Genomic DNA, 56,981 nt, shown 5'->3' with positions numbered 1-56,981 from the left:
CTCTACTCAAGATCACGCTGCTGCTGCGATCGCTGCTGCAGGCATCCCTGTTTTTGCTTGGAAAGGTTTGACTGAGCAAGAATTTAACTGGTGTATCGAACAAACGATCACTGGCTGGGGCCCAGAAGGCTTCAACTTGATCCTTGATGACGGTGGTGACTTGACGAACATGATGCACGAACCACGTTTCGCAAAAGAGATGAAGAAAATCATCGGTATCTCTGAAGAAACAACAACAGGCGTGCACAACCTTGAGCAATTGTTGAAACAAGGAAAACTAAAAGTTCCTGCTATCAACATCAATGACTCTGTAACTAAATCTAAATTCGACAACCTTTACGGCTGCCGCGAATCACTTGCTGACGGTATCAAACGTGCAACTGACGTGATGGTTGCTGGTAAAGTGGTTGTTGTTGCTGGTTACGGCGACGTAGGTAAAGGTTCTGCGCACTCTATGCGTGGTCTTGGTGCTCGCGTTCTTATTACAGAAATCGATCCTATCTGCGCATTGCAAGCAGCAATGGAAGGTTTCGAAGTAACTACTATGGATGAAGCAGCTCCTTTGGCTGATATCTTTGTAACTGCAACTGGTTGCTGCGATATCATCACTGAAAAGCATTTCACTAAAATGAAAAACAACGCGATTGTGTGCAACATCGGTCACTTCGATATCGAAATCGATATGGCTTGGTTGAACAAAAATTCAAAAATCCGCGAAGTAAAACCACAAGTAGACATCCACACGTTGAAAAACGGAAACCAAGTTATCGTGTTGGCTCAAGGCCGCCTTGTAAACTTGGGTTGTGCTACTGGTCACCCTTCGTTCGTAATGTCGAACTCATTCACGAACCAAGTTTTGGCTCAAATGGAACTTTACCGTAACCGCGATAAATACCAAGAGATCGCAGTTTACCGTTTGCCTAAGCACCTAGACGAAAAAGTGGCTGCTTTGCACTTGGGTAAATTGGGTGTGAAATTGACGAAGCTTTCTCAAAAACAAGCTAAGTATCTTCACATGAATCCGAACGGGCCATTCAAGCCAGATCACTACCGCTATTAAAAAAGGCGGTCGGTGAAAACGGCTCATCCGACTTCGTTGTTGAGGGCTCCTGCCCTCAACCCTTCGGGCTACGCGCAAAAATAGCATCCTGCTATTTTTGTGTCGGGCACCTCGAATCGCTGCGACGTACCTGGAGTACGCCTCCGCGCTTAGAGAGATCCTCCGCCTCGCGTCTGAACCGTTTTGACCAACCTTGATTCGTATGTAAAAAGGGCTGCCTTTCAGGGCTGCCCTTTTTTTTGTTGGAGCTGCCCTTGGGGGTGGCTCTTTTTTTTAGCGTTGGATGGGGAGTTTGGTGATGAAGCCTAGGGTTAGTTTCTTTTCGAGGGTGCCGATGTAGTTTCCTTCGGTGTCTATGTTAGCTACTATGCTCTCGTTAACTTCCACGCTGTAAAGGGATTCTAGGATCATTCCGGTGCCGTCGCTGCGGAAGCCGATGAAGAAGGTGTAGCTTGCGTAGCCTTCGGCCCAGCCGCCGCGGGCGAAGGATGTTTGTACTAAATCTGAAAATTCAACTTGGCCACATTGATCGATCCATGGGTTTTCTGGCGTGCTGTTGGTTTCGCAAATTTGCATTTCAATGGCATTTCTAATTTTTGCTAAGCGCGAATCTGGATCAGCTAAAAGCATTGAGATGAGTTCTTGGTTTTCTTTGCCATCTAAATACTCGGATGCTTGAACATAATCACGGTCGTCGGTTGTGATCACGACCTTGGCGGAGTGGGAGTCTACTTTTTGGAAATCGCGGGTTTCCGCTTCGGCTGTGCAAAAGAGAAGAGTGGTACTCAACATTAAAATCACTTTTTTCATTGGATCTCCTGTAGAATTTGAACGAGATCGTCAGCTAAATCCCATTGCTGTGGGAGGGCAACAGCAAAATCAGAGATTGCCTAATTGAAACAGACCGGATTTAAATAGGGGCCTAGTGGAGGTTCCATGAAATTTACTTTAGCATTCGCAATAACACTTTTGGCATCGTTTGCTCAGGCAAGATTGTCTGATGGAAAAGTTCATTTCAAATTAGAAAAAACCAAAGTTGTTGGAACTGTCGACAAAGGATTTCATTTCAATAAAGAGGCCCCTGCATCGGCGCTGGTGAACGGTAAAGAAATCGAACCTTCCATAAAGGAAGAGAAGTCTTTGAGTTTTGAAGTCGGCAACGCAAACTTTGTAAATTTGAATCTCTATGTTTGCGACGATAAAAAAACAGTCTGTGAAGAGCATAGCTACGGCTACGCAATCCAAAACGGAAAACTAGAAACCAGCGGCGGTAAAGCTAAAGCTGATCCCGGTATTGCGCTGAAAAACTCAAAACCAGCCGAAGAAAAAAAAGCTTCCCCAAAAATGGGCCTACTTTCTGCTGAAGTTAAAATGAACTCTCATGGCTTTATCGAAAACGAATTTGCTATCGCGATGATGCAAGCTGAACAAAAAAATCAGTTGGTTCTTGTGGATTATGGGGCTCCTTGGTGTCCAGCTTGTGTGCGTTTGGAAACGGAAGTGTTTGGAACAAAAGAATTCCAAAAACTGACTAAGAACGTTGTGAAGCTTTATTTGAATGCTGACAAAGTTGCGAATAAAGAATTCGGAGCGAAATACAAAATCAAAGCCTTACCAACATTGATTGTATTGAACGCAAAAGGCGAAGAAATCTATCGCCACTTGGATTTTGCAACGACAGATGTGTTAGTTAAAGAACTTGGTCCACAATTTAAAAAAGCCACTGTTGATTGGGCAAAACTCGAGGAGTCCGCGACAAAGGGTGATAAAAAAGCCCAAAAACAACTCGCGGCTCGTGCGATGAATATGCTCGACTATGAAAACGCAGTGAAATGGTTTGAGATGCTAGGTGAGAAGTCATCTGACTATGCTTATAGCGAAACTTCATTGTGGTCAGAAAAATACAGCAAAGACTCCGTTGCCAACCTCCAAGGCTACGTTCAAGTCTTGAACAAATGGATCACGGCTTTGCCTGAATCTTACGTCAGCCTTGTTTCTAGAAACGATTTGGCCGGCACATATGACGACAAACAGATTCCAGATACGGTTAAAGCAGAACTGCAAAAAAACGTGGAGTTAGCTCAAGCCCTTTTGGTGACTGAAAAGAAATCAAAAAAGATGTGGAAAGAATTCGGCATGAGTGTCGCTCCATATGAGCGTGAAGAAATTTTGTCGAACATGATCACAAGCCTCAAGAAGCTAGATAAAAAAGATGACGTAGAAAAAGCCAAAGCTGAGTTGCGCGGTCTTCTTGAGAAAAAAGATCTTTCAATCAACCGCCCAGGCGAAGTTTTGGCGGGACTTTCTTATTTCCGCCAAGTTGATATGAAAGACAAAGAAGAGCAATGGTTGCTTGATCTCGATAAAGCAAACCCAGGAACATACTCATACCCGATGAAATTAGCGCGCTTTTACATGCGCGAAAAGAAATTCGACCAAGCTTTGCCATACGCTCAACTTGCCGTTGAGCGCGGCGACGGATTACGCCTTTCAAACTTAAAAGTTTTGGCAGAAGTGCAAAAAGAGCTGAAACAAAAGGACGCCGCTAAAAAATCAATCGAGCAAGCATTGGCATTGCCAGAAGCGAAACTCGAGCGCTATCAAACAACAACAAAAGCACTCGAGGATTTGAAGAAGTCCCTCTAGGTACCGCTTCCTTTCGTGTCGAAAAGGTACCAGGTTCTTTTTGTGAAGGATTTTAAGCAGGTACCTCTCGAACGGGGAGTTTACTTACAACGTGTAATCAGAGCTTCATTGACATCTTCGCCGCCGTCGCTTGTTGCGAAAAGCATGAGGATGTCTTCGTTCTTGCTTGACCAGTTTTTCCACTGTTCAGATTCTTGGTTTAAGTAGTCTCTTGTTTCTTCGGCTTCTCCGATTTCATCAAAGATGATAGTTTCATTTTTGTATTTGTATCCCCATGTTTGCAATTGATCGCTATAGAAAACATCAATCAAACCAGAGACTGCATCTTTAACATCTTGATAGTTGCCTGTGTAGCAGGTGCCTGGGGCTGGGATATGAGGGCTTGAGATCTCAAGCTCGAGGCCTAAAGTTTCGAAAGACTTGTAAACGGAAGCATTGAAGGCAGTCATTTTTTCGTATGAGTCATTGGATGAAAACTCAAAGTAAGCAGGAATAGTTGGAAGACCAACTGCTTTAAGTTGTTCATTCAATGGGCCCATAGCCACCGGTGTTTCATTGTAATCGATGATAACAATAGGAACACGGATAGTTGCTGTTGCATAAACTTGTGCACTCATTAGAAAAGTCGCTAAACCTAAAATCGCTTTTTTCATTATTTGCTCCTATGTAACTTGATAAGGGAGCTTATACAGGAAATTCGAGAATTCCTAAAATGTATGTTTTAGACATTATAATTCATTCAAAGAATAGGTACCTGCTTTCTTTCGTGTCGAAAAGGTACCAGGTTCTTTTTGTGAAGGATTTTAAGCAGGTACCTTTCGAAGTGTGAAAGGAATTTTCCCTAGGGATTTCCCGTTTGCGAGGATTTCGACGTGGTGAAGTCCCGGATAAAGGACTCGAGTGGTGACGGGTTTAAAGGAGTGGGACTTCTTAATGTGAACCCATTCATTTGGCTTTAGGTTCTTTGTTGTTAGCTTAAAGACCTTGCCAGATTCACCGCGAGCCTTGCGATAGTGAATCACGTAGTCGATCACGGCCATGCCTTTGTGTTTGGATTCGATCTCAAACTCAAAGTGAATCTTGTCTCCGACTTTGATCGACTTCTTATCCACTTTAAAACCACGAATCTTCACGTTCATATCGGTATTTACCCCAATGAGCTTTAAAGCCTTGGGATTGCCTTTTTTGATAAGTCCACGCAAAGCGTGGCGGGTGATCCAGTCGATTTTATCCTGATGTTGTTTTGGAGCTTCCTTTTTCCAACGGGTCAGAGTTTTGATTGTGACCTCGGGATTATCCTTGGAAATATCGTTCAAATGATTTGCCACAGATTTACGAACATAGAGCTCGTCATCATATTTCAACTTCTCAAGTAATTTTAAAGTCGGCGTTGGATCCTTGATAAAATGTGGGAGCTGCTCGCCCCAAGGCAGGCGGGGGCGCGTGCCCTCCGAAACCCAGCGGCGCACATGATGAACTGGGTGATCGGTGAGATCATTCAAATATTGAAGGCTCAGATCCGTGTGATGAATCAGGAACGGGCGCACAGCGAACTCGCTGGTAAACTTCTGAGTCAAAACGGTTAAGGCCTCTAAAGACTCTTCCGCGTTCTGAAGTCCATGCAGCTGGATAAATTCCGTAAACGGCCAAAGGTCAAAGCCCTTCAATGCGCTTGAGGCTGACTTGGGTTTTTCTGCTGCTAACAGCAGAATCTTCAATGCCTTGGAATAATCCGCAGGTAAATGCTCCTGCAGATTCTGCGCAATCAAGCGCGTGCGGGCTTTTAACTCCAGGGCGTGAAGTTTTTTTGACAGCTCTTCAAACTTTTTAGAATTAAAATCAGGATAGTGGTGGCGGATATGGCTTGAAATTTTCTTTACCAACTCCGCATTCATCCAATTTTTGAAAGCGGAGTCCTGAGATGAATCTCCTTTTTGAGGCATATCGCAGGACCCTTTCTTAGAATTTCAATTTGTCGGTATAGGCGCGAAGTTCTTGGATGCTCTCGCGGATGTCATCAAGGGCGCGATGCTTGTTCGCTTTCTTGTAGACGAAGTTGTACTTGTTATTAAAGATCACTTTCCAAGAAGACACATCCACCATGCGATAGTGCAGGCGGCTGGCAAGATCTGGCATGTACTTATCAATGAACAAGCGATCTTGCATAATGGAGTTGCCAGCCAGGACAGGTTTGTCTTTGGTATTCGGGAAGTGCTTCTTGACCATGTCGACGAGTTTCGCTTCGACTTGATCTGGCTCCATGCCATTTGGAACTTTGGCAGTAAGGCCTGATTTGGCGTGGTGCTCAGTATTCCAAGCATCCATTGCCGCCAGATATTTTTGCGGCTGTTTTACAACGGTTTCAAATGTTTCAAGTTCTGCAAAATTAAGGTCAGTGACGATAGCGGCGACTTCGATGATGACTTCCTTGTTCACATCAAGGCCTGTCATCTCCATATCAATCCACAATAGCTTATTCACGAAAGGATCCTGTTCTAGGGCTCTGTGGCCCGATGTCCTTCTATAATGAAGGATAGGGCCAAGACTGACAAGGATTATGCCTTCTGTTGCTCCAGGCCGGAGCGAAGGGCGCGCTCAACTGTGGTAATTAGCGTGCGCTCATCCCAAGGTTTGTCGATAAACGCGTAAACACCCAGGCGTTGGGCTTCTTGAACCATTTCTTTTTGGCCATATCCCGTATGGATAATAAAAGGAATCGTGAGACCGCTTTCGCGCATCCACTTTAATACTTCGAGGCCGGATTTTTTTGGCATTTTCTCGTCAGACAAAACCGCATCAAAGGCATGAGCCTTTAATAAATCAATGCCTTCCAAGCCGTTTGAGGCTTGGTGAATTTCGCTTGCTGAGTCTTCGAGTAAGGAACTTAGAATCTCCCGGAGTTCGGATTCATCATCGATAATGAGGAGACGTCCCTTTGTTACAATGTCTGCCATAATGAGTATTATGACAGAATTGTGAGCGATCGTCACCGTTCTCTCCGGTCAAATTATCTTGAAGAGAATGTGAGTTAGACGGAAGTGTTGTTAAAGACCTATTTGTCTTTGTGCGCACCTGTGATTTTGTAATCACCGGCCTTTGAAACCGCGGCTTGAATCTGGTCTTGAGACAAAACCACGCCTTTTTTAGAGGAAATTACGATCTTACCGACGGTAACGTCACATTTCTCAATACCATCCATTTTGCAGACCTGAGCCTGGATAGACTTTGCGCAAGAACCGCAGTGCATACCCGCCACGTCGTAAGTCGTCGTATCAGCATGAGCAGCAGATGATAGTAAAAGGGCAGTTAAGATAAGTAGGTGTTTCAAGGTTTTCCTCCTGAAAGGGGTCAGTGCCGAAGACAGTATACCCAAATTTAGGTATTTCCAAGAGTCCTGAGGGGTGAAAATGCTCAAAAAGATAGCATTAAGCGCCTTGTAAAAGGTTTTTTAAAAATACTTGTTGAACTGCGGGCTTACCATGGCTATAAAAGATTCTCCAAAACGTTGCGGGGTGGTAGTTAAGTTGGTTATAACGTCCGCCTGTCACGCGGAAGGCCGCGGGTTCGAGTCCCGTCCACCCCGCCAATTTTTTAGGAAATAGAATCACCGAAGTTAAAGCTTCGGTTTTTTTATGTCCTTTTTATAAATAATACTAAGTTTATATTAATGCGCGATACACGGTCGCTTGGTTACTCGAGGCCAGGCCAAAGTTTTCCATCAACAACTACGGCCCTTGAAGTTGCTTGATATCTCTCAACGGTGGGTTTCCAAAAAAGCGTTTGTATTCGCGATTGAATTGATTTGGGCTGGCGTAGCCGACTTCAACCGCGGCTCTTGTGACATCCATTAAGCCAAACATTAAAAGTCTTCGTGCTTCTTGCATGCGAAGTTGTTTTTGATATTGAAGCGGGCTCATTGAAGTCACGGCCTTAAATTTAGAGAACAAGGCCGAAGCGCTCATTCCGCTTTCATCGGCAATCTCCTCCACCGTGATTGTTTTATCAAAGTTCTCCTTGATCCAATCGAGTGCTCGGACGATGCCTTTGTCTTTTCCGAACAAAGATGAATTTTGCAAAAGCAAATGATTGAACTCGCTCGCTAATAACTCGTAGATAAGTTCTTTTTTTGCGAGACCAGCAATAAATTTTGAACTGCTTTCTGACTGTGCTTGCTCAAGCAGTTTTAAAAAAAGCGAACCTAAGTTTTTATGCGCCGGCCTCACGAAGGCGCCTGGATTGATGGTGCCTTTCGGATTTATTTTTATCTCAGCCTCTTTAATGACTGAAAATATCTCTTTTGGTTCGAATGTAATTCGAAGCCCGATATAAGGCTCTTTGGGTGTGGCTTTAACGACGTGCCCGGCAATCGGCATATCAATGGCCGATGCGATAAACTCTCCGGGATTGCAGTAAATCGTTTCTTTGGCGATGTTGAGCAATTTTTTACCCTGTACGATTAGGCAAATTGAAGGATCAAGGATGCCGCGCTCGAAAGGCGTCGGTTGATCATTTTTTTGGATCACAAAATAGGGGAGTTTAGTTTTGTTTGTGCCATTGGTGAGTTTCGCTGGCTGGGCTAACTCTATCAAAGCCTTGAGCTGACTGTTTAATATTGGGTCAGTTGGTTTCATTTGAGCTCCAAGTAAATTGCCTATTTCTACAAATTCTAGTGCAGCTTTTAGAGGACGTCTAGCGGTCGGGAAAGGATTTGTAGTTTTAGGCAAGTATTTAGGAGTGGTGGAGTGGCACGTATTTAAGGGACGCGTAGGATTTAAGAAAAAGGAGATTCAAGTTTATGAAAACACTCAATCGACAATTCATTAATGGCGCGTTTGTCACTTCGCACGGGAAAGAAGTTATCGAAACATTTAACCCAGCAACAGGGATCGCAATTTCACAAGTCACGATGGCTGACGAGGTCGATGCTCAGAACGCGATTCAGGCGGCGAAGAAAGCATTTGAAGAATACAAATTTGCTCCGTTAAAAGTGCGGGCGGAGTACCTGCAAAGACTTTATTCGGCATTTGAAGCAGACAAGTCCCTTCATTTAGAACTGATGTTGCAGGAGTATAGTGCACCGAAGGCTTTTGCACAGTTCACGATCGAAGATGGTATTCAATTTTTTAAACGAGGAATTGAGCTTCTTGAAACTTATGAATTTGAAAGAAATTTGGGTGGGTCTTCTGTCTACTTAGAACCGGTGGGCGTGGCGGCCATTATCACACCCTGGAATGGAGTGCTCTGGTCCGTTTGTATGAAGCTTGCACAAGCACTCGCGGCGGGATGTACGGTCGTCATAAAGCCAAGTGAGTTCTCAGCACTTCAAGTTGACGCCATTGCTGAGACCATCCGCAGTGCCAATCTTCCAAAGGGCCTCGTTAATGTTCTTAATGGTCGCGGCGAAATCATTGGCCCTGTCTTAACTAAGAGCCCTGACGTCGCCAAAATCAGTTTTACGGGCTCGACGGTCGTTGGTGAAATTCTTATGCGTGATGGTGCACAAACAATGAAGCGCCTTACGCTTGAACTTGGTGGAAAATCGCCGACAGTTATTTTGGATGATGCCAAAGTGGAGGATGCTGTTTCATTTGCACTGCAAGCGGGGTTCATGAATAGCGGACAAGCATGTATAGCGGGAACCCGCATCCTTATTCCAAAAAGCCGCTACAGTGAATTTGAAAACGCTTTTAAAAAAGCCACAGAACAAATGATTGTGGGGGCAGGAAGCAAAGATTCAACAGTTATTGGACCCATGGTTTCAAAAAGACAATATGATCGCGTTCGATCTTATATTCAAAAAGGTATCGATGAAGGAGCAACGCTTCTTACGGGCGGGCTTGAAAGGCCCGAGAACTCTGGAAATGGGTATTTTATTAAGCCCACAATTTTCACTCAGGTTAAAAATTCGATGACTATTGCGCGAGAGGAAATTTTTGGCCCGGTACTTTCACTCATTGCTTACGATGACGAAAATCAAGCGGCTCAAATCGCAAATGACACAAATTATGGGTTGCATGCCTACGTCATTGGAAAAGATGAAGTGCGAGCGGCAAATTTTGCTCGAAAGATCCAAGCTGGTCGCGTGATGGTTAATAAATTTCAGGCGAACGCAGCTGCACCTTTTGGCGGATTCAAAAAATCAGGACTCGGAAGAGAGTTTGGTCCATTTGGTCTTGAAGCATTTTTAGAACCAAAAGTGGTCTTGGTTTAAGAAAACGGCTGAAACATTAAAAAATTAGAGTTCAAGGCCCATGGATTTTCCATAGGCCTTTTTTCTTTCTGGATTAAAGAAAAACTTAAGCTCAATTAAAAAGCGGAATTTTTCATGGAACTCGCAACCTGAAATAACGAAGCCTCTTTTAAGCTTAGGAATCAGGACGCCAGGGTTGTTGCCATGATGAATACTTGTGACAACTTGAAAGCCTTCCTTTTTGACCTCATCTAAAACAAACTCGAGCAGGCGAGAATAGATTCCTTTATTGCGGTACTCTTGAAGAACGGCCGAGTTTTTCATATAAAAAGTTTCAGCGTCAGTAGCATATCCAACATGCCATCCAATGGGTTCGCTGCCATCATAGACACCGACGAGTAGTTCCCAGGGAGCATATTTCTTTCGACGTTCTGAGATCAACTTTTGGTCTTCTGCCGATACTTCAAATCCGGGTTCAACAGTTCGGTTCGCGAAAACCTTGTTAAAATGAAGGTTTTGAATGCGGCTGAGTTCTTCACTGGAGATCAGTTTAAAGATGATCTTATTCATGAGCTACCTTGCTTCCGAAAATATTGGGATATTGAAAGAATAGTCTGTCCACAAAATCTTTTCCTTCATAACTAACAAGTAGATTAAACTGCTGTTTTGACACTTCGGCAAATGTATTTTCGTGGTCTTGCTGGTCTCCGCTAAAGACTTCCTCGCTATAGGGAGAGTGGTGAATAATTTCTCCGAATTGCTCCTGACAGTATTGATAATACTCTCTCGTGTGAAGAATAAATAAGTGCCAGATCTCGTCAAGATAGTCGATTTGCTGATTAAAAATGAAATCTTGAGTGAGAGCTCCGTCTTTGGTTGCAGTATGAATAAACTTGAGTAGACGGAGCAGATCGTTGAAAACCATTTCACCGAGTAAGTGAGAGTTACCAGGCACCATATTTTTTTTAATCATGGATTTAATAATAATAGTGTTCACTGGTAAGTCTCCTTGTCGTATTAAACTGGATCTTTGCCGCTGCCGTGAGATCCACCACCGCAAGTCAATTGCACTTCTCCGCTGTCAAGGCGTTGGTTATATTCTTCTAGATTTTGATTAAATTGTGATCCGTTGTTGTGAATCATTTGAATTTGAACGTCTGAAATCGAGCTCTCGTTGATATTCAAACCACGAAGCACGGTTCTAATGTTTTTGAAGTCTTTATTCGTCAGCTGACTAGCTTTTGCGTAGGGACTGATAGCTAGTAAAATAAGTGAGATTGTCAGTTTGCTTACTTTCAATGAGTTCATTGGATTTTCCTTTGTTTGGTCCGATTATTCGGATGCTTGTCCGTAATGCGACAACAATGCCACTGCTAAGTCCTCTATATTGGATTTGGCCGATTTTGTTCCAGAATTGGAGATTTCCTGGTCTCTGTTTAGGGACGTGAGGAGTTACTAAGTTTTTTTGTAGTTAACTGAGATCCTTTCGTGGCATTTTTTAGGCTCAATCTTCGAAATATGCTTCCCGTCACGCAATAAAGCATTTATGGTGGGCATTCATCACTATATAGAGGAAGTCCCATGAAGAATAAAAAATGGTTTGCAGTTAAAACACTTTACGTAACTCGCGCTGTTGGTCGTACAAAAGGCAAACAAGCTTTCGCGGAACTTCTTGAAGAGCGCGTTGTATTGTTCCAAGCAGCGAACGCAAACGCAGCAGCAAAAGCCGCTGAAAAAGATGCAAAAGACTACAGTGAATACACGTACCAAAACGTTGATGGCCAAGCCGTTCGCACTGAGTACTTGAATGCGTGTGACGTATTTGAACTTTATGAAACTCTTGAAAGCGGTGTCGAACTTTTTGCTTCAACTGAAGTTTTGACGAAAAAAGCTTCCAAAGCTGATTTGATCTCTCGTCGTCTTGGTAAGCTTGAAACAAACAGCACAATCAAAATGCGTAAGAGATTCATGAGCAAAGAATTGAGTTCTTACATCTAAGAATTCTTCAAAGCCTCGGAAGCCCCGAGGCTTTTTTCTATCCACAAAGGACCTATATGAAACTCGCCGACATCGTTCAAGTGATCGCCAAAGAACTGGGAACTTCTGACATCAAAGAAATCAATAAGCGCCTGAAGTCCGAGTCGGCAGTGAAGTTTCGTATTACTGGAAAAGCTTTGGGTCATTTTGGTTTCACAGGCCAAATTAAAAGCATTTCTGAAGAAGGCATCAAAGCTTTCATGGCAAATAAAGTATCCTTGATTCGCCTAGCAGATATCGAAACTTTCGAAAAAGCCAAACCTCGTGAAGAACGCCCAGTCCGACCTGCTAAAACACAGGTGGTCGCGCCGACGAAGCCAAAAGCTCCATCAAAAAAAACGAGTCATCAATTTGATGATGAGGATTTCGAAGATAGCGACGACCACGATGAATTTCGCGCGAAGAAACTGAAAGACGGGAAGGGTAAGTCTTCTAAAGGGAAAAGCGGGAGTAAATTTATTCCCAGTGGCAAAAAGTGATAAGTCTAAAACTTAAGCGGATCCTTTTCTTGAATCTTGTTTCGATTTGAAGGTCTTAATCGTTGAAATAAAGTGATCACCATACATACGCACTTTCGCGATTTTCTCGATGTCATGGTTAGTTTGCGCTACCGAAGTTCTGACCAACCATACAGGCCGCCGGCGCCGCTCGATGAGGCTGTGTAGGTGGATCCAGCAGGGACAACGCCCGAGGCATTGCACATGGCCGCTCCGTCGCTGTCGTTTACGAAATTGTAGTCAACAGTGACGCCATCAACTCGAAGAGTTGCAGAACAACGCTCTCCTGAAGCTCCGCTGTAAACTTGGACTGATACGTGAATGTCTTGTCCGGTATCGTTGACGTAAATCGCGTTGAGATTGCGTTGTCCCATCATAGAAACCCACTGTCGACCAGAAGGACCAGCTCCTTTACAGCCGACAATCGTTTTTGCCGTATTGGGGCTTGCCGGATCCATTTGCAAAGTTGTTCTGACTTTGATGGGTTTGGGTGGTCGTGACCAGGTTGAATCAAAATCAACAAGATATTCTGCCGTGTAGAAATTGTTTGTGCCTTGTAAATTTCCAAGCGTGATGGATCTTACTTTAAGTTGACTCGAGAGTCCGGAAACAACTTCGCCTCTTGTGATCAGAACAGGTGCGCCAACAGCTCCGCGAATAAGAATTCGATTGAAGGTAATATTGACTGCCGCCAAATTGTTGATGTTAATGACGGGAAGTGTTCGATGTGGAGCTTCGGAGGGGTCCGTCAGCTGGAATGTGCATACAGTTCCATCCGCCAAAGTTGAAATCATCAATTGTTGTAAATCGAGGGAGCTGAGTTTATCGGTAAGTGCTCTTGTTTCCTTTTGCTGAGAAACCACCAGGGAGGTAATGGCAAGTCCAATGATGGCCATAATTCCGGTGACGACCAGAACTTCCACAAGAGACATTCCTGCACGATTCTTAATATGAGACATCGGCATTACTTCGCGTCCTCCATATAAATAATTATCGGAGAATCCTCACGAAGCCTTGAGATATCACGAGAAGGATTTACTCCCCAATGGAAAGCAGTGAATCCTTCAGAATGTACGAAGCCGTAAGTTAACGCTTTAACAATAGACCTAACGTCTTGACGGCATTTTCGATTTCCGGTGTCCAGATGCGCCCGCAATTGATGCGGATATAGTTTTTGTATTTTCCATGAGCTGAGAAAATCACACCCGGTGCAATGCTAATCTTTTTAGCCGCTGCCGCATGATAGAGATCAATGGAGTTGTGCCCACGTGGTAACTCCACCCACAACATAAAACCAGCACCAGGCTGTGTCAGTCGTGTTCCCTCGGGAAAATATCTTAAAACTGCTTCCGTCATTTTATAAACTTGGGTTTGCATGAGCGGCAAAATATGTTTCAAATGGCGCTCGTAAGCTCCACTGGAAAGAAATTCTGCCATCACCAATTGCTGCGGGCGATTGGTTCCAACTGTACTGCTAAGTTGAATATTGCGAAACTGTTTTTCAAATTTTCCAGGCAAAGCCCAACCGACGCGGGCTGCAGGTGAAATTGTTTTTGAGAATGAAGAACAAGAAATCACCAGGCCCTCGTCATCAAATGCTCGAAGCAATTTGGGACGAATGCCAGAGAAGGCCAGATCCGCATAGACATCATCTTCGATAACTGGAATTCCATAATGCGAAATCATTTTGACGATCGAGCGTTTGCTCTCATCCGGCATAAGCGAGCCCAATGGATTATTAAAATTCGGCATCAAAAGAGCGGCGCTGATTTTGTGTTTTTTAAGAAGCGAATGAAATTCGTCGGGATCGACGCCGGTTTTGCTGTCAGCGGAAATCTCAATCACTTTCACGCCTAAACTTGCGACAGCTTGCAAGATGCCGAAATAATTTGGCGATTCAATTAAGAGTGTATCGCCCGGTTTCAGCACAGCTCTTAGAGCCAGATGCACGGACTCAAGTGCACCGTTTGTGGCATAAACTTCTTCTGTGCGAATGCGATTGCCAGTTCGTGAAAGTCTTTTGGCAACTTGTTGGGTAAAGCGGGGATGGCCGGGTGGAAACTGATACTTGGAATTGACATCTTTTTCTGTGCGAAGAATCGAGCGCATAATTCGCGCCACGGCTTCGTTAGGGTAAAGTTCAGGTGAAAAACAAGCGGCTCCAAGGGGTACAATTTTATCGTTGTTCGCAGCTTCAAAAAGATCAGAAACGATGTCGGGGATTTGCACCGGGGCCGCTTTTGTCTGCGTGAGATTTTCAGGACGAACAGCTTCGGTTGTCGCTGGGGCCGCAATATAAAATCCTGACTGAGCCCGGGCTTCGATCAAACCCCGTTTTTCCAAAAGCAAGTAAGCTTGCAAAACCGTGTTGATACTGAGACCAGAAACAGCACTCTGCTTTCGTACAGATATAACTTTCTCTCCGGTTTTCAGTAAGCCCGCTTTAATTTGCTTTTCAATATCCGTTGCCAACTTAACGTAGAGCTTTTCTCGATTTTCCATATTGAAGATTGTACACGGCTTTTCTTGAAACGCAAAACTGTACCCATTGAAAATGTATTAAACTGAATCTGTGCCCAATAGGTGTTTTTTGATAAATTACGTCTTAGGAGCTGAACGATGAAAAACAGTCATATCCTTCACCTCGATAAAGGCCAAATTTTTAAGAGTGAAAAGCAAGATATGGAGATCCGTTGTCTTGACGGCGTTCTTTGGATCACTCAGCCCGGTGATAGTCGCGATGTGATCTTGAATAAAGGTCAGTGCTATCTTGCAAAAAAATCTCAAGGACCGCTCGTCGTTGAGGCCATGAAATCTGCGCAACTGGAAGTTAAAGGAATGGTTCCGCAGATTTCATTTGTCCCAGTTCAGCTCGTTCGCTTTTAGGCTTTTCGTCGCCTAAGCATCTCATTCTCGTGTCTCAAATGTGAAGACCCATCGTAATCAGAGCCAAAATGAAGCATGCTGCAACCGTGCCGCACATTCGGACTGAAGTCTTACAATGTATTCAAGTTCTCGCATTAGGCCTCCGAATTATAATATATGAACCAGAGTGTGCGTTATTTATGGCAGTTCATAGTGGTAGTTGTAAGCGCTGTCGTGCTCACTGGGTGCGACTTTAAGTTCAGTTTAGAGAAAAATAAAGGGAACGAAGAGGCCCCATCGACGCCACCACCAGTGACATTTTCGGTTTTATTATCTTCTGCGGCTGTGTCGCCTCATGATGCTTCGACTATTTCTGTAACTGTCGATTTTGGCGGAGTCTCGGTAACCGGATTAACTGCTGGCGATTTTGTTGTGACGAATGGAACTGCGACTAACCTGGTTGATAACGGCGGCGGCAATACTTATACCTTAGATCTCAATCCATCGGGCTCGGGGAGTTACACGACGACGATTCGTTTGCCAGCATCTTCTGCGAAAAATTCTTCTGATGAAAACAACGCCGCTTCAAACACTTTGTCTTTCACTATTGATGGTTCAGGGCCAACACTTGCAATCACAGGTCCCGCCATCACTTCAGGTAGCAGCGCTACAAACTTCGTTTATACAGTCACTTACACCGACGCCGCAACTGTCAACTTGACGAATGGTGATATCACTTTAGGTGGAACCGACTCAGCAGGTTGCAGTGCTGTTGTGACAAATGGAACAACGTCGACAGCAACGGTGACGGTGAGTGGTTGTACGGGTGACGGGACAGTTAATATTTCTGTCGGCGCCAATACTGCGCAAGATTCTTTCGGTAATCAAGCAGCTGCCAACGGTCCATCATCAAACGCGACCGTGAAAAATGCATTCATCGCGACATTTAATACGAATCTCACTGAGGGCGGTTCTTCAGCGAATACAGATGTGGCGATCCCATTGGTGAATTGGGTCGGATATGATTTTGATATTTACTGGGGTGATGGCACCAGCGAGCATATCAGCACTCCAGGCGCCGGTGGTACAGTTCTTACTCATACGTATAGTTCACCTGGAACTTACGATATTAAGATGAAGGGAAGTAATCTCCCGACTTTTCAATTCTGTAGCGGTACTGACAAAATGAAAATCACCGACGTTAAGCAATGGGGAACCAACGCTTGGTGGAAACTCGAGTTCATGTTTGCTGGTTGTAAGAGTATACAGATATCTGCGACAGATTCTCCGGTGTTAACCGCATTACACTCGACGGGATTCAGAGCAATGTTCCTAGGAGCCATTAATTTCGACAGTGCTATCGGACACTGGGATACGTCGAATGTTCAAGATATGAGTAATATGTTTTTGGGCGCCACCGCATTTAACAAAGCTATTGGTACATGGGATGTTTCAAACGTCACAACTATGAGAGCGATGTTTAATGGAGCCGAAGCCTTTAATCAAAATATCAGTGCTTGGAACACATCGAACGTTACGGATATGGGTATCATGTTCATGGGTGCTAAGGCTTTCAATTCGCCTCTCAATAGGTCAGGAAGCTCTTGGGATACATCGAACGTCACTTCCATGTTCGGTATGTTTGAGGATACAGATGCATTCAATCAAGACATCAAAGACTGGGTGTTTTCTCCAGGTCTAACGGAAATGGATCAGATGTTCTTAAATGCAGCCAGCTTCAACCGAGATCTCAGTTCATGGAGTCTTCCTGTGGGAGTCAGCCACAATCTATTTGATAACGGCGCGACAAGCTGGGTTCTTCCGAAACCTACATTCCCTTAAACTAGCTTGAGAGGGGCTTGGCCTTGCTTAAAACGGAGGGCGCATCTGTTACGAAACTAACAATCGACTGACAAAACTCGCTAGCTGTATTTAAGTCTCAAAGTGAGACGAGACGTTAACGAGCAAGATCCGTGAAATTCCTCAATACCTTCATCAACTTAAAGAGTTAAAGCCGGAATAAAAGCGGCGGCCGAGATTGTAAATCGTTGGCCAAATACCTGCAGTGTTTCTCAGAATATGAAAAACACATTTAATGTTTCCCAAGCTTTGTTGTCTATTTCTTTAATCCTTTCTTTGGGAGCTCCGGCACATGCCCAAATGGTCTGCGAAGACTTGTTTGGTCCCGGCTCTACAGTTGAGAGTGTTCTCAAGAATCAAAACTATAAAAAGCCAACTTTGATTGAAGCAGAATTTGCGGGCCGCATGCCACCATTGGCGGCAAAAGATCAATTGCTTGAGGAAATTAGCAAAATTCAAAAGAAAGACCCGGAACTTGCGCGCTTAATTAATGAAGCTCGCCGTGAAAAGGATCGTGGGCAGTCCTTAAAAGTTGATACTTCGAATTTGCCAACTCCAATGATTCTTTTCCTTGAGGGTACTTACGCAAAAGTAGTGGGAGCTCGTGGTCTCTCACGTCCATTTATGACTTTTGAAGCCAAAGATCCTCAGACTCTGGTAATTCATCACATGGGTGACAAATTTCCATTGATGGTTCGTTGGAACTCCAACATCACGGAAGTTGCTCCGGTGACTTCTATTAAAGTCGGAGAACAAATTTATCAGCTTCTTGAAATTCCTGCTTCTATGACGTCTGCGAAAGCTCTTTCGAATATTCCAAAGGCTTCTATTTATAGTCTTATCTCTGGCAGCGCATTGAATAAATTTATCGCCAGCAATGATTCTCCGATTATGACGGTTGCGTCCCTGCTACATGAAGGTCGCCTTGTTTTTGATCGTCCTACTCAGGTGGAATCTAAAGAAGTCCGTAAAATTTTGGATGAAAATGAGAGACTCCGCGCTCGCGTGCGTTCGCTGCTCTTTATTGCCCCTACGGCAAGCGGTAAAACTCGCGTATTAGGGGATGCTATCGTCAATAAAGTACTCGCGAAACAAGATCGAAAACTTATTGTCCTGACAACTAAAACTCCGGACCTTACAGCAGATCTTGCCAAGGCTATCGGTTCACAGCTGCATTCGGAAGTCGGTCCAAAAAATTATCGCCTTATCCAGTGGGGCGGTAAGTTCTCTGAAGAAATGTCACTCACTCAACTTTTAAAATTTGTGGAAGCTTCGGATGTACCAGTTGTCTTGGTTACCAGCTATCCAACGATCGCTGCTCGTGTGTCGTCAGAGACCGCCAAGTCATCTCTTTTTCAAGCTTCTCGTGGGCTCTTTATCGATGAAGCACACAATGCCACGGGTGATACATTCACTGGTATGATGAGAGCGGCTCTCGAAGTCGCAAATAATGACCGTCGTTCTGGAAATATCCTGCAAGGTCTCGACATCTTTGGTGTGACGGCATCTCCGATCACACGCACGCAGCGTACGGCTGAACTTTTTGATGAAAATTTTTGGGCTTCGGTTGATTCGCCGGGAATGTGGGCACGAAAAGTTTTAACTGCGGCTCCAGGACAGAAAGCCTCTGACAGCGCTCTAGAGTGGCTGCGTATGTCGGAGCAATACAATAAAGCCCGTGATCGTGGTGAGATTAATGCCGCTGATGCAAAATTCTATAAACCAGAGGAGCGTGGCTTTAAATTTGCGACGATCTTTAAACGTGCAGAAAAAGGAACTTCTTCAAGTGTTAATATCGAACGCCTGAAAGAAATCTGGCCAGACGTTGCCACAATGATTGAAGGCCATGGGCCTGGTGTGATTCACACTTATCCGCGTGATGCGGAAATCGTAGCCAGTACTCTTTCTGCTTTGACCGGCAAAAACTTCGTCTCTCTACAAAAGATGAGTGCCGAACAACGTGGCCTGGTCTATGAAGCGTTTAAAAACCAAACTCCATATAACGGGAAAAATGTGGATGCTATCGTCGGAACCATCCGCGAAGGTTTGGATTTCCCGCAGGCAGGTTGGTACTTGTCATTTAAACAATACGTAAAATTCCCGGAGAATATCCAAGGCCCAGGACGCGTGGTGCGTTTGGCTTTGAATAAGTTAAATCCCGTGATTATCTTCTTTGGTCATGAAATCGATAAAGTGAGCTATCAAGATGCGCGCGAATTGGTGATGACTCGCTTGGGTCGTTTGCCAGGTAAGTTGCCCGAAGGCCGTCTGTATTCTGGAATGCGCCGCGAAGGCCTGCGCCCGGAAATGCAAAAGGCAATTGAAAATCTCAATCTTTCGATGGAAGCCTTGATGCGTATGCATTATGCCGTAGCGAAAGATTTGGGAAATCGTGAGTCGTTGGTTCCTGAAAAAGTAACAGAAATGCAAAGTATTATTCGCGACATGCGCCAATCAGGAGACAATCGCGAAATCACGAAGGCTCTGGATAGTTTTGTTTTTGAACTTCACACTTATCCATTCTTTACAGGTCAGTTGAAATCAACATTTGCACTTGCAGATAAATTGATTTCCCTTGAGAAGGCAGGCGCTGCTGGCGCAAATAAACGCAGCCGTTTGTCAGAACGTGAACTTGCGATTTTAAATGATCCGGCAATGATGGAGCTTGTGAAAGAATTCCGTTCGTTCAGTGCGAGCATAGGCCCTGTACCACGTAACATTTTAAGTACAATGGATTTAAGGCTTCTTAATGTTACGGAAGTTGCAAATGCAACGAATGCATTTGTTGCAAGATTCAACCGAGCTCCTTTTGTTGTGAGCGAAAGTCCAATCTCATTACCGGAGCTTTTACGCCAGTCGATGGCTATCTCGCCTCAAGGTATTTGGCGCAATCTTTCTGCTCAAGCGAAAACAGTGATGGCTTCCCAATTTAGCGAGAGAAGCAAGGTCAGTTTTGAAGAGTCGTTAAATGACTTCGTTGTTGCTTATAAAGAATTGCCAAAACTCGAAGTGGACATGATCGATAACAATACTCGCGATGTGGTTGATAATCTCAGCACCAAACTCGCAGAGGAGCTTATCGAACGCTTGCGCACAGGTGATATTGAAGTTTCAGCCTTGAAACCGGAAGTTTTAGGAAGCCTGGATCGCAGCGACTTGTTCGCAGGTCTAGGGGTGCGAACAGTGCAAAACATTCGCAACCTGAAATCGGACTTACAATCATCTGATGTGGGTGGATACCTCCAAAGACTTGTTCATGAAGGTTTGCTGACTTACGAAGGTCTCTCAAGAACAGGTGACTTCCGTATCCTTCAAGTCATAAAAGAAATGTCGGAGAAGGACCGCGGTGGTGCAAGTACAGCTCGTAAACTTAAGAATGCAATCGAAGAAGCTCTCAAAGAGTTGAAATAGAATTGAAATGAAAAAAGGAAATAAAAAAACCGAAGTTTTCCACTTCGGTTTTTTTATATCTAAAATTTGTTAACAGGTTTAGTTCGGGCAGCCGTAAGCTTGTTTTTGTCCTGCATTGAGTTCAAGTTCGGCTCGGATCTGATATTTACGGATGCGATTCATAAGGTTTGTGCGATTTGGCTCCTGAAGAGGGTACCCATTCAACGTTCGATCCCAATACGAAATCGCTTTTTCCGCACTGATTCCGCAGAAAGTTCTCAGAGCAATTGCCGCCACATAACCTGAAGCATGTGCTCCGTTATTGCAATGAACAAAAGTTTTTTCTTTTGATGTGAAGCTCGCATGAATAGCTTCGAGAATGCGATTCATATCAGCGGGAGCGCGAAAGTCCTTTGAGCCGCGATAGCGAATAGTGCCGCGACTGCATTCAACCGTCTTGTTAGCTCCACCGTAAAGTGTATAAGCTTGAGTGAAGCCACGCTCACAAAGACTCATCAGATCTGCGTTGCTAAGTGGCTTTCTTTGTATCACTCCGCCGCGGCTTAAAAGTCCATTCAAGATTTTTTGTTCATTTTTGATCTCCGCATGGGAAGTCAAAGAGACAAAGCTTAATGTTAAAAGCATCAGGTTTCTGATTTTCATGGTCCACCTCTATTTTTTGCACCCTAAGGTGATCTGCAGAATCCGGACCGGGATGTTGGGGAAATAAACCCATTTGGGCCGCTAAGTCTTTGCCAGTTACGACAATTTAGGGCACAGTCGGCTCATGCTTTATCGTTTTCAGATCGAATTATCAGACGTAGACCGCGGAGTGTATGAATCTCTGGATTTTCGGGTGGCGCAACATCCGTCAGAGACTTATCCGTATATGCTCAGCCGAGTTTTGGCGTTTTGCTTGACCTATCAAGAGGGACTTGAGTTCACGCCCGGTGGGTTAGGCGATCCCGATGCGCCGGCATTACGTAAATTGGGCCATCTCAATTCCATAGATGTTTGGATTGAGATTGGAAATCCGTCGGCACGAAAACTTCATAAGGCAGGTAAGTCGGCCAAGGAAGTTTTGGTTTTTACGTATAAGAATCCTGAAGTGCTTCTCAGTGAAATTCGTGGAAGTGATGTGCATCGTGCGAATGAACTGCAAATATCCGCTTTTGATGCAAAATTTCTAGATGTCCTTGGTGATAAAGTTGAAAAGAACAACCGTTGGTCTTTGTTGGTTCAACAAGGACAGCTTGACCTTACCATTGACGACCAGACCTATTCGGGTGAAGTCTCGAAGGTGACTCTTTAGGAAATTGTCATAGAACGGCTGCGTGAACTAGATTGCTCTCTGACAGATGTGTTCTTTAAAAAAATAAGACAGTTTTGCGATCGAAAATTTCTCGGCTCAGTTACGATAACCTATGGACTTAGTACGAGCGACTGCCGAGGGGCTTTATTGCGCACAAGGTGATTTTTTCGTCGATCCTTGGCGACCTGTCAAAACGGCAGTGATCACGCATGCTCATTCTGATCATGCTCATTGGGGCAATCAAATCTATTATACCTCCGCCAAAAATGTGGCGCTGATGCATAAGCGTTTGGGGAAGGAAATCACTCTTAAGAGCTTTAATTACGGCGAGAAATTTAGATTAGGTCAGACGTGGGTGAGTTTTCATCCGGCAGGGCATATTCTGGGCTCTGCACAAGTTCGTATTGAATACAAAAACAACGTATGCGTAGTTTCAGGTGATTTTAAACGCACTCCCGATCCTTCGTGTGATCCTTTTGAAGTGATTCCTTGTCAAACTTTTGTCTCCGAGGCCACGTTCGCCTTACCCGTTTATAAATGGGACAGTGGCGAAGTCACCGCCAAAAAAATATTTGATTGGTGGCAAGCAGATACCGAACGACCGAGTTTGCTATTTTGTTACGCCTTAGGAAAAGCCCAACGAGTGCTCGCCGAGCTGATGCGTTTTACCGATCGCAAAATCTACCTTCATGGTGCGGTTGAGGAAATGACAGAAATTTACCGAGACAGCGGAATTAAAATGCTTCCGACAGAGCTGGTGACAGCGCAACCTAAGGGCTATGATTTTAAAGGTGATCTAGTACTTGCCCCACCTTCAGCTCATCGTTCGCTTTGGATGAAGCGCTTTAAAGACCCGCAGACCGCATTTGCTTCCGGTTGGATGCAAGTCCGCGGAACACGCAGGCGCAAAGGTTATGAAACTGGCTTTGCATTATCGGATCATGCCGACTGGAACGAGCTTTTACAAACCATTCGCGAAACCGGAGCTAAAAAAATATTCCTAACTCACGGGCGGACGGATGTCTTAGCTCGCTATTTAGAAGAGCAAAATATCACAGTGGGGCTGTTCGAAACCGAGTATGAAGCGCAAGAGGAAGCGTCATGAAAGCTTTCGCGAGACTTTTCGATGAGCTTGATATGACAACCTCAACAAATGAGAAAATAGCTGCACTTAAAAAATATTTTCAAAAGGCGGACGCGCAAGATTCGATGTGGGTGCTATTACTTTTAACTGGCAGAACGCCCAAGAGAGTTTTAACGGCCCGGGATTTACGCAATATTTTTCTCACAAGCACAGCTTTTCCCGAATGGCTTTATGATGAAAGCTACGAGCATGTCGGAGATACGGCCGAGACTTTAAGTCTTTTAGCGCACTCTTTAGAACTTTGTTTGCAAGAATCGAAAGGTGAAGGCGAGTCGTTGGCCGATTGGATGGAGCTTGAGATTCCAGGACTTGCGCAGATTCGTGATGAAACTGCACAGGGGAAAAAATTATTGTCCTGGTGGAGGAATCTCACAACGCAAGAAATTTTTATTTTAAATAAATTGATCACAGGTGCCTTTCGCGTGGGGGTGAGCGAAAAATTGGTGATTCGAGCTTTAGCTGAAGTTTACAATCTCCCCTCAGATCAGATTGCACACCGCTTAAGTGGCAAGATTGGACCGGGCGAAGACTCGTTTGCCAAAATCATTTCGCAAGAAGCTCCTGAAAAAAACTACAGTCAGCCCTATCCGTTTTGTCTGGCCCATCCTTGGAACGAAAGAAGTGAAAGAGACTTTGTCGCGGCCGATTGGTGTGTGGAGTGGAAATATGATGGGATTCGCGCACAAATTATTCGGCGTGAGGGACAGATTTGGATTTGGTCGCGGGGAGAAGAGCAGATCAACGATACATTTTCTGATGTCGTCGAGATGGCGAAATTCCTTCCTGATAACTGTGTGATTGATGGGGAAATTTTAGTTTATAAAAATAAACGCATACTTCCGTTTCAAGAACTGCAAAAAAGATTAGGCCGCAAAAAAGTCTCGCCCGCAATGATAAGTGAGCGTCCCGCTGGTTTTTTCGCCTATGATTGCTTGGAACACGAAGGAGCGGATTTAAGAATTTTGCAACTCAAAGAGAGAAAACAAGTTTTAAAAAGTGTTATTAAAAAAGTTGCTCATCCGCAAATGGTATTTTCTCCCATCTTAGAGGTTCGCGATAGCAAAGACCTGGACGAACTGAGATCTCAAGCCCGCTCCCATGATGCTGAAGGACTCATGGTGAAACTGTGGAGCGGAACCTATACGGTGGGACGAAAAACAGGGAACTGGTGGAAATACAAAGTGGACCCTTTAACTCTGGATGCTGTTTTGCTATATGCTCAAGCCGGAACAGGTCGCCGTTCGAATTTATACACAGACTATACGTTTGCATTGTGGAATGAAAAAAAAGAACTCGTGCCCTTCGCCAAGGCCTATTCAGGATTGGATCAGGCAGAGATTGACGAACTGGATGCCTGGATCCGGCGGCACACCAAAGAAAAATTTGGCCCGGTCAGATCCCTCGAGCCTTTTTATGTTTTTGAAATTGGTTTTGAGGGAATGGCCGAGTCCACTCGTCACAAATCAGGAATTGCCGTTCGCTTCCCAAGAATCCTCCGTTGGCGCAAAGATAAAAAAGTCGAAGATGCCGATACACTGCAATCAGCAAAAGAACTTTTACAGGCGGTTTTAAAGCATGAATGAGCTGGAACCCATCTTTAAGTTTTTTAAGAATCGCGGATGGAAACCTTTTCCATTTCAGGAGGAGGCGTGGAAGGCTTTTCTCGAGGGTGAGTCGGGACTCTTGCATATTCCAACGGGCTCCGGAAAAACTTATGCGGCGGTGATGGGACCAATGGCGCGTTTTCTTGCGCAACCAGGAAAAAAAGGACTGAAAGCTCTTTACTTAACTCCTTTGCGCGCATTGACCCGTGATTTGGAATTGGCTTTAAATGAACCTATCAAGCAAGAAAATTGGTCTTTTAAAATAGCTTCGCGAACCGGCGACACGTCGTACTCACAAAAGAAATCACAATTTAATAATCCGCCAGATCTTTTACTGACAACTCCGGAGTCATTGGCGGTCATGATTTCTCAACCAGAGGCGGAAGAAATCTTTTCCCAGTTACAAGTCGTGATCTTGGATGAGTGGCATGAGCTTATGGCCAGTAAACGGGGGAGCTTGTGTGAGCTTTCGCTTTCTTATTTGCGCACGGTGAATCCGGAACTTCAAACCTGGGCACTGAGTGCTTCGATCGGAAATTTGCAGGAAGCTGCCCAAGTTGCAGTTGGTCGCAGTCAAGAACCCCGGATTATTTCAGGAAGTTCTGATCGAAACTTGGCATTAGATTGTTTGCTGCCAGAAAAAATTGATCGTTTCCCATGGACGGGTCATCTCGGATTGGTTTTACGGGAATCTTTAGTGGAAGAACTTGATCCGGAAGTATCGACATTGATTTTTACGAACACGCGTTCACAGGCAGAGCGATGGTACGAAAATATATTAACGCTTCGGCCAGAAATGGAACCGGTGATGGCACTTCATCACAGTTCCTTGGATCGGGAGGAACGTGAAGCTATCGAAGAAGGGGTGAAGGAAGGCTCTTTGAAATGGGTTGTCTGTACTTCCTCTTTAGATTTGGGAGTGGATTTTCAACCGGTGGAGCGCGTGGTGCAAATTGGCAGTCCTAAAATGATTGCGCGTATGATTCAGAGAGCAGGGCGCTCGGCCCATCGGCCCGGCGGTAAAAGTCGTTTGCTGTTCGTGCCGACCAATTCCTGGGAGATCCTCGAGCTGGAGGCTGTTAAAAAAGCCATCAAAGAAAAACATATTGAATCTCGAAAGCCGCTTAAAAAGCCGATTGATGTTTTGCTTCAGCATATGATGACGCTGGCCTGTGGACCTGGTCTGCGCATGGATGAATTGTCACTGGCGCTCAAGGAAACTTATTCTTTTAATGAAATCACTCATGAAGAGTTGCAGTGGTGTCGTCGCTTTCTGACCTCAGGTGGCGAAACACTGAAGGCCTATCCTCAATTTCGTAAATTGGAAATGGATGAAGAAACTGGCAAGTACCGACCGGCTGATGCCAGAATTGCAAAGCTTCACCGTATGAGCATAGGCACAATTGCTTCAAGAGAAAGTGTGCAAGTGAGTTATACCAATCGTTCCAAGATTGGTTCTGTCGAAGAGTCATTTATTTCCAAACTTCGGAAGGGAGATATCTTTCGGTTTGGAGGTAAAAAACTTGAATTCGTGATGCTCAAAGATATGACGGCTTATGTGCGGGCGAGTAAAATGCCGACAAATGCGATTCCTTCGTGGGACGGCGGACGATTTCCAATATCTGAAACACTGGGCGAAGCTTTTCGTGAAGTCTTGAATGAAAAACATCCGGGTTTGGACAAATTCCTGTCACCACTTCTACAAACGCAAAGAAAGATGTCAGTTCTTCCTTCTCCGGATGTGCTTTTGATGGAAACCTGGGCGTCCAAGCAGGGTTCGCACCTTTTCGTTTATCCTTTTGAAGGACGATCCGTCCACGAGGGACTCGCGCAACTCTGGGGCTATCGCTTTGCACGCCGCGAACCCACGACATTTCAATTTTCGCTAAATGACTATGGATTCGAAATGATCGGGCCCGAGGGTTATGACTTTAAAAAGCTATTTGATGCGGATTTTTTTTCTGATGATCAACTAGTTGAAGAAATTGGGCAGTCGTTGCAAATCGGACAATTAAGCCAACGGCAGTTTCGAGAAATTGCCAAGATTGCGGGCTTGGTTTTTACTGGATACCCGGGTTCGCCGAAGACAGGTCGGCAAATGCAAATTAGTTCTTCGTTGTTATATGAAGTTTTTCGCAAGCATGAACCCAATAATCTTCTGATTCGCCAAAGTTTTGATGAGGTTCTAGCAAACTCATTGGAGAGCGGCCGAATGCGGAAAACTTTGCAGCGTCTTTCACAAATGGAAATTCGCTGGGTGCAGTTAGAATCTCCATCACCATTGTCCTTTCCCTTGGTCGTCGAAACCATTGCGACCAGCAATATGTCCAACGAGACCTTTGAAAACAAAATTGCGCGTCTTAAAAAATCTTGGGAAAAACAAAATACCAAATCGGGGAGAGATCATGAATCTTCTCCTTCACGATGAAAAATTCGAGCTCTTACCAGAAAAAGCTCTTTATTGGCCCCAAGAGAGAGTTTTAACTCTGTCGGATCTGCATTTGGGAAAGGCGGAAAGTATCCAAGCGGCGGGTGTGCCAGTTCCGTCTGGAACACATCAAGTTGACCTGCGTGTGCTGGAAAGAGTTTTAGAAAAATATCCGACAGATCATGTGATTATTCTGGGTGATCTGGTTCATAACCGGAACAGTTGGAGTTCAGAGATTTATAACGATATCAGAAATTTTCTCCTGCAATATCAAGAAATTCATTGGACGCTGATTTATGGTAATCACGAAAAGGGGTCTTTGGAAAAACTGCGAACTTTGCCATTTCATTTGCAGCAAAATGATATTCAAATTGGCACCTTTTTATTTTCCCACGGGCATCATCGTTCCTCATCAAAGTACTTTGAAATTCAAGGACATGTTCATCCGCAGGTCAAATTAAGGCAGGGACCTTTGCAGATGACCTTGCCATGCTTTCACCTCCAGGAAAACCAATTGACGCTCCCAGCATTTGGCTCATGGACGGGCGGTTACACCATACGTCCCAAAAAGGGCGATCGCCTCTTCGCTATCGCCCAGGATCATATATTCGAAGTGCGTGATGCGATCTAACTTTTATTGAGAAGAGCTTCCTGACAAGCCCGGCATCTGATAGAGTCTTACGTGATTATGAATCCATCGCTCACGAAATCACAGTTCCGATCTCTTTGGTTAAAGGCGCAAGGTCTTGATGAAACTCATCCGTTTGGCAAAGGACCGAAAGCCACAACTGAAATCGTTAAACATCTAGGTTATGTGCAGATCGATACAATTCATGTGATCGAGCGCAGTCATCATCATATTCTTTACACTCGAAATCCTGATTACAAACGTGCCCATTTGCACCAAGCTCAGTCGAAAGATAAATCGGTTTTTGAGTATTGGACTCATGCTCTGGCGTATATTGCCACCGATGATTTTAAGTACTTTATTCCTGCGATGAAAAGGCGGAAAAAGAACCCCCATAGCTGGTACGGCCCCATTGCAAAACCCGACATGCAAAAAGTGTTTGGATTAATTAAAAAAGACGGGCCGATTTCCATTCGTGATATTGATGATGATGTTTTGGTGGACAAGGATCACCCGTGGGCCAGTAAAAAACCTTCGAAGAAAGCCATGCAAGTTGCTTTTAATGGCGGGGACCTTGTCATTTGCGAGCGGCAAGGAATGCTAAAAAAGTACGAGCTGACTTTGCGTCATTTTGGTTGGGACAAATTGCCTAAAGCGGCGACGACGGCGGAAGTCTTAGATTATGAAATCGATCGCGCTTTGAAAGCTCAAGCTGTTGTTAGTATTGATTCCATTTGTTATTTGCAAAATGCTCAGCGAAAGAAAGATATTCTGAAACGAATTGAAGCGAGAGTGCGTAAGGGCTTGTTACTGTCCGTCACTGTGGAGGGCTGTGAAAAAGTAAAGTTCTGGGCGAAACCAGAGATTTTAGATGGCGAAATCGATCGCGCCAATGAACTCACTCACATTCTGTCACCCTTTGACCCTCTGGTGATTCAAAGAAAACGCTTTCATATGTTTTTTGATTATGATCATCGTTTTGAAGCCTATTTACCGAAAGAAAAACGCAAGTACGGCTATTTCACTTTGCCGGTGATTATTGGAGATAAAGCTGTGGCAGTCTTAGATCTTAAAGCGGATCGGCAGCAGCAGAAACTTCTGATGCAGCAGTGGAGTTGGCTTGGTAAGCACAAATCTCAGAATAACAAGAAGCTCATTGAACAAGAGCTTCATCGGTTTGAAAAGTTTCAGTTGGAAAAGTAATTATTTTTTCTGAGCAGCGGCTTCAATAGCGCGCAGTCGTTGTTCAAAAGACTGCAGAGTCTTTTTCAAATCTTGGTTTTCTTTTCGAAGACTTTCAATTTCTTGTTTCATGTCTGCGTTTTCACTCGCAACAGTGCGCTTTTGTAATTCGACCTTTGAATTGACTTCCTTAATGGCCTCACTGAGCAGGGGAATAAAGCCAGAGTAAGAAACTTGCTTATATCCATCAGCACCAGTTGTGACGAGTTCTGGAACCACTTTTTCTGCTTCTTGCGCGATATATCCGATGTAATGAGATCCATCGCCGTTTTTCCAGCGATAAGTATGTGCCTGCAATTGGATGACCTTATTTAAAGCATCAAGACCTAAGATTCTGTCGATGTCTTCTTTAAGTCGAATATCAGAGGAACAAGAAAGTGATGCCGTATTAGGAGTGACCGTACAAGTTCCAGTTCCGTTCGAAAAGCCCGCGACCGCGCCTGCGCCCGTTGTCACAACGTGCATTTTGTATGTCGGAGTACTTGTGCCAACCCCCAAACTTCCTTGCAGGTAATTTGTTTTTGGAAGTCCGGCAATATAGAGACCGTATCTGTTATTGACGGTCCCTCCGGCACTGCCATCGCCCGCAAAGAAGTCATACATCGAATCAATTGTGCCAGTCATGAAATAAGGATTTACTCTTACGCCAAAAGCTGAAGTTGTCGTTGGAGTAGAGGCATCAAAGTTGTAGTGCCCGTACTGAACCATCATACCGGTTAGATCATTGAGGGTACCTCGGTCGGAAGCGACTGTGTAGTTCCTCAAAGTGTTGGCGCGCATACCCAGTAGGTAACCATTGTCAGTCACACCAGTACTCACAGTTTTGGTGATATTGTTTTCTAGACCAATACTATAATAAGTTCCGTTCGCCGTAGATGAAGTCGAACCTCGAATCGTCATCGCATAGGAAGAACCGAGATTCGTGCGAGCCTCGGTGACAGCGAGTCTTGCAGAGCTTGTCTGGTTTGAGTTGATACTAATACCATCAGACGTAATACGCACACGCTCTGGAATTGTCGCCCCACCATCATCGGAAGTTCTAAAGATCAAAGCTCCTTTTTCAGAGCTAGGAGTGACATCGACAAGTGTAGCTCCGACATCAGCGGCGACAACTCCCGTGCCGGCGGAGTTTGGCATTTTGAATTGCAGCATTGTCAATTCATTGGCTCCAGGTGTTCCACTTGAATTGACTCTTTCAAGTATCAGCGGCGATGTATTGCCACCAGCTGCCACTGACTGTGCAACATGGAGTGGACGAAGTGGCGACATGGTGCCAATGCCAACTGAACCCGCCGTCGTAATGTTCATCCGTGGAGTTGATACACCATTGGTAAAGAAACGAATACCCGCATTTCCAGACGCCCAAAGCTCTGCAGCAGATCCGGTATTAGGTGCTGCGATTCCGTATTGGGGCATCGAGAAGTCTGCACTTAATGAACTGACCTGTGCTGAAGTCACGGTAAAGCGTGCGTTATCTTGGAATGCCAATCTTTTCTGCGCCAGCACGTCTCCAGAGACATGCAACTTTTCTTGAGGAGTCGTCGTTCCGATACCGACAGCTCCTTCGAAGTGATTTTTCTTTTGAGCACCCGCGATATAGACACCGTAGTGGTTCGTAACTGTGCCACCTGTTGCGCCCGGGTGCGCATAATAGTCGTACATCGTACTGATTGTTCCCGTACGGTAGTAAGGAGAAACCTCAATGCCGTAGGCTGCTGTTGTTTGCGGAGTCGAAGCAGCCTCAGAGTTGTAGTGACCGTATTGAACATACAGGGACTTCATCGCGCCTAGTGTACCGCTGTCGTCAAATCCAGGAAGATTATTTCTAAATGCGACGGACCAGATACCAGTCAAGCCGCCGGAGTTGGTAACACCAGGACTGACAGTTTCTTGAGCTTTGAAAACACCTGCGAGATTGCTATAGCTTCCTGTCGTTACAGATCTTTGTCGGAAATCTATATTGATACCACGATGCGAGACATCGGTTCGATCAGAGCCAATTGTTAATCTGTGATTTGGGTCGACGGCAGCCGCACCTAAGGCAACACTTCCATCCGACACCGTCATTTGCGTCACGTTGTTAGCTTTAAATGAAAGTTTATAGTTGTCAGTTGTACCGAGTACTGCATCGGCGGCAAATGCATTTCCGCCTTGTGCAAATATGTTGGCAACTTGATTTGCTGCCAAGCTGATATTTGTACAAGCGAAGGTATCGCTCGCGGACTGCCAAACTAACGTTTGCGCATTCGTACAAGTGCCAGGAATTTGACGGATTCCCGCCGCTGATTTCAGATCAGAAAAATTCAAATACGAACTGCTCCAATTGGCCGTGTTCCAACGAAGCACCTGCCCATCACCAGATCCTGCTGCAATTGAAATTTGCGGTGTTGTCGTTGCTGAAGTCACGCTGAGTGGGGCAGTTGCAGAGACAGAAGTCACAGAGCCAGCTGATGGCGAAGTCCAAGATAAAACACCCGCACCATTTGTTGTTAACACATGCCCAGCCGTACCCGCAGATGTAGGGAGAGTTAAGGCATAGTTCGTAAAGCTTGCAGGAACATTGAAGGTCACTTTATTTGCTGAAGCATTGCGGATATCGACACTTGAGAAGGACACATCATTGGCAGCAAAGTTTCCAGCTGGATCACGTAAAACCAGTGTGTCGGCGACTGATGAAGCCGTTCCGGTTGTTGCAGAGTTTGCAACCTTTCCAGCGGTACTAATTGTTGCAAGTTTTGTATCGACAATCGCAGCAGTTGCGGAGATATCCGCGTTCACGACCGTACCGTCCGCGATTTTAGCGGAAGTCACAGCGTTGGCCGCGATTGTTGCGGCAACAGAGCCTGATCCCGATGCCGTGACATCACCAGTTAACGCCGTGATAGTTCCGCCGGCGTTGTCATCTGCAGAAGGTTGCCACTCGTTTGCTGAGTTATTCCAACGCAGCACCTGTCCGTCAGTAAGACCTGTTAGATTGACAGTTTTGCCTTTGATTTTATCAACAGATGTCGCGCCTTGAATTCCCGACACATCACCAGCTAAAGCTCCGGTGAATCCAGCAGAATTGCCGGAAATATTTCCTGAGATCTTCGTGCCTGAAATGGATCCCGAGATATTACTTTCCGAAATCGAAATATTCGTACAACTAAAAATATCTGTGAGCGAAGACCAAGTCAGAGTTTGATTGCTCGCACAGTTAGCAGAAGCAAATTGCGCCAGTCCTGTTTCGGAAATCAAATCATCTACTCCGAAGCGAACAGGCTGCCATTGGGAAGCTCCGGTGTTGTACTTAAGAACTTGTCCATTGCTGGGAGCTGAAGAAGAAACGGCCTGACCTTGGATTTTTGCAACCGTTGGATTTGGCAGAGTTCCGCTTAAATCACCACCCAATGTCGTAGCGCTTTGAAATGCTCCTGTGATGCGGGCATCATTTCCGGCAGCGACAGTTCCTGCAGCTGTGCCCACGTTGATTCCGACAGTAATATTGCCAGATCCTGAGACAGTAATCGGAGCGGAAGCACTCACAGAAGTCACAACACCGGCACCACCTTGATCGGCCACGCAGACAAAATTCGTTCCATCAAAACTAATAACCTGACCGGCAGAACATGCCGCTCCAGGCGTTTGCGTTTTGGCGACAAAATCGCCTGCACTCATGCCTCCAATTGTCAGAGCACTTTGTGCATGTTGAGCAAACGGAACAGAACGAATCACATTTGGAGGATCAATGACTTTCCAGCCTGTGCCATCATGGAATTGAACTTTTAAAACGCGGACGTCTTCGGCAATAGGAGTGTAGGTTGTTCCACCAAAACAGTTTTGTGAAATCCCATTATCGAACGCTTTACTGAGAGTGAAAAGTGGATCAACCGGAAACAGTTTCGTGCCGGTTCCAATGGGAACGTCAAAAACCCCTTTTGAGTTTTGCATATTGATGCCATCAACTTGTTCGCGATAAACCACGCAATTTCCGTTGGGGCTTGTGATTTCAAATACAAAGCTGACGTTGTTATATTCCAAAGGCGAACCGTTGGCTTTAAGGATTCGCCCCTGATAATTCAACGTATTCGGGGCCGCCCATGCCGTAGGGGCGAAAGCGAACAAACAAGCAAAGACGTACCATAATTGACTCAGCATAGATTCCTTATCGGAAGTTTCATGGGAGCGGTTAAGATTTCTTGACCGGGAAAAATGCTTAATAAGACTCGTATTATTGACGAGTATGAGAATGCCTCAGAGAATTCTCGACTAACTTGGAGCTATTCGGACCTCCTAAAATAAGGTATGGTGAGATTCTCTCTTATTTTTTTGCTCGAGGATTAATAGCTATGACTTCCTTTTCAGACTTTGGTTTGTTGCCGTCGCTTTTAAAAACACTCAAAACGATGCGGATCTTTAAACCAACCGATATTCAAGGCCATGTGATTCCTCTTATGATGAGCGGTCAAGCCGTCGTCGGTGTTTCAGAAACGGGTAGTGGTAAAACCTTAGCTTACGGGCTTCCTCTTTTAAATCACCTCAAAGCTCTCGAAGAGTCGGGTGATCCGGTTAAAAGGGAAAATGCTCCGCGTGCAATTGTGATGGTCCCAACACGTGAGCTGGGTGAGCAAGTTGCAAAAGTTTTTAAATCTCTTACTCATGATACGCGACTGCGTGTGCGTCCGGCGTTAGGGGGAATGACGTTAGAACAAGCTCGCCGTAACACTTCGGGTTCTTTTGAAATTTTATTGGCGACACCGGGTCGTTTGGTTCAAATGCTCGAAAAGAGATTGATCGACCTTAGCGATGTTCGTTTGTTGGTTTTTGATGAAGCCGATCAAATGATGGATCAGGGGTTTTTACCGGATACAAATATTGTTGTTGATGCATGCCCGGTGGATGTGCAATTGGCACTGTTCTCAGCAACAGTTTCAACAACTGTGCAAGAACTGATGAATGATTTGTTTTCGTCTGCGGAAGTTGTGCGTAGCAAAGGAAGCGGGAAAGTTGTTTCTTCTTTAAAAACGAAGAATTTGACGGTCGAAGACGGTAAACGCTGGCCCGTGATGGAGAAAGTTCTTTCTCAAAGAGTCGACGGCAGCACCATTGTTTTTGCTAATACTCGTGAGCAATGTGACAAGATCGCCAAGGAATTGACGGATAAAGGTTATGCTTGCGTGGTGTACCGTGGGGAAATGGATAAGAATGAGCGCCGCGCAAATCTTAAAAAATTCAGAGATGGTAAAGCGGATCTTTTGGTGGCGACAGATTTAGCAGGGCGCGGTCTTGATGTTCCTAATGTGGCTCGCGTGATTAATTATCATTTGCCAAAAGAAATGGAAAACTATCTGCACCGAGCAGGCCGTACCGCGCGTGCGGGGCGCCCGGGACTTGTTGTGAATTTGGTGACAGCTCGTGACAGTCGTTTGATCGCAAATCTGGAAGGTAATAAGCCTGCTTCCTTGGAAAAGAAAACCGAGCACAAGGGTAAACCGCGCGTTGGATCAACCAAGCGTTTCAATGATTCACGTGGCAAGTCAGGCTACGCGAAGTCCATGGGGAAAAAGAAATAAAACCAACATTTCTTGCTGTTGATCAGCTAGCACGAACAAAAAAATCGTGCTTAACTGAATACAAAGCGAGGAGTGTTTATGGCGACCAAGCCCCTACCGAAGGTTGTGTCTGAAAAAGCGTTTCGTTCCGCCGTTGAAAAATTGCGAGTGAAAGAAAAGAAAAACACCCGCGAACGCGATCGCGTGAGCGCGGCCCGCCGTCGCCTGCCGATGATGGAAATGAAAAAACAATATGTCTTTGAGGGACCAGAAGGAGAGAGAACTCTGCTCGATCTTTTCCAGGGGCGAAAGCAATTGGTGGTTTATCACTTTATGTATCATCCAAAGGATGACAGCTTCTGCAAAGGTTGTTCTTTCGTGGCTGACCACATACCACATCTTGCCCACGTTCATGCGCGCAATACATCTTTTATCTTTATTTCGCATGCGCCGTTAAAAAGTATCCAGCGACATAAAAAACGCATGCAATGGACAACACCTTGGTTTTCTGGTTGGAACACAACGTTTAATGAAGATCTCGGCATCGATGGAAACCGCGAACACGCGCTGAGTGTTTTCATTCGCGACGGCAAAAAAGTTTACCGTACGTACTACACGGGTGGCCGTGGAGTCGAGTACATGGGTACACCATGGGCGATCCTCGATCTAACTCCTTATGGCCGGCAAGAAAAATGGGAAAAATCCCCGAAGGGCTGGCCCCAAACCGACATGTACACCTGGTGGCAATTCCACGACGAGTACAAATAGACGTGAGAGACAGCGATGTCATCATGGGGCCTTCATGTTCTAGATTATTTTCTTCACATCCTGCACTTTGCAGTGATTATTAGTAATCTTTTTTTGTGGTGGTTTCCAAGCACTCTAAAGACCTCGCAGATCACAATCGTGGGAACTCTCATCTCATGGTTAGTCTGCGGATATTTCTATGGATGGGGTTATTGTTTTCTGACTGATTGGCAGTGGCAGGTGAAGGATAAACTCGGGGAGGAGAATCTTCCGTATTCGTATATCACCTATTTGCTTCACAAACTTGGCATCTACGCAATCGACCCGCGCTTGGTCGATAATATTGTCGCTGTTCTTATGATAGTCGCAATAATCGGTTGCGGAATCCAATCAATGAGATACCAAAACAAAAAAGCCCGCTGATTTTCAGCGGGCCTCGGTACTATTTTCAGTTGCTGTTATTGAATTACTTTTTTCGCCCAGTTGACCAATAGATTCAAAATTTCTTTCGGACGGTTGATGTCGTACATCAAACCGAAGTGAGCTTCTGCGCCTACTGGGTCTAAATGCGCTTGATAAGGCTCATCAAAGAGTTCGTACATATTGATCTCTTGAACGATATCCGAATACTTTGTCGTTACTTCTTGGAAGAACTCATTCATGCTATCATAACAACCTTTATCACCTGGATAACCACCATCTTGGTTTCCGCGATAAATTTCAGCACAGTGGGTTTCGTTCAGATAAATAGGTACGTTGTATTTTGTCGCCATTGCACGCATCTGGCCAAGGTACATATCAAACCAATAGCCTTTGTTTCCGTACCATGGGTAGTAATGGAATGTAATGACATCAAAGTTAAAGCCTGACGCTTTCGCCATATCTAAGAACCACATATCGCCGTTGCGATCGCCTCCACAGCGGCCACCTAAGTCGTCACTGTTACAGTTTGTCACGTTGATGGAAGTTTTAATATTGATACCCAGCTCCGTCGCAGCTTGCTTGATACCTCTATAAGTTGCCATCATCGCGTTGATGCGATCTTGCGCACCCGTGCGACCCTCTAGATTTTGCTCGTTTCCAATCTCAATGATTTCTAAATCGCGACCGTATTTTTTCGCGATGTTATAGGCCTGCTCTTGAGTCATTGGATAGAACATCGGACGCAATTTAATGCTGTACTTTTTAGAAAGTGGAATCAAAGTGTCCAAAATAATTGTGTTTGTCCAAGTGACGTCCACACGATAAGTGCGAAGTCCTTTTTCAGACAACATTTTGAAGTTTGTTTCCGATTGAGTTAAAGGATACACCGCACGAATATCATGGCCATTCACACCCCACAAAATTTTCGATTGTGTCACTGGTGGAGTTGTTGGAGTTGGACTTGGTGATGGAGACGGCGATGGTGATGGTGATGGTGAAGGCGACGGAGTCGGAGTCACCACGTTAGCTGCCTTCGTAATTGTTACGTACGCGTTTTCATTTTTACCGCGCACGACTTGAAAGGCACGAATTCGAACGCTGCCATCGTTTAAAGAAGAAATATTTAATGGCCCGGAAAAACCCCAGCTTTCACACATCACCCAAACCTGCGATGTTGTTTTATTAGCAGAGTCTCTTCCTTCGATGCGAACTGGAATCTTCGCACGGCATGAGCCGTTTACTTCCACTGTTAGATTGTATTTGTCAATATTGGCGCCCGCCTTCGGATTGCTGATCACGACGGCGTGAGCATAAGAAACTTGGAGCACGATTGCTGAACCTAGTAGCCAGCGGTTTAAAAAACTCTTCATAACGATCCCCCCAGACCTTGTTTACATAAATAATTTTGGAAGACTTCTTAGAGGTTCGCGATGAATTTTCGTGGAACGTTTCAATAGGAATCTACTAACAATACGGATATCAGCAAACTTTTGTACGAAATGAGCGCCCATATAGGGGAAATGTAGAGCTTTTTTCCAGCTGACTAAAACATAGACTCTTTTTTGAGGGGAGAGTGAAGGCTGAATTAGTTAACGCGATTGGAATATTCAGCCATAAGAGCTCGCTCTTTTTCTGAGCGCTCTGCGATTTCTAAGTTCAAAGCCAAACGAAGATTCAGTTCACGAAGACGCAAACTTTCATGGTAGTTACGAATGACAAAACAAACGATGATCGAACTCACAATAAAAAAGGAATTCACTAAAATTGCAAGAAGGTCATTGAGGCTATGCGCTTTAGAGAGAACGATCAAATAGTAAGGGCAATAGATTGTAAATGTCGAATAAATAAAAAAGTTCATCGTGAGAGGCAAGAACGAAAGACCGCCGATAGCCACCAGATTCAAACCCGCATAATAACTCGTGCCGATATCAGGAATAGCTAGGACCATCAAATTAATCGGCAGAGCCACAAGGCCAGCCAACGTCGCACAGACGAATTGAGCACGCTTAGCATCTTCGATTGTGTATAGATATTTTCGCGCGCCTAAGGTCAACGGAATGATGCAGGCGCGGAGAGCGAGGAATTCCCATTTGCGCTCGGGTACGTAAACTAGATCTGCAACCCAGAACATAAGGTACAATGGAATGGCCATGGAACGTGTGATGACATCTAATACAGATCGAAGATCTTCAACGATCTCGGCGTCTCGAAACTGCGATAAGATTAATTCATCTGACGAACTCAAAGCTTACTCCAATTTGTTTTTTTATTTCTCAATCACCACAAATAGGTTAATGCCGAGCGGTTCTTGCTCAACCCATATTTTCGAGCCTAGCCCTTGAAAGATTCTAAGGAGGTCGGCTTCCGAGCGGTAAATGAGGTGCCAATCTAACACAAGTTCCATGAAAGATGCTGATAAAGTATCCTTGCTAAAGTTGCCTATAATGAGTCTCCCGCCAGATTTCACAGATGTAATCATTTTTGCGGCCGCTGCTCGGGCAACTTGGTCTGTAAAATAGTCAAAAAGCCCGGCTGAGTAGATCAAATCGTAGCCTTGTTCTGGAAGCCCGCGGGCGATGACGTTGCGAATGGCCATGTTATTAAATTGAAAATCAAAGCCCGAATTCAGTTGTTTTTCCAAAGTTAAAAGCTGTCTCTGAGCGTGCTTCAATGAACCTTCGTCGGAATCTAAGCAAGTAAATTGAACGGGCCGATTATAATGTTCAGTTCGCTGCTTTAAGAATATTTGTTGCTCCATCGCAGGCCCGCTGGCGACAGAAAGAATCTTCAACGGTTGCTCGGAAGGAGTGCGCGCAAAAAGATCGCTGATCTTATCAAAGAGATAGTAACCGCGATTTTTAACAGCGGCACCGGCAGATTCTTCAACAAAATATTTATGCATGCATTGATCAAACAAGGTTTTACCGACAAGCTCATTGCGATAGAGATGATTCATCATCTCGTAGTCACCCGCATAACCGCGTGGTTTAAAGTAAGCACGATTTGCGAAGGGTGCCCCGTAAACCAAAGGACCGACTTGCGCTCGAGCAAACTCCATAGCTAATCTTTGCTGTTCGGGTGATAAACCTTGCAAGTATTTTGCGGCATCAGCATAACGTCGCGGAATGCGCAGGTCTTCAAGATATTGCGCGATACTTTGTGCGATGGACTTGCGATATTCTTGAGTGTCTTGAAAGTTATCTTTTGGAAGTTCGCCTTCAAGTTTGTCGATTTTAATTTTCAGGTTTGCTAACAGATCTCTGAATTCAAAAACCAAGGCTTTATATTCTGGCGGCAATTGGAGCAGCGAGATGCCATATTCGTTTTGCTCGGTAAGAACTTGCGAGGCTACTTTCAAACCAAAGAGGCGTTCTAAGTTAATAGCATCAGAAACCACTTCAAAGCGCATGGTGATCTCTTCTGTTTCGGGAGAAGCTCCTTTGGCAGGACGAATCCAATGCAAGTTCAATCGCTGCGCGACAATCTTATAAGAGATCAAGTCGGCTTCTAATCCGGGACTGGCTAACATCATGGCTTTAAATTCTTTTTCTGAAGAAGCGGGCATACGTATCGTGCAATCAAAGCAGCTCAGGGAGATCACTTCATATTGGAGGTCCTGAAAGCGCAGGAAGGTCGATTCTGGGGCTGGAGTCACCTGGTCCTGGTGAACTCCGTGCTTTTGAGTTTGCTCTGAAATAACGAAAAGTTCCTGTTTCAAAACATTGGATTTACTCATTGCGATTCTCCCCCAACGAACGTCAAAACGAATCTCTACTTTTATCGGTACTCTATTACATTGTGTTTATAGTTTTTCATAAAAAACTGACCATGTAATGTTCGGGGCTTTTTGCCGGCTCACTATGAATCAAATGTCTCATCATGAGAATATTTTTTTGTTCAAATTTTGTTTTGCATACGGATTTACGATTAATTGTTTTCCAAGTGTTTCCGTTCAAAATTGAAATTTCTTTTACGTAATATTCATGACTTTTCATCATGGATTCTCAGAGAGCACGTCCCCTCCGCCGATAAGTAGGGTATGAAGTTATGTGCGTTTTCGAGAAGTAAATTCCCACGTCGGAATCGACTTCAATTTTTTGTTGCGATAGTTTTTCTTTCCTTCTTTTTTCATGGAGAGCTTGGAAGTTCTTTCGGTGGAAATGCTTTTCGGAAGGCTCTAAGGGCTATCGGATTCACCTTTAAAGCTAAGGTTGCAGATCATCTGGACACGGGGCCTCGAACTGCCATTGCGGGTGCTGAGTTAGGGACTTCGGTGGCAATTTCTGAAGACCAATCAACGATGGTGATCGGTGCTCCAGCGGATTCTTTAGATGAAAACGGCGCAAACTTTTCGCTCGGGGCCGGAGCGGCTTTTGTTTACATCAAATCCGGTGGTTCTTGGATTTTTCAGCAAAAACTTGTCGGCGTGGGAACAAACAGTCGCAATACAGTCGACAAATTTGGCATCAGTGTCGGTATTAGTGGTGACACCATTGTTGTGGGGGCTTCGACTCACGACTATGATGCTACCGGCGCCACCAGTCTGAATGATGCAGGAGCGATATTTATTTACACTCGCAGTGCGGGAGTTTGGTCTTTGCAACAGAAGGTTGTTGCGGAAGGCACCAATGCCCGTGACACTCTTAACTTCTTTGGTGCGAGTGTTTCCATTAGCGGTGATACAATCGTCGTTGGCGCAACCGGAAATAGATATGACGCCGATGGAGCCAATCCACTTAATGGCGTAGGGGCTGCTTTTGTGTACACGCGTTCCGGAACGGTTTGGAGTCAGCAACAAAAACTTGTAGGTACGGGAACCAATGGACGTGCAGCCTCTGATAACTTTGGTGTTTCTGTTTCAATCAGCGGAGATACGATTGCGATAGGAGCCGACCAGCATGACTATGACGCGAATGGAATTAATGGCCTGAATAGTGCCGGCGCGGTTTTTATTTACAAGCGCACGACGGGTGTGTGGAACATAGAACAAAAAATCGTCGCTCAAGGAACCAATGCGCGACAATTATCTGATAATTTTGGCTACAGCGTTGCTGTTGATAGTGACACTATCGTGGTCGGTTCTTACTTACATAATTACGATGAAATTGGGTCAACCTCCACCAGTGATGCCGGTGCGCTTTTTGTATATGTTCGTTCCGCTGGCGTCTGGAGCCTGCAGCAAAAGTTAGTGGCTTTTGGAACTTTTGGTCGAAGCTCAGCTGACTGGTTGGGGTATCGAGTCGCGGTGAGTGGCGATACCATCGCTGCGACCGCTTACCAGCAAGATTACGATGCCAGTGGAGCGAATCCTATTACTAACGTTGGCGCAGTTTATGTCTATAGCCGCAGCGGCGGTGTATGGAGCAATCAACAAAAAATCACACCAACAGGAACAAATTCGCGAGTGCTTTCAGATAAGTTTGGAATAGGAATCGCTGTCCGAGGTGATACTGTGGTCGGCGGAGCTTCGGGACAAGACTATGATGTGGCGGGCACGACTTCTATTTCTGGCGCGGGGGCTGGGTATATCTTTGAGAGAAGCGGCGGAGTCTGGGCGCAAACGGCAAAAGTTGTCGATATGACTGATCCTGCTCCACGCATGGGTTCTTACGGAAACTATTTTGGTTATTCCGTATCGGTTTCTGAAGACGAATCAACGATGGTTGTCGGCGCACTGAACGACAGTACCGATGAAAATGGGCTCAACTATGTTGGTGGAGCAGGTGCTGTTTATGTGTATGTGAAATCTGGTGGCGTCTGGGTGTTTCAGCAAAAGATTGTTCCGTCTGGAACAAATGAGCGAACTGCAGCCGAGTCCTTCGGTAATTCGGTAGGTATAAGTGGCGACACTATTGTCATCGGTGCGCCTCTGCATAGTTATGATGCCTCGGGCGGAAGTTATCTAAATGGGGCCGGGGCTGCTTATATTTATAAACGATCTAGTGGTGTGTGGAGCTTAGAACAAAAATTAGTCGGAGTTGGAACAAACGGGCGTGTTGCCTTGGATCAGTTTGGCGGCAGCGTTGCGATTGACGGCGACTCAGTGGTGATCGGCGCGACAGGACAAGACTACGATGCCGCTGGTGCCGGTTCGCTTTCTGGTGCTGGTGCTGCCTTTGTTTTTACTCGCTCTGGAACGACTTGGAGTTTGCAGCAAAAATTAGTCGGAAGTGGTACGAATGGTCGAGTCAGTTCTGATAGCTTTGGACGGTCTGTTGCTATCAATGGTGATACGGTTGCTATCGGCGTGTCCGCTCAAGATTATGATGCGGCAGGGGCGAATGTTTTAAGCTCGGCTGGCGCAGTCTATGTTTTTGCGCGTTCGGCCGGCACGTGGAGTTTGCAACAAAAGATAACTCCGACAGGAACGAATTCGAGAATATCCAGTGACAACTTTGGAGTGAGTGTGGCGGTGAGCGGCGATGTTCTTGCCGTAGGTGCTGACGGCCAGGATTTTGATGAGTCGGGTGCAAATTCTGTAACAAGCGCTGGTGCCGCGTGGGTTTTCACTCGCTCAGCCGGAGTTTGGTCACAGCAAAAAAAGCTTGTCGCAACTGGAACCAATGCGCGCAACAATAGTGATGGCTTTGGGGGGAGTATTGCAACAAACGGAAGTGTTATTGTTGTAGGAGCGCAAGGGCATGCCTACGACGCATTAGGCGCTAATCAACTTGGCGGTGCGGGCGCTGCATTTATTTTTACAGGATCAGGTGCAACCTGGAGTCAGTCGCAAAAAATTGCCGGTGGTGGGATAAATGGTCGAGGCATGATTGATAATTTCGGAGCAGCTGTCGCCATTCGTGGGAACACAATTGCCGCGGGCGCGATGCAACAAGACTATGATGCGAACGGCGCGACGTTTGTTCATAACGCCGGCGCCGCTTTTATCTATCAAAAATAATTACAGACGAATGCCTTCAGCAGCCACCGCATCGCGCACAGTTGGGCGTTCGGCCATTTTATTTACAAGACCTTGCAAGGCGTGGTGATTGCTCAAATCAACTTTAAGCATCGGTGCCCAACGAAGAATATTGTAAGCATAAGCATCAACTACGGAGAAGTTTTTGCCCAAGATAAATTCATTTGTTTGCAAGTGCTTGTCCAAAACAGCCAAACGAAGTTGCAAACGATCATGAGTCATTTTAATAGACTCTTCGCTCATTGAGGATGCATAGAATAAGCTTCCGATACCTTTATGCAATTCTGTTGCGATGTAGTTGAGCCATTCCATTGCTTTGTAGCGCTCGGGAGTTCCGTGTTTCGGGATCAAGTTTTTTTCTGGAACTTGGTCAGCAATCCATTGCAGGATCACGCTGCCTTCAGTGAGGACTTCGCCTGATTTCATTTGAAGAGCCGGGACGTAGCCTTTCGGATTGATAGCTTTAAAGTCGCCACCCGCATATTGTTTTGCTTTCAAGTCGACTTTAATCATTTCGAAGTTCATTCCCGCTTCACGCAAAATAATTTGAGAAGCAAGAGCACAGGCACCTGGAGAATAGTAAAGATTCATTTTTAATCCTTTGCTGTTGTTAATGCGGCTTTAAATGTATCAATAACTGTTACTATTGTAAACGAGTTTTAAGTCTTATCGGTCCTGCATTAATTTTTAAAAGGTATTTAAAATGGAGATGATGGAATCTCGCAATAGAAGCAGCGAGATTCCCATAATGAAAAGGTCAGGTTACTTAGATTCGACGGACTCAGATTTCCCAGCTGGAAGTGTGACAAGCTTTTTGCCTTCTACTTTCAAATGAGATTCATGTGATTCGCACACAGTTTTTTTGTCGTCACAAACATAATAGCTCACTGTGAAAGAGCGATCTTTAACGTTGGAAACGTCAAAGACAATTTTGTCTTCAGTTTTTTTGATGGGCTCTGCAGATCCCAACTCACCATCCATATAAAGACCTGCAGGGGAAGCCATCACGAAATGGAATCCCTTGTCCAAGCTGACAACGATGGTTTTGCCAGACAATTTCAAATGATCTTTGCCGTCGGTAATACGAGCAAAAGAAAGAACAGGAAGAAGAAGAGCGATTGTGAACAAGAGAGCTTTAAAGTTTTTCATATAATTATTAAAAAACAGCCTAAAGCTTCTGGCAAGGCTTGGCTTTACTCATCATTGTTTAATCGCGGCTCGTCAATCGTGAATAAAGCTACCAGCTTTGTAGTTTTTCTGTCAGCCACGGAAGAGACGGGCCCACTGGACCAAAAAATTGCAAGTAACTGCTTTGGCATCGGGAAACGCCTTTTTCCGTGTGAGGAAAAGCACCGCCTACCACGCCATAGATATGGAGAACTCCATTGACCTCGCGAAAGATCGGGCCCCCGCTGTCACCCATGCAGGCTGTCTGATCAGTATTGTCTGCGATCGCAAAAAGATAGATATCAGCAAATTCTGGCATATTCTTTTTAAAAAAGTCCCAATCCTCGCGAACGGCTTTATTGTTCTCATAGCCGTTCATAAAAAGGGCGTGCAGGTCCTCTGTATTGGAACTTGTAACTGTCATATCGAAGGTGTCAGGGGACGTCGGTTTTGTGCCTTCGCCGTAGCCTGCTGTTGTCACCTGCATGGAAATTTCAAGGTTGGAATCTAGGACTGTTGGTGGAGGTACACAAACAGGAGTTGTTAATCTTAAAAGGGCCAAATCCGGAGGAAAGTTTTTACCAGGCAACTGCGGAGCAAGAGCTTGTTCAGCTACTTTGGAAATAAAACACGACCTTGGAGCGGCTGGAATATTCACATTTAAAACAACCCGATTTTCAACACAATGAGCGGCCGTCAGTACGACGTGATCGTTAAGAAGAACTCCCGTACAGTACTTTCCATTTTGAGTGTTTAAGATCACAGTCGCGCGACCAATAAGGCTGTCAGGAGCTGACTTTTCGCCGGCAATAATATTGTTCGATGGAGCAGGTTTAAAAATAGCAGATTGATCTGAGCAGGATACCGAGGACGTGACGAGAAAAGCTGCAAAAATAAATTTAAATGCGTTCATTCGGGATCCTTCTTAATGAGGCCGACCATAGCCAGCAATACCTTGTTTGGCAAACATTCGGACCTGTACTGGTGGGCTTTTGAAAATAAGTCTGGGATTCGTCGTCTTATTCCCATGCTAAAAAGCAACTAGGCGAGGGATTCTGCTTCTTATTACCATGAACTATGGAAATAAAAAAAGACGATCATTTGCAGGGAGCCCAGCGAGCACCTATCGTGCTTGTTGAATATGGGGATTATCAATGCGGCTATTGTGGCGCCGCCTATTCTGTAGTCAAAAAACTGCAAGAACACTATGGCGACAAAATGCTCTTTGTTTTTCGAAACTTTCCACTCGTGAGCTCACATGCCCATGCCTTAGATGCGGCATTGGTAGCAGAGGCAGCAGCCCAACAAAATCAATTCTGGAAAATGCATGACCTTTTGTATGAGCATCAAGATAAGCTTGATTCGAATCATCTGTATTCCTACGCCAAATCATTAAATCTGGATATGAAGAAGCTTGAAAAGGACATGAAAAAAACAGAAACCATCGAACGCATTCGTGAAGATATGGAGGCCGGGGAAGAAAACGGCGTTGATGGCACTCCTTCGTTTTATATCAATGGACGCAAATATCATGGCGCGAATGACTATGACGAGCTAAAGGAATACATAGATGGTTTGATGCGAAATCTGGGAACATCGCCTTCGCTCTCGTGATCTATGCACCTGGTGAAATGTCACAAATCATAGACTGTAGGTTGATCACTAGACCTTTGTTGGAGAGTTTGCGCCTCTAGCGCGTGATAAAATATCGCTATGATTGCTTCTTATTTTTTGTAGGAGGTTTTTATGGCTAAAGAAAAAATCAGTCCAGCCACATCCGAAGACAGTCTCAATGCCGACTTCAGCGCGATCCCTAAAAAGCATCACCCAGAGGCACATTTGCCTACTGATAAAGAGCTTTCTGGCAAAAAACTTGATTACGGGGATATGACTCTGACCGATGCTAAGCGCTCCGGCTACACAGATCGCAAAGGACACGCGGTTGAAATGACAAAAAAAGATCGGCCCGGTTCACCGACAGGCGCCTACACCGATATTGGTGCAGGTCGCTCCTCGGTTGTAAAACATGAACTAAAAGGCAACAAGCCTCGAAGTTAGCGGTATCTTTCGCAGGCAGTGACAATATCCATGTCGGAAATGTTTTGGCATTGTCCGTTGACTTTAATGGCCCAGGCTTGAGGAAGTCCGCGAAGGCTTTCGCAACGAGTGTTGTAATCAACAATCGCGGTCAAACTGGATAAGCAGCTGTCAGACGCATAAATTTCAATGGCCGCAGGATTGCTTGCGGCTTTGTAGAGGCTACAAGCTTTCGCAGGTGACGTATCTTGAATGTTATGACAAGTTTCACCGATTTTAACACCCCAAGCATTGCTACTGTTTTTCTCTAAGCTGTCGCAAGTGCTGTTGCTGCTGATGGCGGCAATGGCATTGCTGGAGCAAGAGTCAGAGGCATAGATCAAAGTGGCGAGTCCATCGCTTGCGGATTTGAAGGCTTCGCAGGCTTTAACAGCACTCGTATCAGTAATGTTGATACATTCGCCATTGATGCGAACACCCCAAGCCTGTCCTGCTGACGAAAATTTGCTGCTGCAGTTTGTATTCACGTTTGCAGTACCCACGAGCGAGCTTGAGCAGCTGTCAGATTGATAAATTTCGATATTTCCACCGTATGAAGGCGGTGGGATTGGGGGATAACTACCGCCGCCGCCCAATGATTCTTCGAGAAGTTGTTTTGCTGATGTCAGTCGACCTTGAATGTAACGAATTCGTTCCTTTTGATCACTGGTTGTTGCGATATTCAATAATGTGCGAGCTTGATCTTGTGCGGCCGTCACTTCTTCCAAGCTGCGGCGAACACGAGAGTCGTCGGCAGCCTGCGAAAATGAACAGGAAAGGCTTAAGAGAAGGCTGAGTGCGAGGCGAGAAGTCATTGTGGCTCCTTTTTCGTAAAACCCGGAGGGCGTTAGGAGCTAATTCAAAGCTTATGCCAGGACAAGACGACACCAGAAGGGAGTGTGCCTTGTTAAAGTATAACTTAAGGAATATTAAATATGAAATCATATTCCTTATAAGTTTTTAAAGGCGTTGGTAGAAATAGGAAAACGGAGGTTCCTATGAATGAAAGCAGCGTGAGATTGATCTCCATTACTCCCAATGCCGAAGAAATTATGACTTATTGTGCCCGGGTAAGTAATCCTTTAAATCAAAACAATCCTGAATTTTCACGATTGATTGCTTATTGTATCAAGCACGGGCATTGGTCGATCTTTGAACAAGCCAATATGGTTTTGGAAATTTCCACCTCGCGGGCGATTTCGCCCCAGATCCTGCGTCATCGTTCTTTTGCCTTTCAAGAGTTTTCCCAGCGTTATGCGGAAGCGAACGGCGTGATAAAATATCGAGCACGCCGTCAGGACCAGAAGAATCGCCAGAATTCTATCGATGATCTAGCGGCAGAAACTCAAGAGTGGTTCTTGCAAGCTCAAGATGAAGTGTGGAGGCTTGCTCATGAGCGCTACCAACAAGCTCTTGAAAAGGGGATTGCGAAAGAAAGTGCGCGGACTTTGCTGCCATTGGGAACGTCGACCCGACTTTATATGAATGGAACCATTCGCAGCTGGATTCATTATATACAATTGCGAACAGCTGAAGGGACGCAGCTTGAGCATCGTGAAATTGCGGAACAGTGTCGCAAGATTTTTGCTGAAGAACTTCCGATTGTGGCGCAAGCATTGGGATGGAATGAGAGTCCAGTCGAGGCTGGTGTCTTGAAACATATTTAATCTAACAGTGTTCAGGCGCATTCTGGAGCTAGGAAGATTCGCTTCGAAGGAGTGATTTATGGACACACCAAGAGAAACCCTTGAGGTCGGTAAAAAACTCGTCGAATTTTGCAAAAAAGGCGAAAACATGAAAGCCATCGATCAACTTTATTCTCCCGAAATTGAGAGTTTAGAAGCGATGTCGATGCCAGGCATGCCAGATACGGTGCGCGGTCTTGATGCCATTCGCAAAAAAAATACGGAATGGGATCAAGCCATGGAAGTGCACGCAATGGACGTGGAAGGTCCATTCCCATTTGGAGATCGTTTCGCTGTTCACTACAAATTCGATGCAACTAATAAAAAAGATAAAAAACGTATGAAAGGCGAAGAGGTCGCTCTTTATACAGTTCGCAACGGCAAAATCGTCAAAGAAGAGTTCTTTTATTCAATGTAGATCTTCCTGTGCTCACTGCCTGCTGTAGACGGTGAGCACCTCCATCAGATTTCATTGTCTCTGAGTCGTTCTTTCAACATCTCAGATGCTAAGTCTATAAAGGCTTTCAGTTTTGGATTTACGAACTTTTGTGGCGGATAAAGAAAGCTGACGGGGCGAATATCAGATCGCCATTCAGGCAAAATGCGCACAAGTTTCGATTTGCGAATTTCAGTTTCACATAAGAATGTGGGAAGAAGGGCAACGCCTTCTCCTGCCAAAGCCAGTTCGCGAATGGCATACAAATCATCGGCGACAAGTTTTTGGTCCATCGGGATGGTCACTTTGGATTTATTTTTGTTGAGCAACTCCCATTTTTCGCGGCCCAGCGGTGTAAACTGCAAACAGCGATGGTCACGCAGTTCCTTTGGGTGCGTAGGAGTGCCATGGGCCTTTAGGTATCCGGCGGTCGCTACGGGAGCAAAGTACCCAACACCGATTTTTTTGACGACCAGGCTTGAATCTTCAAGTTCACCCGCGCGAATGGCGAGGTCTACTTTTTCAGAAATCAAATCCACGAGTCGATCGGCGAAGATCAGGTCAATCTTCACTTGAGGATATTTCTTCATAAACTCGGCGACAACCTCGGGTAATAGACTTGAGCCCAATAAACTTGGCGCTGTGATTCGTAAAGTTCCTTGCGGTTGTCCCTGGTTTGCAGTGACTTCTTTTTCGGCACCTTCCAGTTCTTGAAGGGCACTCATGCTCCGATTGAAGTAAGCTTGGCCAGCCTGTGTGATTTGCAATTTGCGAGTGGTGCGGTGAAGAAGGGTGACACCCAGACGTTTTTCCAACGCTGATACTTTGGAGCTAACCGTCGATTTGGGCATGCCCAATTGTTTCGCGGCTTGGTTAAAACTTCCAGCTTGAATGACTTTTACGAAAATAGCGACTTCATTTAAATCCATGGCTGATTCTCTCTGAGGAAAATAAAAAAGTCGAGGGGGACTGTTCCCCCTCGGATTAGGATTCGGTTCCTTCGATATTGCCGATTGTTCCCATGCGACCGGCTTCAAAGTCGATAAAGGCTTGCTTGATTTCGCCCATCGAGTTCATCACAAACGGACCATAACCAACGATAGGTTCATCGATGGGTTCGCCGCCTAAGAACAAAATTTTGGCGTCATCAACTGCTTTCAAAGTAAAGCTGTCGCCCTCGCGATCCAGGACTGCGAGTTCGGCCTCTTGAATGGTCTCGCCACTATCGACAGTGACACGGCCACTCAATACAAAGATCGCAGTCGTATGACCTGCTGGAACTTTGAATTCGGCCTGGTGACCTGAATTCAGGCGAATATCCCAAAGATTGATCGGCGTGAATGTCGAGCCGGGACCTTTGTTTCCATTAAAGTCACCTGCAATAACACGCGCGTAGCCCGCACCACCTGCTAATGCAACTTTCGGGATGTTTTCATTTTTCAACCCTTGGTAGCGAGGATTTGCCATTTTGTCCTTACGAGGCAAATTCACCCACAGTTGAACCATTTCAAATGCGCCGCCTTTTTCCGCGAACTCGCGTCCATGTTTTTCTTCATGCACAAGCCCCGATGCAGCCGTCATCCATTGCACATCGCCTGGTTTAATTAAGCCACCACCGCCCGAAGAGTCACGGTGTTCAACTTCACCCGAATAGACAATCGTCACAGTTTCAAAACCGCGATGAGGATGTTCACCCACGCCACGAATGTGTTTTGAAGGAGGAAAAACCGCCGGTCCTGCATAGTCCATCAAAAGAAAAGGGGAGATGTCTTTAGCAAGATCATTGTATGTAAAGATCGATCGTACTGGGAAACCGTCGCCGACCCAGTGACGTTGATTGCTTTGTTGAGAAAAGAGGAGTTTTTTCATAGGTCAGTTCCTTTCGTTAGAGTCAATATATCCAAAATCCCGCCTCTTGATAAGACGGGATTATTGGGAAACATTGTTCAGCCTATGGAACAATCAAAAACAGCCCTCTTAGCGGACTTCGATATCTCCGCTCGTCGTTTTAACGCGTACGAGAGTGGCGCTAGCGTTATGCGAGTCTTTTACTGATTGGTCAATGTCACCAGACAGACTTTGTAATTCATATTTAAATTGATCCGCATTTGTCAGTCTCATTTTGATATCACCCGAAACAGAAAATGCATCAAGCGACTTCACCGTGCTGTTTTTGACCTCGATATCCCCACTGACAGACTTCACATTGAGTGCATCCACCGACAATTTCTCGGCATGGATATCGCCAGAAACCGTCGCGATTGTCAGATCTTGAACGCCGACGTTTTTTAATTCGACCTCACCGGAAACTGTTTTTAAGTTCAAGCTTGTGGACGCATTTTGCGGAATCCACACCGTGACTGAAACGCGGTGAACTTCCTCATCACTTCTTTGTGATAAAGCGACATTTTTGTCAGCGCTTTCTAGTTTTAAGAGAGACGTTTTATCTTCTTTGATTTGGCCCTTGGCTTCGATTTTAATTTCATTGCTTGTGCCAGTCTTTACTTCAATTTTTTCTGAAACGATGCTGATCTCAATTTTGTGATCAGCAGGAAACTGCCAAGAATTTGTCGCGTATTTCCAATTTTTTTTGTCGCCAAGAGAAATTTCTTTATCTAGCTGCGAATCAAAACTCAACGCGATATTTTTATCAAAATCGGGATTATCTTTTTTGGCTTGCTTAACCGCGCATGCGCCAATTCCTAAACTGCAAGCTGTGAAAATAGCAGAAGCAAAAAATGCTTTGGTAAGAGAAAATTGTTTCATTGTTAAGACCTCGCTGAAGATACGAATTTAAGATTCCATTGCAGATAACTGATCAAACCCAAAAGAATATATTTGGTGATCCAGAACATCACAATTCCTGTTGTCACGCCCATGCCGATAACGCCAAGGCCGGTGCTAAGGCCGGCAAGCCATGGCCAAAAGCCCGAGAGTCCCAAGGCGATCACGGGAGTAAATCCCATGACTCCTAATCCCGCGCCAACCAACGCCATCACACAACTCCATCCTGCAATCATAAGAGAGAAAATCACGATGCCTGGAATAAAAAGAACGATAAAGTTAAATGGGGCAATCATAATTAAGCGGCCAATCACATCCAAAGCTAGGCGCGGTTTAAATCCTTCCTGCGGATTTTTCACCTGCGTGATCAGTGTTTCTGTTTCATAGGATTTGGCAATCACAGAAGGAGTTCCTAGTTTCTCGGAAATTTCTTCTTCGCTTTTGCCACGTTCTTTACCGTGAGTGAAGTGCTCTTCATAGTCCGCCATGATGTCTTCGATGTGGCTGACTTTTCGCCGTTCAAGTTCGGTTCTAAGTGCTTTTAAGAAGTCTTGCTTGTTCATGTGATCCTTTGCCGATCAGTGTTTCAATTTGTTGATTAAATTCATTCCATTGTTTGAGTTGGCTTTTTTGAAAGTCCTTGCCGCCCTTGGTAATGCGGTAGTATTTGCGGGGAGGTCCTTCGGTGGACTCGCGCAAATAGGTTTCAAAATAACCTTCCTCGGTCAAGCGTCTGAGGATCGGGTAAAGAGTGCCTTCAGAAATTTCTAGAACTTTCGAAATCTCTTCGACCAGCTCGTAGCCGTAGTAATCTTTGCGACTTATCATGGTTAAAACGCAAAGCTCTAGGACGCCTTTTTTAAATTGTGGGTTCATACATACCCCATTTGTGTAGATAGGTACTGTATAAAGCTAGGTACTGTGTCATGTAAAGTACTAAAATATATGCCGGGTGTTATTTTCAAAAATGAGCCTCAGCAGTTCCCCGGGATATTGATTGCGGTGGGAGGAGGGGGCAGTTCAAGCTGAGAGAAATCTTTGAAGGAGTCCGTCTATGAAGCTTTCGTTGCTTTCTGCTTTTGTTATTTCGTTGTCGATGGGGGCCGTTGCACATGCGGCCTGCGGAGATGAATCCAGCCGGATTATCAACGGCGATGAAGCCGTGACCTTGACATATATATTGAGAAACTCTTCTTGGGCCAGTAAATCCACATCAGGTAAGACCACAACTTGGTCGGTTTCTAAATTAACTTGCACACAAACGAATCGCGGCGTTTTAACGGATTTGATGCCCGCCTATAAGTGCTCGAGTCCCTCGGGCGTGGGACCTATTGCTGCGAAAGCTTCCTGGGATGCGATGTCGGAGTTAGGCATTTATCCTGATGCCACGACCGGGCACGTGACTCATCAAGCACGCTCGATCAAATGCAAAGTCAATAGTGATGGTTCAGGCGGAATGGAAATCAATCCTCGTTGCACTTTGAAAGCAGCTTGGGGGGATGAGTGTGGAGACCTTTTAGTGAAGATGAGGAGATGATTCGGGATCATGGTCGGAGCCGTGACGTTTGCGATCGGCTTCGGCGGAGGTTTCAGGAAGCATCGAACGTAAATCCGCAATGACGTCTTTGCTCGCGTTGCGAATGGTAATGCCTAAGCCAATCAATGAAGCTCCAGCAAAGATCAGATCCACTCCAATAAAAGCACCCAAGGTCCATTTTTCTGAATAGGGAAATGTGTAAAGCAAAAGTCCGCCCAAGACGAGCGAAACACCGCCATTAAATGCAAACCAACCCCATCCCGTGGTTCTTTCGGTCACGGCACCGATAACTTTGGCTAAGCCTCCTGAGAGAAGAAAAAATCCGAGCAACATTGAAACTGCCAATGGATTCATTGGAGGATTAAACGCAATTAAAACAGAACAAGCGATGGCCAGACACCCAAGCCCCGTATGAGGCCACAGCTGACCGGACTGTCGACCTCTGATTCCATAGGCGATCTGTGCCAGGCCCACACAAAATAAAATTCCGGCTAACGTGAGCACGGAGGCAAAGGTGCTAGCAGCGGCAAATAACAAACAAAAGACACCTAAGACTAGATTGACCGTTCCTAAAACCACCAATTGACTGGAGCGTTTGATCATAGCCACCTCTCAGATTTCAGAATGAGCGGATGGACGAAAATCTTCAATTCGTGGGAGTTAAAATTGTATGAAATCAAAGAAGTGTGATGATTTCGCCTTCAGGACTGACACCATCAATATAAAAAGCAGAGCTACCTTGGTCAAAGCGCACGTTCACGTGACGTTTTACACGACCGTCTTCAAATAGGAAGTTTCCTCTTTTGGTTAGACCCATCATCGGAACACCAAACACACCTAAGCCAGCTTCTTGCAACTCTTGTTTCACGAAAACTTCTTGTTCATTTGGTAATTGGATCAAGTTCAAATAAATAGGATTGAAGCGATTGACCGTGAGTTCAGCGACTGAAACACGTTGTTTGACCTGTGCGATGTGCGAACTTGCCCAAACTTCCATTTGCGTCGGCGCAAAGAGCTCGTTGGCTTGGTCATGAATAAATCGGAACTGCACACACTTATCAGTAGCACCTAAGCCAAAATACTGACGCCATTCTTTGAGCAAAACGGCATCGGGGCAAATTGTTGGGCTGGATTTGACCAGAGTGAAAAAGTTGAGCCCTCTTAAACGAAGCTTACCGTCCATCATCACAGATTGATTAAGAAGAGATTCAACATATCCTTCTGACATCAATTCACCATAAGAACCCATGTGCGAAAGTCCAAATACATGACCGAGTTCATGCACGAGCGCGTGATAAAGAATTTCGCCATTTTCTCTCGACCAAGTGTTTTGTAAATAACCGTCAGCCTTATAAGCGAGAGGTCCATGAGCGGGAGAGAAGTATAAGAACCCTTTGCCGCGAAGATCTTTTGCGGAATATTCAGTGCGAACTGTGATGGCAGAGATGTCTTGAGGTTTAACAAGAAACGCCAATTGTTTTTCATCGAGAGTGCCAAATTGAAAGCGAAGGTCTGTTGTTTCAGAACATGCGACTTCTTGAAAGTTCTGGGAAGCGATTTGCACGCCACCGAAAGTCGGAAGACTTGGAAGAGAAACTTTGCTGAACTCTGTATTCCAGAATTGGAGGGCGCGAGAAATTTGCTCGCGTACGACCGGAGAAGAAGCACCAAAATTTTGTTCGTCGATATCAATGCAATAAGAAACTTCGCGCGTATTATTAAAGAACCAAGGATTATGTGCATCGGCTTGCAGAGAGCCTGTTGCATTTGTCCAAACATTTGCGCTGCCCTCTGCGAATGCAGAGAGTGAAGTGAAGAGTAAAAAAGTGAAATTGAGCGCAAATTTCGTCATAAAGTGGGCGCATCATAACGAAAGCGTATCAGAAGTAAAAGTAACCTTTTTACTGTACAAAATCCTGACACCCCTGAGAGGTCGAAAATGTCAGGGGCGGAGAGGATTTTTTAAGAGCGAACTTTGCGACGTGGTTTTTGAAAACCTGTCAGCCATTCCGTCCCAAAGTAAATAAGTGCGATTACAGGGAATAAAAAGCCAAACATCGAAGTGCGAGACCATCCACCGTGTGCAAAAGCCCACGCTCCAACCGTTGATCCAATCGCGCCTCCCACAAAAATAGTCGCGATATAAAGACCGTTGAGACGGCTTCGATATTTTGCACGTAGGGAAAAAATTGCTCGCTGACCCAGGACTAAGTTCGCTGTGATTCCCGCATCAAGCAAGATTGCACTTAAAACTAAGAACGCCAACGACATTGTGGAACCCAAAGGGAATATGTGAGTCATCAAAAAAGACAAAGCTGCTGCGATCATCGCAATCGCCGTTCCCGAGCGACTCCACCCTTTGTCAGCAAATCGACCTGCTAAAGGTGCGGAGATCGCGCCAGCCACTCCGGCAAGAGCAAAAAGGGCGATTGCTGTTTGAGACAGATGAAATTCGGGCCCCGCTAGCAACAACGGTGTCGTTGTCCAAAATAAACTAAACGCTCCAAACATGCAGGCTTGATAGATCGCGCGTCTTCTTAAAATCGGCGTGCGCAAGAAGAGTGCACCCATTGAAGCCAGAAGTTTTGAATAGTGCAAATCAGGATTGTGCGGTTTTCTTTCTGGCAATTTGCGATACAGAATAAGTCCGATGATCAACATTAAGGCCGCTGAAAGATAAAAAACCGCATGCCATGAAAACAGATCCGTCAGAATACTTGCCGTCGGGCGAGAGAGCATAATCCCAATCATCAAGCCACTCATCAAATTTCCCACAACGCGGCCCCGTGTGGCTTCTGGTGTAAGATGAGCCGCATAGGGGACGATGATCTGCACAGAGGACGCGCCTAGTCCTGCAAGTAGAGCTGCGGCGAAATACGGAATCAAGGCTGTTGAAAGACCAAGACCTAACATCGCAAAGAAGGCGATCGTTATCATCGTCAGTATAAGTTTTTTGTTTTCGACAATATCACCGAGCGGAATGATAAAGAGAACGCCTAATCCGTAACCGACTTGGGTGAGCATCACAATCAAACCCGCAAGTGCCGGATCAAGTCCTAGTGATTGGCTGATCAGTCCGACGAGAGGTTGCGCATAGTAGAGGTTGGCAACTATGACTCCAACAGAAATTCCAAGAAGAAGAATGAGAGCTTTAGACGCGTAGGGGGAGTGAGAGGCCTGACTGTTCATGAATCAAAAATAATACAGACAAAGATGAGTAGCAAGAAAGTGCGGACAGATGATGCGTCTGCCAAAAGAAAATGCTAGGCTATTAAGCGAAGAATGCTTAAGATTCACATATGAAAAAGGCAAAAATCAATCCCAGTATTTTCATCGTTTTCATTCTACTAAACGGCTGTGTAACATCAAAGAACGTTGCGCAGCCCCCCGAATCAGATGATGTTCTTGCCCGCGCAAGAGCAGTGAAGATGTTACCTCCTAAAGCTCCGACTCCAACAAATTGCGAGAAGCTAGGAACATTTTCAATTTTGCAGAGTAATCGCAATGTGACACCTCAGGTGCAAGCGGCCCGTGCCTTTGGAAATCCCAACTACGTGAAGCATGTACGAGTCAGTGTGACAGGTGTGGGTAAAGCAGACGATTACGACGTTTTTAACTGTGGTACGCAGAAGAACTAAGCTGCTGCTGAGCGTGCGTGGAAGTGATCGATTTTATCGTTGAGATAATTCTGCGCGCGGTAGCGGTTGAACTCCGGCAGCTCTTCTTTGTAGACGTGCATATGTTTTAGGCCCTGACGTTCCAAACGCTCTTTTTGTGAAGAAAGCAGCTTGGCACCTTTAGGCGTATAGCGCACGTATCTTTTATTTTCTTCGAGGTAAATATAGAGATTGAATTCAACCGGGACGTCGGCTTTGAGTTCTTCCATTTTGATCTTCGCCATTTTTTCATTTTCAGAATCTTCAAATTGAAGTCGGATTTGCGGGCGAGGAAAGAAGGCGATAGAAACTTCTTCTTGGTTATGCTCAGACTTTCGCATGAACTCGGCTTCCGAAGCCGCCCAACTTTTAAAATCAACCCGTTTTAGTGTCACAAGCATTGGCATATCGGACTCATTGATTTGTTCACCGTTGTCGCGCAAGAAATGAAAGATTCTTTCTTGCAGGCCGCGGATAAAGGCTTCTTCTGGTTCGCGATTTCGGCCAATGGCCGCAACCAGATATCCTTCAAAGCGAGTGGACTCCACAACGATACATGACATATCCGATGTCATTTCAACTTTTTCGATATAGGCCGCACGAGTTTTGTGTACTGTTTTTTCAAGAGCTTCGTGAGCTGCACGGGAAATTAAAGATTCATGCTGATAACCGCGCAGTGTGCGCTCTTCTTCAGCCGAGGCTCTCTCGTCAATTTTTCCAGCTGGTGGAAGCTCTCGCGTGGCTTCCATGGCTTTTCCTGCGGGATGCTCAAGTTCAATTGCGTCGACGGAACCTGCTTTCGAGTCTTCTTCATTAATAGCTTGAACAGAGCCGCGAGGGGAAAGTTCTTCACCTACCGCTTGAACCGAACCTCCAGGCATGGCCTCTTCCGTAACAGCTTGAACAGAACCTTTTTCTGAAGGTGTTTCCGCAACTGTGTTAACGCTGCCTTGTTCGTCATTCTTCTTAAGGCGATTTTCAGCAAGACCAGCCAAAGACTCGTCATCAACAAGTGTCAAAAGTTGTTTTGCTTTCGCATCTGACAGCATTTCAAATCTTGGAGGCTGTTTTTTAGGACGATAAATCCAGTATTCATTCTCCAAAATTTTGTTCCATT

At 45.2% G+C, this 56,981-nt stretch carries 54 protein-coding genes and 1 tRNA gene (2 of these 55 running past the window's edge); 25 read left to right on the top strand and 30 right to left on the bottom strand.

The genetic code is table 11. The annotated features are described in order from the left end of the window. Positions 1-1,060, top strand: the 3' portion of a protein-coding gene (gene ahcY, locus ACLWOR_RS15330) for an adenosylhomocysteinase (protein WP_413941651.1). The gene continues 353 nt to the left of window position 1, outside the view; the window shows 1,060 of its 1,413 coding nt (coding positions 354-1,413); its start codon lies off the left edge, out of view; it ends in the stop codon at positions 1,058-1,060. Between the two features lie 273 nt (positions 1,061-1,333). Here ahcY and ACLWOR_RS15325 read toward each other — a convergent pair whose 3' ends face one another. Further along, a complete protein-coding gene (locus ACLWOR_RS15325) occupies positions 1,334-1,870 on the bottom strand; it encodes a hypothetical protein (RefSeq protein ID WP_413941650.1) in 537 nt (178 codons plus the stop codon). A gap of 126 nt (positions 1,871-1,996) precedes the next feature. On the opposite strand from ACLWOR_RS15325, the gene ACLWOR_RS15320 reads away from it, so the two are divergent. After that, positions 1,997-3,706, top strand: a complete 1,710-nt coding sequence (locus tag ACLWOR_RS15320) for a thioredoxin fold domain-containing protein (protein WP_413941649.1) — start codon at positions 1,997-1,999, stop codon at positions 3,704-3,706. Between the two features lie 80 nt (positions 3,707-3,786). Here ACLWOR_RS15320 and ACLWOR_RS15315 read toward each other — a convergent pair whose 3' ends face one another. The 5 genes from ACLWOR_RS15315 to ACLWOR_RS15295 all read right to left on the bottom strand — a co-directional run bounded on the left by ACLWOR_RS15315 (position 3,787) and on the right by ACLWOR_RS15295 (position 7,034). Continuing rightward, positions 3,787-4,359 (bottom strand): hypothetical protein, encoded by a 573-nt coding sequence (locus ACLWOR_RS15315; protein WP_413941648.1) that lies wholly within the window; start codon positions 4,357-4,359, stop codon positions 3,787-3,789. Positions 4,360-4,509: 150 nt separating this feature from the next. Then, positions 4,510-5,649, bottom strand: coding sequence for a DNA alkylation repair protein (locus ACLWOR_RS15310; RefSeq protein WP_413941647.1), 1,140 nt, complete (start codon positions 5,647-5,649; stop codon positions 4,510-4,512). A gap of 16 nt (positions 5,650-5,665) precedes the next feature. Next, positions 5,666-6,187, bottom strand: a complete 522-nt coding sequence (gene orn / locus ACLWOR_RS15305) for an oligoribonuclease (protein WP_413941646.1) — start codon at positions 6,185-6,187, stop codon at positions 5,666-5,668. A 74-nt stretch (positions 6,188-6,261) separates the two neighbouring features. Then, a complete protein-coding gene (locus ACLWOR_RS15300; protein WP_413941645.1) occupies positions 6,262-6,660 on the bottom strand; it encodes a response regulator in 399 nt (132 codons plus the stop codon). 98 nt (positions 6,661-6,758) lie between these two features. Continuing rightward, positions 6,759-7,034, bottom strand: coding sequence for a heavy-metal-associated domain-containing protein (locus tag ACLWOR_RS15295; RefSeq protein ID WP_413941644.1), 276 nt, complete (start codon positions 7,032-7,034; stop codon positions 6,759-6,761). A 181-nt stretch (positions 7,035-7,215) separates the two neighbouring features. Between ACLWOR_RS15295 and ACLWOR_RS15290 the strand changes: the two genes are divergently transcribed. Further along, positions 7,216-7,292: transfer RNA gene (locus tag ACLWOR_RS15290), tRNA-Asp, on the top strand. Between the two features lie 139 nt (positions 7,293-7,431). On the opposite strand, the gene ACLWOR_RS15285 is transcribed toward ACLWOR_RS15290, so the two are convergent. Then, a complete protein-coding gene (locus ACLWOR_RS15285) occupies positions 7,432-8,430 on the bottom strand; it encodes an AraC family transcriptional regulator (RefSeq protein WP_413941643.1) in 999 nt (332 codons plus the stop codon). Positions 8,431-8,501: 71 nt separating this feature from the next. On the opposite strand from ACLWOR_RS15285, the gene ACLWOR_RS15280 reads away from it, so the two are divergent. Then, a complete protein-coding gene (locus tag ACLWOR_RS15280; protein WP_413941642.1) occupies positions 8,502-9,917 on the top strand; it encodes an aldehyde dehydrogenase family protein in 1,416 nt (471 codons plus the stop codon). Positions 9,918-9,941: 24 nt separating this feature from the next. On the opposite strand, the gene ACLWOR_RS15275 is transcribed toward ACLWOR_RS15280, so the two are convergent. From ACLWOR_RS15275 to ACLWOR_RS15265, 3 genes are read right to left on the bottom strand one after another with little or no spacing between them, the layout of a single operon-like run. After that, a complete protein-coding gene (locus tag ACLWOR_RS15275; RefSeq protein ID WP_413941641.1) occupies positions 9,942-10,466 on the bottom strand; it encodes a GNAT family N-acetyltransferase in 525 nt (174 codons plus the stop codon). Continuing rightward, on the bottom strand, positions 10,459-10,893 hold the full coding sequence (locus ACLWOR_RS15270; RefSeq protein ID WP_413941640.1) for a hypothetical protein: 435 nt from the start codon (positions 10,891-10,893) through the stop codon (positions 10,459-10,461). The genes ACLWOR_RS15275 and ACLWOR_RS15270 overlap by 8 nt, the downstream gene beginning before the upstream one ends. A 20-nt stretch (positions 10,894-10,913) precedes the next feature. Next, positions 10,914-11,204, bottom strand: a complete 291-nt coding sequence (locus tag ACLWOR_RS15265) for a hypothetical protein (RefSeq protein ID WP_413941639.1) — start codon at positions 11,202-11,204, stop codon at positions 10,914-10,916. 273 nt (positions 11,205-11,477) lie between these two features. Between ACLWOR_RS15265 and ACLWOR_RS15260 the strand changes: the two genes are divergently transcribed. Next, positions 11,478-11,894 (top strand): DUF4288 domain-containing protein, encoded by a 417-nt coding sequence (locus ACLWOR_RS15260; protein ID WP_413941638.1) that lies wholly within the window; start codon positions 11,478-11,480, stop codon positions 11,892-11,894. A 56-nt stretch (positions 11,895-11,950) separates the two neighbouring features. Then, positions 11,951-12,412, top strand: a complete 462-nt coding sequence (locus ACLWOR_RS15255; RefSeq protein ID WP_413941637.1) for a hypothetical protein — start codon at positions 11,951-11,953, stop codon at positions 12,410-12,412. Positions 12,413-12,540: 128 nt separating this feature from the next. Here ACLWOR_RS15255 and ACLWOR_RS15250 read toward each other — a convergent pair whose 3' ends face one another. Continuing rightward, on the bottom strand, positions 12,541-13,389 hold the full coding sequence (locus ACLWOR_RS15250) for a type II secretion system protein J (RefSeq protein ID WP_413941636.1): 849 nt from the start codon (positions 13,387-13,389) through the stop codon (positions 12,541-12,543). Positions 13,390-13,516: 127 nt separating this feature from the next. Next, the gene (locus ACLWOR_RS15245; RefSeq protein WP_413941635.1) at positions 13,517-14,932 is read right to left on the bottom strand and encodes a PLP-dependent aminotransferase family protein; all 1,416 of its coding nucleotides are present in this window, start codon (positions 14,930-14,932) and stop codon (positions 13,517-13,519) included. Positions 14,933-15,049: 117 nt separating this feature from the next. Between ACLWOR_RS15245 and ACLWOR_RS15240 the strand changes: the two genes are divergently transcribed. The 3 genes from ACLWOR_RS15240 (at position 15,050) to ACLWOR_RS15230 (ending at position 20,566) form a co-directional block, all read left to right on the top strand. Further along, a complete protein-coding gene (locus tag ACLWOR_RS15240; protein WP_413941634.1) occupies positions 15,050-15,316 on the top strand; it encodes a DUF2917 domain-containing protein in 267 nt (88 codons plus the stop codon). A gap of 156 nt (positions 15,317-15,472) precedes the next feature. Further along, on the top strand, positions 15,473-17,137 hold the full coding sequence (locus ACLWOR_RS15235) for a BspA family leucine-rich repeat surface protein (protein ID WP_413941633.1): 1,665 nt from the start codon (positions 15,473-15,475) through the stop codon (positions 17,135-17,137). A 237-nt stretch (positions 17,138-17,374) separates the two neighbouring features. After that, positions 17,375-20,566 carry a DEAD/DEAH box helicase gene (locus tag ACLWOR_RS15230; protein WP_413941632.1) on the top strand — a complete coding sequence of 1,064 codons (3,192 nt, stop codon included), beginning with the start codon at positions 17,375-17,377 and terminating at the stop codon, positions 20,564-20,566. Positions 20,567-20,644: 78 nt separating this feature from the next. Here ACLWOR_RS15230 and ACLWOR_RS15225 read toward each other — a convergent pair whose 3' ends face one another. Continuing rightward, positions 20,645-21,208: a hypothetical protein gene (locus ACLWOR_RS15225; protein ID WP_413941631.1), complete on the bottom strand. Its 564-nt coding sequence runs from the start codon at positions 21,206-21,208 to the stop codon at positions 20,645-20,647. A 124-nt stretch (positions 21,209-21,332) separates the two neighbouring features. Here ACLWOR_RS15225 and ACLWOR_RS15220 point away from each other — a divergent pair, with 124 nt between their 5' ends. The 6 genes from ACLWOR_RS15220 to ACLWOR_RS15195 all read left to right on the top strand — a co-directional run bounded on the left by ACLWOR_RS15220 (position 21,333) and on the right by ACLWOR_RS15195 (position 28,864). After that, positions 21,333-21,857, top strand: coding sequence for a YaeQ family protein (locus tag ACLWOR_RS15220; RefSeq protein WP_413941629.1), 525 nt, complete (start codon positions 21,333-21,335; stop codon positions 21,855-21,857). 112 nt (positions 21,858-21,969) lie between these two features. Next, positions 21,970-22,962 (top strand): ligase-associated DNA damage response exonuclease, encoded by a 993-nt coding sequence (locus ACLWOR_RS15215; RefSeq protein WP_413941628.1) that lies wholly within the window; start codon positions 21,970-21,972, stop codon positions 22,960-22,962. Beyond that, positions 22,959-24,584, top strand: coding sequence for an ATP-dependent DNA ligase (locus ACLWOR_RS15210; RefSeq protein WP_413941627.1), 1,626 nt, complete (start codon positions 22,959-22,961; stop codon positions 24,582-24,584). The genes ACLWOR_RS15215 and ACLWOR_RS15210 overlap by 4 nt, the downstream gene beginning before the upstream one ends. After that, positions 24,577-27,033: a ligase-associated DNA damage response DEXH box helicase gene (locus tag ACLWOR_RS15205; protein WP_413941626.1), complete on the top strand. Its 2,457-nt coding sequence runs from the start codon at positions 24,577-24,579 to the stop codon at positions 27,031-27,033. The genes ACLWOR_RS15210 and ACLWOR_RS15205 overlap by 8 nt, the downstream gene beginning before the upstream one ends. Next, entirely contained in the window at positions 27,011-27,664 is a 654-nt protein-coding gene (pdeM, locus tag ACLWOR_RS15200) for a ligase-associated DNA damage response endonuclease PdeM (RefSeq protein WP_413941625.1), read from the top strand. Before ACLWOR_RS15205 ends, pdeM begins: the two co-directional genes overlap by 23 nt. A 57-nt stretch (positions 27,665-27,721) precedes the next feature. Continuing rightward, the gene (locus ACLWOR_RS15195) at positions 27,722-28,864 is read left to right on the top strand and encodes a winged helix-turn-helix domain-containing protein (protein ID WP_413941624.1); all 1,143 of its coding nucleotides are present in this window, start codon (positions 27,722-27,724) and stop codon (positions 28,862-28,864) included. Here the strand turns inward: ACLWOR_RS15195 and ACLWOR_RS15190 are convergent, their stop codons facing one another. After that, on the bottom strand, positions 28,865-33,040 hold the full coding sequence (locus ACLWOR_RS15190) for a tail fiber domain-containing protein (protein WP_413941623.1): 4,176 nt from the start codon (positions 33,038-33,040) through the stop codon (positions 28,865-28,867). A gap of 191 nt (positions 33,041-33,231) precedes the next feature. On the opposite strand from ACLWOR_RS15190, the gene ACLWOR_RS15185 reads away from it, so the two are divergent. The 3 genes from ACLWOR_RS15185 to ACLWOR_RS15175 all read left to right on the top strand — a co-directional run bounded on the left by ACLWOR_RS15185 (position 33,232) and on the right by ACLWOR_RS15175 (position 35,604). Further along, entirely contained in the window at positions 33,232-34,455 is a 1,224-nt protein-coding gene (locus tag ACLWOR_RS15185) for a DEAD/DEAH box helicase (protein ID WP_413941622.1), read from the top strand. 78 nt (positions 34,456-34,533) lie between these two features. Then, positions 34,534-35,202: a DUF899 domain-containing protein gene (locus ACLWOR_RS15180; RefSeq protein ID WP_413941621.1), complete on the top strand. Its 669-nt coding sequence runs from the start codon at positions 34,534-34,536 to the stop codon at positions 35,200-35,202. A 15-nt stretch (positions 35,203-35,217) separates the two neighbouring features. Next, a complete protein-coding gene (locus tag ACLWOR_RS15175) occupies positions 35,218-35,604 on the top strand; it encodes a DUF2784 family protein (protein ID WP_413941620.1) in 387 nt (128 codons plus the stop codon). 35 nt (positions 35,605-35,639) lie between these two features. Here ACLWOR_RS15175 and ACLWOR_RS15170 read toward each other — a convergent pair whose 3' ends face one another. From ACLWOR_RS15170 to ACLWOR_RS15160, 3 genes are all read right to left on the bottom strand, one after another. Continuing rightward, the gene (locus tag ACLWOR_RS15170) at positions 35,640-36,542 is read right to left on the bottom strand and encodes a glycosyl hydrolase 53 family protein (protein WP_413942174.1); all 903 of its coding nucleotides are present in this window, start codon (positions 36,540-36,542) and stop codon (positions 35,640-35,642) included. Between the two features lie 647 nt (positions 36,543-37,189). Further along, positions 37,190-37,849 carry a hypothetical protein gene (locus ACLWOR_RS15165; protein WP_413941619.1) on the bottom strand — a complete coding sequence of 220 codons (660 nt, stop codon included), beginning with the start codon at positions 37,847-37,849 and terminating at the stop codon, positions 37,190-37,192. Positions 37,850-37,870: 21 nt separating this feature from the next. After that, positions 37,871-39,340: a class I SAM-dependent methyltransferase gene (locus ACLWOR_RS15160; RefSeq protein WP_413941618.1), complete on the bottom strand. Its 1,470-nt coding sequence runs from the start codon at positions 39,338-39,340 to the stop codon at positions 37,871-37,873. Positions 39,341-39,877: 537 nt separating this feature from the next. On the opposite strand from ACLWOR_RS15160, the gene ACLWOR_RS15155 reads away from it, so the two are divergent. After that, entirely contained in the window at positions 39,878-42,505 is a 2,628-nt protein-coding gene (locus ACLWOR_RS15155) for a beta strand repeat-containing protein (RefSeq protein ID WP_413941617.1), read from the top strand. Here the strand turns inward: ACLWOR_RS15155 and gstA are convergent, their stop codons facing one another. The 3 genes from gstA to ACLWOR_RS15140 all read right to left on the bottom strand — a co-directional run bounded on the left by gstA (position 42,506) and on the right by ACLWOR_RS15140 (position 44,603). After that, positions 42,506-43,114, bottom strand: a complete 609-nt coding sequence (gstA, locus tag ACLWOR_RS15150; protein WP_413941616.1) for a glutathione transferase GstA — start codon at positions 43,112-43,114, stop codon at positions 42,506-42,508. Between the two features lie 171 nt (positions 43,115-43,285). Further along, positions 43,286-43,672, bottom strand: a complete 387-nt coding sequence (locus ACLWOR_RS15145; protein WP_413941615.1) for a hypothetical protein — start codon at positions 43,670-43,672, stop codon at positions 43,286-43,288. 88 nt (positions 43,673-43,760) lie between these two features. Beyond that, entirely contained in the window at positions 43,761-44,603 is an 843-nt protein-coding gene (locus tag ACLWOR_RS15140; protein WP_413941614.1) for a S1 family peptidase, read from the bottom strand. Positions 44,604-44,767: 164 nt separating this feature from the next. Here ACLWOR_RS15140 and ACLWOR_RS15135 point away from each other — a divergent pair, with 164 nt between their 5' ends. Together ACLWOR_RS15135 and ACLWOR_RS15130 are read left to right on the top strand one after the other, a co-directional pair. Further along, positions 44,768-45,304 (top strand): DsbA family protein, encoded by a 537-nt coding sequence (locus ACLWOR_RS15135; protein WP_413941613.1) that lies wholly within the window; start codon positions 44,768-44,770, stop codon positions 45,302-45,304. Positions 45,305-45,436: 132 nt separating this feature from the next. After that, on the top strand, positions 45,437-45,748 hold the full coding sequence (locus ACLWOR_RS15130) for a hypothetical protein (RefSeq protein ID WP_413941612.1): 312 nt from the start codon (positions 45,437-45,439) through the stop codon (positions 45,746-45,748). On the opposite strand, the gene ACLWOR_RS15125 is transcribed toward ACLWOR_RS15130, so the two are convergent. Next, a complete protein-coding gene (locus ACLWOR_RS15125) occupies positions 45,745-46,581 on the bottom strand; it encodes a hypothetical protein (protein ID WP_413941611.1) in 837 nt (278 codons plus the stop codon). The two genes, ACLWOR_RS15130 and ACLWOR_RS15125, sit on opposite strands and share 4 nt — an antisense overlap. Positions 46,582-46,764: 183 nt before the next feature. Here ACLWOR_RS15125 and thyX point away from each other — a divergent pair, with 183 nt between their 5' ends. Beyond that, positions 46,765-47,433, top strand: a complete 669-nt coding sequence (gene thyX / locus ACLWOR_RS15120) for an FAD-dependent thymidylate synthase (RefSeq protein WP_413941610.1) — start codon at positions 46,765-46,767, stop codon at positions 47,431-47,433. 58 nt (positions 47,434-47,491) lie between these two features. After that, positions 47,492-47,869, top strand: coding sequence for a SnoaL-like domain-containing protein (locus ACLWOR_RS15115; RefSeq protein ID WP_413941609.1), 378 nt, complete (start codon positions 47,492-47,494; stop codon positions 47,867-47,869). 44 nt (positions 47,870-47,913) lie between these two features. Here the strand turns inward: ACLWOR_RS15115 and ACLWOR_RS15110 are convergent, their stop codons facing one another. From ACLWOR_RS15110 to ACLWOR_RS15090, 5 genes are all read right to left on the bottom strand, one after another. Continuing rightward, positions 47,914-48,816, bottom strand: coding sequence for a LysR substrate-binding domain-containing protein (locus ACLWOR_RS15110; protein ID WP_413941608.1), 903 nt, complete (start codon positions 48,814-48,816; stop codon positions 47,914-47,916). A gap of 55 nt (positions 48,817-48,871) precedes the next feature. Further along, positions 48,872-49,756: a pirin family protein gene (locus ACLWOR_RS15105; protein ID WP_413941607.1), complete on the bottom strand. Its 885-nt coding sequence runs from the start codon at positions 49,754-49,756 to the stop codon at positions 48,872-48,874. Positions 49,757-49,864: 108 nt separating this feature from the next. Continuing rightward, positions 49,865-50,653 carry a DUF4097 family beta strand repeat-containing protein gene (locus tag ACLWOR_RS15100; protein WP_413941606.1) on the bottom strand — a complete coding sequence of 263 codons (789 nt, stop codon included), beginning with the start codon at positions 50,651-50,653 and terminating at the stop codon, positions 49,865-49,867. 2 nt (positions 50,654-50,655) lie between these two features. Continuing rightward, a complete protein-coding gene (locus ACLWOR_RS15095) occupies positions 50,656-51,234 on the bottom strand; it encodes a DUF1700 domain-containing protein (protein WP_413941605.1) in 579 nt (192 codons plus the stop codon). Further along, the gene (locus ACLWOR_RS15090; RefSeq protein ID WP_413941604.1) at positions 51,203-51,547 is read right to left on the bottom strand and encodes a PadR family transcriptional regulator; all 345 of its coding nucleotides are present in this window, start codon (positions 51,545-51,547) and stop codon (positions 51,203-51,205) included. Before ACLWOR_RS15090 ends, ACLWOR_RS15095 begins: the two co-directional genes overlap by 32 nt. 178 nt (positions 51,548-51,725) lie before the next feature. On the opposite strand from ACLWOR_RS15090, the gene ACLWOR_RS15085 reads away from it, so the two are divergent. Further along, entirely contained in the window at positions 51,726-52,208 is a 483-nt protein-coding gene (locus tag ACLWOR_RS15085) for a hypothetical protein (RefSeq protein WP_413941603.1), read from the top strand. On the opposite strand, the gene ACLWOR_RS15080 is transcribed toward ACLWOR_RS15085, so the two are convergent. From ACLWOR_RS15080 to ACLWOR_RS15070, 3 genes are all read right to left on the bottom strand, one after another. After that, on the bottom strand, positions 52,188-52,811 hold the full coding sequence (locus ACLWOR_RS15080; RefSeq protein ID WP_413941602.1) for an HdeD family acid-resistance protein: 624 nt from the start codon (positions 52,809-52,811) through the stop codon (positions 52,188-52,190). The genes ACLWOR_RS15085 and ACLWOR_RS15080 overlap by 21 nt on opposite strands. A 73-nt stretch (positions 52,812-52,884) precedes the next feature. Beyond that, on the bottom strand, positions 52,885-54,060 hold the full coding sequence (locus ACLWOR_RS15075) for a matrixin family metalloprotease (RefSeq protein WP_413941601.1): 1,176 nt from the start codon (positions 54,058-54,060) through the stop codon (positions 52,885-52,887). 110 nt (positions 54,061-54,170) lie between these two features. Further along, the gene (locus ACLWOR_RS15070) at positions 54,171-55,397 is read right to left on the bottom strand and encodes an MFS transporter (protein WP_413941600.1); all 1,227 of its coding nucleotides are present in this window, start codon (positions 55,395-55,397) and stop codon (positions 54,171-54,173) included. A 239-nt stretch (positions 55,398-55,636) separates the two neighbouring features. Between ACLWOR_RS15070 and ACLWOR_RS15065 the strand changes: the two genes are divergently transcribed. Further along, positions 55,637-55,846, top strand: a complete 210-nt coding sequence (locus tag ACLWOR_RS15065) for a hypothetical protein (RefSeq protein WP_413941599.1) — start codon at positions 55,637-55,639, stop codon at positions 55,844-55,846. Here ACLWOR_RS15065 and ACLWOR_RS15060 read toward each other — a convergent pair. After that, positions 55,843-56,981 carry the 3' portion of a hypothetical protein gene (locus ACLWOR_RS15060; protein WP_413941598.1) on the bottom strand. It continues 433 nt past the right edge of the window, so the window shows 1,139 of its 1,572 coding nt (coding positions 434-1,572); the start codon falls outside the window, past its right edge; the stop codon is at positions 55,843-55,845. The two genes, ACLWOR_RS15065 and ACLWOR_RS15060, sit on opposite strands and share 4 nt — an antisense overlap.

Origin of the sequence: Bdellovibrio sp. HCB2-146 (genome assembly GCF_047345725.1) — a bacterium.
Taxonomy (GTDB): Bacteria; Bdellovibrionota; Bdellovibrionia; order Bdellovibrionales; family Bdellovibrionaceae; genus Bdellovibrio.
The sequence above is the reverse complement of the archived record's forward strand: the minus strand, read 5'-3'. Positions and strand labels throughout refer to the sequence as shown.

Excerpts from the sequence above, each read along its gene's own strand:
- ACLWOR_RS15230 (WP_413941632.1), top strand. The coding sequence starts at position 17,375 with ATGAAAAACACATTTAATGTTTCCCAAGCTTTGTTGTCTATTTCTTTA.
- ACLWOR_RS15265 (WP_413941639.1), bottom strand. The coding sequence starts at position 11,204 with ATGAACTCATTGAAAGTAAGCAAACTGACAATCTCACTTATTTTACTA.
- ACLWOR_RS15190 (WP_413941623.1), bottom strand. The coding sequence starts at position 33,040 with ATGCTGAGTCAATTATGGTACGTCTTTGCTTGTTTGTTCGCTTTCGCC.
- pdeM (WP_413941625.1), top strand. The coding sequence starts at position 27,011 with ATGAATCTTCTCCTTCACGATGAAAAATTCGAGCTCTTACCAGAAAAA.
- ACLWOR_RS15245 (WP_413941635.1), bottom strand. The coding sequence starts at position 14,932 with ATGGAAAATCGAGAAAAGCTCTACGTTAAGTTGGCAACGGATATTGAA.
- ACLWOR_RS15220 (WP_413941629.1), top strand. The coding sequence starts at position 21,333 with ATGCTTTATCGTTTTCAGATCGAATTATCAGACGTAGACCGCGGAGTG.
- ACLWOR_RS15080 (WP_413941602.1), bottom strand. The coding sequence starts at position 52,811 with ATGATCAAACGCTCCAGTCAATTGGTGGTTTTAGGAACGGTCAATCTA.
- ACLWOR_RS15320 (WP_413941649.1), top strand. The coding sequence starts at position 1,997 with ATGAAATTTACTTTAGCATTCGCAATAACACTTTTGGCATCGTTTGCT.
- thyX (WP_413941610.1), top strand. The coding sequence starts at position 46,765 with ATGAATGAAAGCAGCGTGAGATTGATCTCCATTACTCCCAATGCCGAA.
- ACLWOR_RS15125 (WP_413941611.1), bottom strand. The coding sequence starts at position 46,581 with ATGACTTCTCGCCTCGCACTCAGCCTTCTCTTAAGCCTTTCCTGTTCA.
- ACLWOR_RS15175 (WP_413941620.1), top strand. The coding sequence starts at position 35,218 with ATGTCATCATGGGGCCTTCATGTTCTAGATTATTTTCTTCACATCCTG.
- ACLWOR_RS15250 (WP_413941636.1), bottom strand. The coding sequence starts at position 13,389 with ATGTCTCATATTAAGAATCGTGCAGGAATGTCTCTTGTGGAAGTTCTG.
- ACLWOR_RS15240 (WP_413941634.1), top strand. The coding sequence starts at position 15,050 with ATGAAAAACAGTCATATCCTTCACCTCGATAAAGGCCAAATTTTTAAG.
- ACLWOR_RS15185 (WP_413941622.1), top strand. The coding sequence starts at position 33,232 with ATGACTTCCTTTTCAGACTTTGGTTTGTTGCCGTCGCTTTTAAAAACA.
- ACLWOR_RS15310 (WP_413941647.1), bottom strand. The coding sequence starts at position 5,649 with ATGCCTCAAAAAGGAGATTCATCTCAGGACTCCGCTTTCAAAAATTGG.
- ACLWOR_RS15275 (WP_413941641.1), bottom strand. The coding sequence starts at position 10,466 with ATGAATAAGATCATCTTTAAACTGATCTCCAGTGAAGAACTCAGCCGC.
- ACLWOR_RS15215 (WP_413941628.1), top strand. The coding sequence starts at position 21,970 with ATGGACTTAGTACGAGCGACTGCCGAGGGGCTTTATTGCGCACAAGGT.
- gstA (WP_413941616.1), bottom strand. The coding sequence starts at position 43,114 with ATGAATCTTTACTATTCTCCAGGTGCCTGTGCTCTTGCTTCTCAAATT.
- ACLWOR_RS15140 (WP_413941614.1), bottom strand. The coding sequence starts at position 44,603 with ATGAACGCATTTAAATTTATTTTTGCAGCTTTTCTCGTCACGTCCTCG.
- ACLWOR_RS15225 (WP_413941631.1), bottom strand. The coding sequence starts at position 21,208 with ATGAAAATCAGAAACCTGATGCTTTTAACATTAAGCTTTGTCTCTTTG.
- ACLWOR_RS15105 (WP_413941607.1), bottom strand. The coding sequence starts at position 49,756 with ATGAAAAAACTCCTCTTTTCTCAACAAAGCAATCAACGTCACTGGGTC.
- ACLWOR_RS15180 (WP_413941621.1), top strand. The coding sequence starts at position 34,534 with ATGGCGACCAAGCCCCTACCGAAGGTTGTGTCTGAAAAAGCGTTTCGT.
- ACLWOR_RS15135 (WP_413941613.1), top strand. The coding sequence starts at position 44,768 with ATGGAAATAAAAAAAGACGATCATTTGCAGGGAGCCCAGCGAGCACCT.
- ACLWOR_RS15280 (WP_413941642.1), top strand. The coding sequence starts at position 8,502 with ATGAAAACACTCAATCGACAATTCATTAATGGCGCGTTTGTCACTTCG.
- ACLWOR_RS15065 (WP_413941599.1), top strand. The coding sequence starts at position 55,637 with ATGTTACCTCCTAAAGCTCCGACTCCAACAAATTGCGAGAAGCTAGGA.
- ACLWOR_RS15075 (WP_413941601.1), bottom strand. The coding sequence starts at position 54,060 with ATGACGAAATTTGCGCTCAATTTCACTTTTTTACTCTTCACTTCACTC.
- ACLWOR_RS15205 (WP_413941626.1), top strand. The coding sequence starts at position 24,577 with ATGAATGAGCTGGAACCCATCTTTAAGTTTTTTAAGAATCGCGGATGG.
- ACLWOR_RS15115 (WP_413941609.1), top strand. The coding sequence starts at position 47,492 with ATGGACACACCAAGAGAAACCCTTGAGGTCGGTAAAAAACTCGTCGAA.
- ACLWOR_RS15145 (WP_413941615.1), bottom strand. The coding sequence starts at position 43,672 with ATGAAAAACTTTAAAGCTCTCTTGTTCACAATCGCTCTTCTTCTTCCT.
- ACLWOR_RS15260 (WP_413941638.1), top strand. The coding sequence starts at position 11,478 with ATGAAGAATAAAAAATGGTTTGCAGTTAAAACACTTTACGTAACTCGC.
- ACLWOR_RS15130 (WP_413941612.1), top strand. The coding sequence starts at position 45,437 with ATGGCTAAAGAAAAAATCAGTCCAGCCACATCCGAAGACAGTCTCAAT.
- ACLWOR_RS15235 (WP_413941633.1), top strand. The coding sequence starts at position 15,473 with ATGAACCAGAGTGTGCGTTATTTATGGCAGTTCATAGTGGTAGTTGTA.
- ACLWOR_RS15070 (WP_413941600.1), bottom strand. The coding sequence starts at position 55,397 with ATGAACAGTCAGGCCTCTCACTCCCCCTACGCGTCTAAAGCTCTCATT.
- ACLWOR_RS15255 (WP_413941637.1), top strand. The coding sequence starts at position 11,951 with ATGAAACTCGCCGACATCGTTCAAGTGATCGCCAAAGAACTGGGAACT.
- ACLWOR_RS15300 (WP_413941645.1), bottom strand. The coding sequence starts at position 6,660 with ATGGCAGACATTGTAACAAAGGGACGTCTCCTCATTATCGATGATGAA.
- ACLWOR_RS15325 (WP_413941650.1), bottom strand. The coding sequence starts at position 1,870 with ATGAAAAAAGTGATTTTAATGTTGAGTACCACTCTTCTCTTTTGCACA.
- ACLWOR_RS15210 (WP_413941627.1), top strand. The coding sequence starts at position 22,959 with ATGAAAGCTTTCGCGAGACTTTTCGATGAGCTTGATATGACAACCTCA.
- ACLWOR_RS15110 (WP_413941608.1), bottom strand. The coding sequence starts at position 48,816 with ATGGATTTAAATGAAGTCGCTATTTTCGTAAAAGTCATTCAAGCTGGA.
- ACLWOR_RS15315 (WP_413941648.1), bottom strand. The coding sequence starts at position 4,359 with ATGAAAAAAGCGATTTTAGGTTTAGCGACTTTTCTAATGAGTGCACAA.
- ACLWOR_RS15100 (WP_413941606.1), bottom strand. The coding sequence starts at position 50,653 with ATGAAACAATTTTCTCTTACCAAAGCATTTTTTGCTTCTGCTATTTTC.
- ACLWOR_RS15085 (WP_413941603.1), top strand. The coding sequence starts at position 51,726 with ATGAAGCTTTCGTTGCTTTCTGCTTTTGTTATTTCGTTGTCGATGGGG.
- ACLWOR_RS15090 (WP_413941604.1), bottom strand. The coding sequence starts at position 51,547 with ATGAACCCACAATTTAAAAAAGGCGTCCTAGAGCTTTGCGTTTTAACC.
- ACLWOR_RS15195 (WP_413941624.1), top strand. The coding sequence starts at position 27,722 with ATGAATCCATCGCTCACGAAATCACAGTTCCGATCTCTTTGGTTAAAG.
- ACLWOR_RS15160 (WP_413941618.1), bottom strand. The coding sequence starts at position 39,340 with ATGAGTAAATCCAATGTTTTGAAACAGGAACTTTTCGTTATTTCAGAG.
- ACLWOR_RS15095 (WP_413941605.1), bottom strand. The coding sequence starts at position 51,234 with ATGAACAAGCAAGACTTCTTAAAAGCACTTAGAACCGAACTTGAACGG.